Source organism: Syntrophorhabdaceae bacterium (assembly GCA_035541755.1).
In the GTDB taxonomy this organism is placed as follows: domain Bacteria; phylum Desulfobacterota; class Syntrophorhabdia; order Syntrophorhabdales; family Syntrophorhabdaceae; genus PNOF01.
On record DATKMQ010000100.1, the window covers coordinates 1 to 57,671 of the forward strand.

The window sequence follows — 57,671 nt, forward strand, 5'->3', positions numbered from 1 at the left end:
TGGAGAATCTTTGCAATAGATCATAGTTGGTCGGTTGCGGGTACCCGGTTGAATCAGTCTGTGCCAATGGACATTGGCCTGCGCGCCTCAATTTTCGCGTTTCGTGCAATCCATCAAAAATCGCTTCGGCCAGGAAAATGCCGGTCTTCGACACGCGCTACGCCTAACATCCTAGAGAGGGATAGTGCATGAGTGTCCCGCATGATCTTTGATATACCGCGGAGGGCGATGCCTCGCTTTCGCATCATGCATCAAGAATCGTTTCGGCCAGAAAACGACGACATGTTCTTCTCAATGGGTTTTCCTTGCGAAAGAAGAATGGGATATCCTTTAATAAGGAGTTACGCTGTGGCAATAGTTTAATAAAACTGAATCCACATAGAGGCAAATACTAATACTAGAAAGATTAGCAGATAATTAGCAATATGGTGAATGATTGAAAATATTACTAAAATCTTGTCATTAGTGGCCCAAAGACTAATGCCGAAAAATGTTTGATGGTCAATTTGGTAAAATACTAATCGCTGGATAATTAGCATTTATTTGTTGACAGATTTAAATGCTAATGCTAAAATAATTAGCAGGAAATTAGCATGAAGATTCCGGAGAAAGCCCCTGACTGGACTAAACTGAGTGCTGAGGAAATCTCGTTTTTTTCGGCGCTATCGGGATATTTCAAAAAAGCCAACAGGGAGTACCTCTATTGGGACCGATTCAAGCACATAGTGCCGGACAAGGCGCATGCGGAGGGCGCTTGGAAGCTGCTCAGAACGTTCAGAGCCTTGAATATGAAAATGATCCCCCTGGAAGACAAGGCAGGAAATCTCTTTAAATATTGGCTACCGGATTGTGCTCTGGAATACCTTCATGAGATAGATCGGGATGCAGGCGGCTTTATCTCCACTGAAAGCCCATTTGTATACTCTTCCGAGAAGAAGCGATATTTGATGAAGTCCATTGTAGAAGAGGCCATTGCGTCGAGCCAGATTGAAGGTGCGGTAACCACAAGAAAAGTGGCCAGGGAAATGTTCGATTCCGGCCGGAAGCCGAAAGATCGATCTGAACAGATGATATATAACAATTATCTTACGATCTCACGAATTAAAACGCTCGTTGATCAGTCGCTCACTGCCGAATTACTCAATAGCCTCCAGGGATCGATGACACATGATACTCTTGACGATCCGAAACATTCAGGTAGGTTCCGAATCCTTGAGGATGAGCCGATCCGTGTTTACGATTATGAAGGAAATATTCTGCATGATCCTCCGGCCCCTGATAGGATCGAAGAATTCATTGGCGGTTTGTGCAAGTTTTCAAATGAAAAAGAAGAGGAGTTCATCCATCCTGTCGTGAAAGCAATAATCCTTCATTTCTGGCTGGCCTACGTTCACCCCTTCAACGACGGCAATGGAAGAACGGCAAGGGCGCTTTTTTACTGGTATATGCTTAAGAGCAGATACTGGCTTTTCGAATACATGTCTATTTCCAGAGTTATACTGAAGAGCCGGACTCAATACTATAGATCATTCCTTTATTCGGAAGTCGATGCAGGGGATATGACGTACTTCATTGTGTACCATTTGAGAGCTATATCGGTTGCCATCAAAGAATTGAAACGGTATATTGAGCGTAAGCAATCGGAACTCGGCTATGCGACACAGCAGTGGTCAAGCTATCCGTCCTTGAATTATCGCCAGAAAGATATTCTCAAGAAAGCACTTCAAGATAAATCACTTACCTTTTCGATAAAATCTCATATGCAACGCTACGATGTAGTCCATCAAACCGCCAGGGCCGATCTGCTTGAGCTCTATGAGATCGGACTGCTCAAGAAGTACAAACAAGGCAAAGCTTTTTATTTTGCCGCTGCGGACGATATAGAAAATAAGTTGCAGAAGTAGCCAACGGGAGAAATCGCGCGATGCTCAACATTTACCACCGGCATTGAGAATCTTTGTAATCGATCATAGTTGGTCGGTTGCGGGTATCCGGTTAAAGCAGTGTAAACCAATGAACACTAGCTTCCGGCGCGCGCCCTTGTCGCTTCGTCATCCATCAAAAATCGCTTCGGCCGGAAAGATAGAGGCCTTTGAAACGTGCTACGCCTAACATCCTAAAGAGGAATAGTGCATGTATAACGACCGCGAGGTCGGCGCAGTTTTGGGGAAGTCCCGATCGGAAGTCTCCTCCATGGGCCTTTCGGAGAGACGCAGCGTTCTGCTTAAGGACAGAAAGGAAAAGCTCCGGAGCCTGATACAAGTCTATTATCGGGAGCGGGGGTGGAACGAATATGGCATCCCCAGGGTTGAGACGCTGGTAAGGCTCGGATTGTGGGATTATCTGAATCAAGAAGCAAAGGCGGAAATAACGATCCTTGCTGCTAAGGGCACCGATCGGGAACGTAGTTGACCAGGCAGAGATTTGAGAATGCTTTGTTTAAGGCCTCTCCCGATCATCCTTGTATATTGAAACACTTATGTTAGATTTGCGCGGTAAATGTCAATCGTCAATTGTAACCCGTCGATCGTAGTTGGTGTCGCGCACTCCATCCTGTACTTACCCATGTCGTTTCTCCGCGATAAATAGTCCGCAGATAACGGCGATCATGGCCATGGCCGCGGACAGGACAAAGGCTAACTGGTAACTGCCGGTGAGGTCAAAGATGAGGCCGGTTGCGTAGGCCCAAAATCCACCGCCCAGGAAATGAACGGTATTGACCACGCCGGCGAGGATACCGATGAATCCGAAACCGTAGAGGCGCCCCATGAGCATGGGTGCGAGCGGCGCGGTAACGAGCTGTGTGAATCCGAAGAGAAGGGCGTAGACATACAGAGCCTGCGCCGTCTTGTACTTGAGCACAAAGACGTAGAGCGCAAACCGCAAGAAGAATGTCACAATGATAGGGACCTTTGAACCGATCCTGTCGGCAACGGGTCCGGTAAGGATTACGCCAACCATGCTCATGAGGCCGAATAATCCCATCATCTTTCCGGCGGTAAATGAGGGAATCCCGATATCCGTAGCGAAATTGATAAAATGCGTGGTTGCGAAGAAGTCGCCGCTGCCGCAGATGAACATTACCACGAGAAAAAGCCAGAAGGAGCGGGTGCGCGCTGCGGCTCTCAGTCCCATACTTGCTGGCTGCCCGGAAACTGGAGCTGTTCCGGCTGCCCCCTCGGGCTTCTTCGGCACCGCGCCGAATGGCGCCATCTTGAGGTGGTGCGGATCGCCCTTCATCACAAATAGTGCGATGAGGCAGTCTATCACGAGTATAGTGAGTCCAAGGCAAAGGAAAGCGGACCTCCACCCGTATGAAGACGCGCCGAGACTCAATGCGGGGATGAGGATGAATGCCCCCATGGAGCTTCCTGCAAGGGAAATGCTGAGCGCCAGTCCGCGCCTTTTCTCAAACCATTTACTTACGACTGTAGACACCAGGGGAACGCCGAGCCCCGCCGGACCGGCCGCAGCCATAAGCCCATAGGAAAAGAAGAACTGGCCGAATGTATGCACCAAAGATGTGAGAACGAACCCCATGGCAAGAAGAAGCGCGGAGATTATGATGATCCATTTCGGCCCGAAGCGGTCATAGAGTCTGCCCACGACCGTGAGCGCAATGGCGAAGACGATCATGTTCATCATAAATACGAAAGAAACAGCGCTTCTGCTCCAGCCGAATTCCCTGATGATGGGTTTGAATAATACCCCGAGGGCATAGGACGCGCCCGAATTGAAAAAGAGCATAACAAAGGAGGCGGTGACTATGTACCACGGCCAGTATGTTGTGTTTCTCAAAGACGTTTTGATGTGTTGTGTATCCTCCGTAGCCGGACTTGTTCCAGCCGGAGTATATCATACAGTCTTTCGGAAGAAAAGCACAGTTGCCTTTTCTTTCTTGAGGACATAGGATACGCTACAATTTGTACAAGAAATCAATAATGGAACGGGAAACGATATGGAGGCCAGTCCGGTTACGAGCTATTATCGTAATTTTGGATTATAATTTACGTACGACCGGATGAATTTAATCCGCAAAGAAGCACAGCACAGGATAAAAGGAGGATTACATGCTCTACAGGCAACTCGGGAAGACAGGCTTTGAGGTTTCTATTCTTGGGTTCGGCGCCATGCGCCTGCCGGTCGTTGGCGGGAACAAGACTCCAATGGATGGCTTCGATCCCAGGAGCGTCATCGATGAAGAAAAGACGAAAAGTATGATCGACTACGCCGTGCGCCACGGCATCAACTATTTCGATACAGCTTATCCATACCACACGGGTAAGAGCGAACCCGTTCTGGGGAAGTATATTAAACCTTACCGTGACAGGGTCTATCTCGTGACGAAGCTGCTCCCTCGGTTTGTTGAGACCGAAGCTGATTACGACCGGCTTCTCGACGAACAACTTAAGAAACTGGATACGCCCTATCTCGATATCTACCTGGTACACGGAGTCAACCGGCCGGCGTGGGATAAGCTGAAAACACTGAATATAACCTCCTTTCTCGACCGCATACAGAAGGACGGGCGGGCCCGCAAGGTCGGCTTTTCCTTTCACGACGACGTAATGTTATTTAAGGAGGTCGTGGATTATTACGACTGGGCTGTATGTCAGATTCAGTATAACTATTATGACGAAAATCATCAGGCCGGCAAGACGGGCCTTTTCTACGCCGCATCCAGGGGCATCGGAGTGGTAATCATGGAACCGGTGAGAGGTGGGCAGCTCGCAGAACCGATTCCTGCGAAAGTGAAGACCCTCTGGGATACGGCAACCGTAAAGAGGAGTGCCGCAGCGTGGGCGCTACGCTGGGTCTGGAACCACCCCGAGGTATCCGTGGTATTGAGCGGCATGAGCAACATGGACCAGCTCGTGGAAAATATCAGAATTGCGGACGATGGCAGAGCGAACTCGCTCTCCGACGATGAACTTGCCTTGATTAACAAGGTCAAGAATGTTTATAGGGAAGCGGTCCGCGTGAATTGTACCGGCTGCGCCTATTGCATGCCCTGCGAGAATGGCGTTGCCATACCCGGAATTTTTTCTATGTATAATGACCAGTATATCTTCGACGACTCTAATCTGGCATCAATTCGCTACTCGCTCATGCTCTCTCCCAACCAACAGGCAACCTCCTGCACGCAGTGTGGCAAATGTGAAGAGAAATGCCCTCAGCATATCGAGATCAGGAAGGAACTTGAGCGTGCACATGCGTCCCTGTACCATCCCGAAAGGGTACCCACGGCTCTCCGTTGACGAGGCGCCCGATAAGGCCTCGTTTTCTTCGTCCAGCCGGTTACTTATATAAGGCTTATAGCTCTCCCTCCTGGAGCAGTTCTTTGCGCTTGTTTCTCTGCACGTCATTAATCAACACAATCATCGGCAAAGAGAGGACAAACGCAGCCGTGATCAGGAGATAGACATGGTTGAACGCGAGCATGGTCGCCTGCCTTTCGACCGTCCTTTCCACGATCGTGACAGCCCCCGTGCTCGCGGCGTAGGGATCCAATCCCTTGGATAGCAGGAATGATGATAGCGCGTCCAATGATTGAGACGCTGTATCTCTGTATGGCGTCACGTGCTGTATGAGTATGGCCCGATTCAATGCCTCTCCGCGGGTCAGAAACGTTGCAGCAAGAGCAATACCCACGCTACCCGATAACTGTCGGACCACGGTGAAGAGTCCTACCGCAGCGGTCATGTGCGGTTTTTCAATAGTAGATAGTCCCGCGGTGGCGAGAGAAACGAAAACGAGACCGAAGCCCGCCCCCAGGTAGAACTGCGGCCAAAAGATATCCCAGTAGCCGGTAGCGAGTGAAAGGCGTGAAAATTGGTAGAAGGAAAAGCCACTCACGAATAGCCCTGCGCCTACGAGCACTTTCGGCCCCAGCCTGTTGTACATCCTGCCTGCAACGGGCATGACAATAGCCATGGCAAGGCCTCTCGGCAGTAGTGCCAGCCCGGAGTCAGTGGCCGGAAAGCCGAGAAGCTGCTGGAGGAAGAGCGGCATGGCAAAGAGGCCTGCAAGAAGGCCCATGCCGAGAACACCGTTCACAGCCGTTGCAGAGGCAAAGTTGGTATCCTTGAGTATCTTTAAATCTACTGCCGGCTTGTCTGTGGTCAGCTCCCGCCATATGAAGACAACGAGGCTCACTGAAGCTGCCACGGCAAGATACTTGATGAAATTCGAAGCGAGCCAATCTTTCTCATTGCCTCTCTCTAAAAGGATCTGGAGTGTTCCGAGACCTGCCGCCAGAAAGAAGAGGCCTGTAACATCAAACTTGCCTTTCTCCCGGACGAGATACGGTGGATCCTGGATAAACTGCGTCACGAGGAGGATATTTATGATGCCGATAGGCACGTTAATATAGAATATCCACGGCCAGGAGTAATTGTCGGTGATAAAGCCCCCAAGAGTCGGCCCTAAAGCCGGGCCCAAAATGGTGCCGATCCCGTAGATACCTGTAGCGACCCCTTGTTCTTCGGAAGGAAATGTTTCCCGCAGTATTGCCTGCGAAATGGGTATGAGCGTGCCGCCTCCCAAGCCCTGAATAATCCGGAACGTGATCATAGACGGCAGATTCCAGGCAAGTCCGCATAACATGGAAGCACAGGTAAAAAGGAGTACGGAAAAGATGCAGAACCGCTTGCGCCCGAATCGGGAACTCATGAACGCGATGAGAGGCATGATGATCACACACGAGGATATATATCCCGTAGAAACCCAGGCGATCTCTTCAATTGTGGCACCGAGTGTTCCGCGCATACTGGGCAGGGCCACGTTGACTATGCTCGTGTCCACCGACGCCATGATGGTACCTGTCATCACCGTCACGGTAATGAGCCATTTATTGTGGGGTCTGAAAGCTCCGTCCATGAGGTCACCGTTTAACGAATAATCTTGAGTTATAAGACAGTTTCGGGCCGGTCTTACTCATCACGCCCCGACTCAAGGATCGACCGGATAGACCCTGCGGGCCCATCTGATTAAGGTATGAGTCCTCTATTTCATCCCTCACGCACGCGACGTTCATGTCTTGAGAATCCATTCTTTTATAGACCTGCCAACATTTATTGTACCACCTCTAAGGTCGGACACTCAACTAAGGATTGCGAGAGAAGGTGCGGAAGGGATTTTTGGGAATTATTCGGCGCAGGTCGATACCTGCACCTGGCCCAGATAGGAGTCTATCACAGCCTGATTGGCCATCAGCTCCGTTGCTGAGCCTCGAAGAACGATCTTTCCGCTCTCCATGACGTAGCCGTCTGAAGAAACCATAAGGGCCTGGTGGGCATTTTGTTCCACGAGCAGGATGGTGAGACCCTCGGAGTGGAGCTCACCAACGATATCGAAGATGGTTTGAACGAGAAGGGGAGCGAGCCCCAACGATGGCTCGTCGAGAAGCAGTAACTTTGGCTTTGCCATGAGACCGCGTGCAATGGCGAGCATCTGCTGCTCCCCGCCGGAGAGCGTGCCGGCTGGCGACTTGCGGCGCTCCGCCAGGATCGGGAAGCGCGCCTCCATGGCGGCAATGCTCGCCCTGGTCTCGCTCGCGGAGCGGCGGTAGGCACCCAGTTCCAGGTTTTCGCGAACGGTCATGGTGGCGAGTACGAGCCGGCCCTCGGGCACCTGGACGATCCCCTCCGATACCCGTCTATGGGCGCTTGCGCGCGTAATATCTTTTCCCTGGAATCGTATGGTTCCATGGGCTGCAGGGATCACGCCGCTGATGGCGTTGAGCGTCGTGGTTTTACCCGCACCGTTGGGACCGACGAGCGATACAATGCTGCCTTCAGCGACCCGAAAGGAGATGTCGCGGACCGCCTCAATGTGGCCGTATGATACGGTGAGCCCGGTTACCTCAAGCATGTGGTGCTCCCGCGCCCAGGTAGGCTTCGATCACCTCGCGGCACTCTCGCACTTCCTGAGGGCTGCCCGTGGTGAGCACCCGGCCGAAATCAAGCACCGTGATGCACGAACAGACGCTCATCACAAAGGACATATTGTGCTCGATCAGAAGGATGGTCATACCTTCCTTACAGAGGGTCCGTAGCAAGTCTGCCACCACCGACGCCTCACCCTGGCGCATACCGGCCACCGGCTCATCGAGAAGCAGGAGACTCGGATTGAGGGAGAGTGCCCTTGCGATCTCCAGGCGGCGGCGCTCCCCATAGGAGAGGTTACGTGATTGATAGTAGGCCTTGTCAGCGAGTCCCACGCGGGAAAGCGTCTGCATGGCACGTTCGTGAAGGTTACGATCCTCGCGGCGTCCTGAGGGCATCTGGAGCAATCGGGGTAAGAGTGCTCGCCTGGATGTGAGGTGCTGGCCGGCGTTTACGTTCTCCAAACAGGTCATATGCGGAAACAGACGGATGTTCTGAAAGGTTCTCGCAATGCCTATGGCCGCCATCTGATGTACGGCCAGGCGGTGCAGGTCGTAATTCTTGTAGCTCATCTGACCTGCGCTCGGGGGAAGCAGGCCGCTTAAGACATTGATGAGTGTGGTTTTACCCGCCCCGTTCGGGCCGATCAAACCGTGGATGGTCCCGGGCTCAACCACGAAGGAAACATCGTCCAGTGCCCGCACGCCGCCAAAGTTTCGCGATATGTTCTCTATGCGCAGTCTGTTCATCGTGCCTCAACCTTTGCATTGGACGTTCGCCTCCGTGAAAAGAGTGAAGCCAGGCCGTTCGGAAGGAAGAGAATCACAAGGAGCAGAATGAGTCCGTTAATCCCGAGCCGGATAGGTCCGGCTGTCACGCCGATGCCGCGCAGGACCTCGGGTAGCGCAGTAAGCATGGCCGCTCCGAGGATTGGCCCGTACCAGACGCCTATGCCGCCCACAATGTTATAGGTTAATAGGTCCACGGCCACAAAGAAGCCGTAATCACGGGGTGTAAGCAGGTAATTGAGATGTGCGTACATACCGCCCGCGACCCCTGCCATCATGGCGCCGATCACAAAGGCAACGACCTTGTAGTAGGTGATGCGGATCCCTAAAGAGCTCGCCGCGGTCTCGTCTTCCCGCATGGCGATGAGTCCCCATCCCAGGCGGGAACGTCGAAGCACCGCCACGAAATAAGCCGCACAAGCGAGAACGAGATAGATCATCCACGTGGTCGTGATGTTAGGGATGCCGGTTAGACCTTCTGCGCCGCCGGTAATGTCGAGGTTGACCGCCGCGAGGCGCACCACTTCGCCAAAGGCAAGCGTTGCCATGGCCAGAAAGACCCCCCGGAGTCTCAGCACCGGCAGGCCGATGATAAGCCCCACGATACCGGCCGCTGCCGCGCCACCGGCAAGAGATACCACGAACGGGAGTTTGAAGTGAAGGCTTAAGATGCCGGCGGTATAGCCCCCTATGGCAGCGAAAGCCGCGTTACCCACCGAGAGCATGCCTGCGGACAGAGTCACGTTCATACTCAAGGCGAGCAGGGCGTTAATACCGATGAAGTTTATTACGCTACCGTATATCGCATAGAACTGAAGCAAGTACTCCATCGTAGCTTTTTCAAGCCTCCCTTGTTTTCCCGCGTCCCAAAAGGCCGGACGGCCGGATGAGAAGAATTACAAAAAGCACCGTAAAGGCCACGGCGTCTCGCAAATTCGATGTGCCCGTGATCGCCACGGTGAGCACTTCGCTCAAGCCGAACGCAAGGCCTCCCAAGATCGCCCCGGGGATGCTTCCCATGCCGCCTAAAATGATCACCGCGAGCCCCTTTAGCTCGATGGAACGACCCATATCAGGGGTGAGGTTGTTGAAGTAAAGGCCGAAGAGGATGCCTGCGGCGCCGCCTAAGGCCGAAGAGACAAAGAATGTAAGGGCAATAATGCCATTCACGTTAATGCCGAGCAGGGTGGCAGTGCGCTCGTTCTCGCCGATTGCACGCACGGCTTTACCCACGCGGGTGTGTCCGATGAAGATCGTCAGGACGACCATCAAGATCGCAGCCACGCAGGCAATCCCCACCTGCAAGAGAGTGATAGTTACGGAACCGATATGCCATATATGGGCTGAAACCGTGCCCACAGGAAACCGCACGGAGCGGGCGCCGAATAACCCTAACGCCCCCGCTTCGAAGATAATCGCCATGGCGATCGACGATATCAATCCGGAGAACTGGCTGTCGCTCCGCTTACGCAGGGGGGCGAAGGCCACCTGATTGAGCAGAAGCCCCATCACGCCCGCAAAGACTGTGGCGAGCGGAAAGGCGAGCCAGATGGATAATCCGGCATTTTCTACGAGCCACAGGGCAATGAGGCCCGCAAAGGTGAAGATGGCAGCGTGTGCGAGGTTCAACATATCGAGCACGCCGAAGACGAGCGTATAGCCCACCGCGAACAGCCCGTACACGCTGCCTATGAAGAGACCATTGATTAACTGTTGGAGAAGTATGCCCACCGTTCTCCTAAGTCCTTAGTTGCTTGTCACCACGAACTTCCCGCCTTTGACTTCCTGGACTATGGCAGCGTGGTTTGCATCGCGACCCTCAGTAAAGGAGAAGCGGCCGAGCACGGTGTCCATGTTCTTGATCTTGAGGAGCGCTTCGCGCAGCGCCTTTCGGTCTGCGCCGCCGTTAGATGCTTTTGCTGCCTGATAGACGATGTGCACGCCCGCGTAGGCCTGTGTCGCAAACTGATCCGGCGCATGGCCGTACTTCTTGGTAAAGTCGCTTACAAACTTGACGTTAAGCGGTGCAGTGGAAGAGATGTTCCAGGCAGCGCCCACGATGGTACCTTCTGCAGCGTCGCCCGCGTTCTTGATGAGCCCGGGGGAGTTAAGACCGTTACCGCCTATGATGCGTACGGTCTTAGGTATCCCCAGCTGGCGAGCCTGGCTTGCGATACCGGATGCCTCTTCCGCCAGGGCAGCGGCGATGATGGCGTCAGGGTTTTGGGCCTTGATCTGGGTTAACTGCGGCGAAAAATCACGGTCGCCCTTGGCGAAGATCTGTTCGGAGAGGATCTGGATGCCGGCAGCGTGCAACTCCTTTTTGAAGACCTCATAGGTCGCCTTGGTCATCACGTCATCGTTTCCGTACAGCATGGCGACCTTCTTGATCCCCAGCTTCTCTTTTGCGTATTTGACGGTATGGGGAATAACCACGTCTTCGGTTAAGGAGTCGCGGAAGATGTAGTCGCCGATCTCGGTGATACCGGAGACGGTGTTGCTGATGGCGAGCACCGGCACCCCGGCCTTCTGGGCGATCACGTCGGTCGTCTTGGCCGTGTTGCTCAAGGTCGGCCCGATGATGATCGAAACCTTGTCGCCGTTGATCAACTTGTTGAAGACGTTGGTACCCTGCTGGGGCACGCTGGCGTCATCCTCGAAAATGGGGACAATCTGCAGCCCGTTGGCGCCGGCAGCGGCGTTGATCTGCTCGATAGCTAGGTTGGCGCCGTCTTTCTGGGCGGTGCCGTATACGGCCGCGCCGCCGGTCATGCTGAAGACAAAGCCGATCTTGATTCCGGCTGAGAAAGCCGGAGCTGCGATGGACGCCAGAAGAAACACGCCTGCGGCCACCCCGATCAGAGTGCGAACTGATAATTTCATATGACCTCCTTGAATGTTATGTATGACTTCCAGGTGAGGCCTGACCGCCGCATTGAGCACAAGCGGCTTTAGGCCCCGCCTTTAAGGCCGGTGTCATGTCATGCCGGGCGCGAAAACGGTCTTTTCGCCCCGGTAGAGCGGAAAAGACGGGATAATTCGGCTAAAACTGCTTTGTCCGAACGGTAAAACACGCGATTCGAGCAAGTTGCTGGTGAATTATATCACTTTTTGCGGCAGGATAGGAATAGGAATATTTTCCTAATTTGGCCCCTGAAGTCTAAAAGCGTCCAAAATGCGTGAAGAGGCGAAAGACCAAAGGCGAAAGGCGAAAGGCGAAAGGCGAAAGGCTGTGGGGGTGTGTCTGGACTGAGATTTGTTCGTACGCTAATCTGCGGCGGCTTACTATCGGCACGCGCGCCTTAGCGTTTACCACCCACGTGAAAGTGGGTTGCTCCTTAACTATGTGACAGCGCGTGGGTACCCGGCAAGCCTATTTTTAGGATGTAATAATGGCCCGCGTTGCCAGCGTGCCGCGTAATCCATCCACATCTGTCGCTTAACCTCCAAATCTCAGTCCATTCCACTCTCGAAAGTTGCCTAACCTGTCAACTTTCTCGATCTATCAAGATTGGAATCCACAATTATTATGCGCTTATCGCCTACGTTTCACTCGCGAACGCTAGCGGCCAAGAATCGAAGAGTGCAAATGTATTGTCTCGGGGGTCCTAATGAACCCCGCCCCACGCAGGCTCCCCAATTCTACTGAGGATCCCAACTTTGGTGGACGGCTGCCTGAAGACTTTCCGAGGACAGCTGTCCCCGACGCATTTTGGTATATTTTTACATTAAATAAAACTTGACAAAGTAAAATAGTTTACATATATTATAAGAAATACTGTTAACCGATATGAAAGGCGGAGACAGGGCTGCATATGACGATAGACGAAATACGAGATTTAGTATTAGAAGGCAGGTACAACTATTCGCAAAAGATAAGAGAATCGATCGAAGATGGCTGGTACGGCGAGGAAGATCTGGAACAATGCATACTTACGGGGTGTATCTCGAAAACAGAAAGGGATGAATTGAAGACCTCGGTGGATGGGAAGAAGCACGTCATTCTTGGAAGAGATACCTGTGGGTGCCCGTTCTATACTTGCGGGAAGGCTATAAAGGACGAAGAAGGCAAACTCTATTTCTTCATAACCGGGCATAAAACAAAATGAGGATGTCAAACATGTTTAATTATAAGTGCGAAGAATGTGGAAAAGGTGTGGTAAGGGAGACGGGTCTGGAGGATTACAAAACGAAGATCAAGGGGCGTCCATTTGTGGTTGAGAAAGCAATAGTCGGCATTTGTGACCGTTGTGGGGCGAGGCATTTCGACGCAAGTGAGACCAAGCGTTGGGAAAGACTCTACAACAAAAAATTAGAGGCGAATAAACTGTATTTGTCGGCGGAAGAAATAGCAGAAGTTAGGAGGGACTTGGTTCTTTCAATGGAGAGTTTTGCCTCTTTGCTTGGTTGTACCCGTCAGTCGATCTACAATTGGGAAAAGAAGGATCGAGAAACACCCCAATCTCGCATGGCTGACCTCCTAATCAAGCTGGTGAGGGACTCGGCCAAGGATGGCAGAATTAATGTGCTCGAATTCTTGGTTGAAGAAGCTGCAAACATTGGGACTCCTGTGCGGGTCGGGAATAATGTGAACGCCCAAAGCGATCCAATTAGGCTTGAAATAAAAAGAGTCCCTCGACTGTCTCTCGAGGAATCCAACACCGACATGCCGCTTGCAGCCTCCGATGAACAAGGCACGGTGGTTGTTGCGGAATCAAATGACAAAACGTTTCGCGGCTTTCTTCGCTACGACTTTTCGACCGCCAACTTATGGTTGCAAATACTGCATGATGCGCTCTGCTTGAAAGCTATCAACGTCACAATAGCGACCAATGACCAAAATCAGATAGATAGAAAGAACGTTGCAATCGAAGACAATGCGATTCCCCTTATCTTGGAGACGCGATACAGGGAGCGCGACATTCGGGCCATAATTATGGAACCCTTGGCTGTTCAGGCAAAGAAGTGCTGAAGATGGATATTAGGAAGGTTCGAAGGCTAAAGTTACTTCTGAGAGAAGTCCAAATCATGAGAGACGGGAGCGAGAGGCTAGAACCGACATTCGACGAAATATGTAATTTGGTCTTCACTGACAATGCCTTTATGGAATTCTGGGATGAAGAACTGCTTAACGGGTTGCGAGAATTGTTTCAGCTAAAGTCACCCAGCGTCAGTGTATATGGCGAACAATTGAGATTTCTAGCAGACAGAAGAGAATTCGTGCAGACGGCGAATGATATTTTCTTCTCTTTGCTTGATAGTAAATCAACTTCTACCGACATCGTTGACCGTCTCTCACGCCTTCTTGGTATATCCCATCCGAACCCTTCGACCGCAATCGATCCTTCCCGTATAGCGGATATCAGAGTAAGCACCTCCTCGCTCTCAGAAAAGGTAAGAACGTTTGTCGACTACCTTTCAACGGAAACGCCCTTGGTAATGGGTGCTGTAACAAATGATCTGTACCGCATAGCGGAGACGATGAAGGCTCAGGAAACCCCGGGGAAAGTAAACGCCATGCTGGTTACGAGCGATAAAGTTGTCGGCGTTCTCATTCCTTTGTCAATCCGCTTGTCTCCAGGAGAGGGCAAGACCATCTGCTTAGTATCGGTCGCAGACCGTTTTACGGCTGCCATAGACCGAGCACGGCGCGCTATGGAGAGCAAAGGTTTTCTTGCTTGCGGCCAAGATGTGGATTGCTCGCTGGAAATCACTTCGGCCGAATACAGCGGAGACTCTATTGCATTGGCTGCAGCAGTTGGAATTTACTCCGCGGCTTCCAAAGAATGCTTCGATCCCTTCACTGCCTTTACTGGGAACATCAATCTTGATGGCTCTATTTTTAAGATTCTACCCGTTTCAGGAATAAATGCCAAACTCTCGGCGGCCGTCAAATCCGGCTGCCGTCGGGTTTTTCTACCGGCGGAGAATCGGTCTGATGTTGGACCCGAATTCCACGAGCGACTTCAAATACTCTATGTCACTGACATTATCGACGTTCTCCTAAAGCTACAGCTTAACCCTGCACCGGTATCTGGTGAATCATTACAAGTTAGGAAACTGAACTTCTTGCGAGCATATTGTCAAAATAGAGGCTGGGACCTTTCTGAAGGTGAGCAAATCCAAGACGCTTTACAGTTCACCGTCTCGCCGGCCCATCCACCCGAGATCAAGATCAATCTTTACTATAGCGGAACACATACGCCGAAGACCAACGACGGAGAATTCTTCCACGATCTGTTAGACGGACTTCAAGGCCTCGACCAACCGAAAATTGCCACCCGGGATGTCAACAAGACGTTTCTGATAAAGGACGTTGATTTAAGAAGGCAGATAAGAGAACGGCTGGAGCAAATGAGACCCGACAGCATGATAGAACAGTACTGCGACTACAGCTTTCGCTTTCAGAGCGCGGGAGAAAGACTTGTCGCGAAACAGTATGCCAAAGGAACCTTGCAGTTACAGGGCCGGGCAGGCGATCTCTACAAGCGGGTTCTTGACGTCATCATACCCCCTTACACTATGAAACACCCAAACGCCACGTTGCTGATCGACGAGTACTTAGACGATTCGGCAGTCGTAGAAGCCAAGGCCAGCGTCAAAGCTACCGGGTTGGTCGTCCGTGATATTTTGTATCCACATATCGGCACGGACGAATCAGGAAAAGGCGACTACTTCGGGCCCCTTGTTGTCGCCGGTGTCTGGGTCGACGAAAAGACAGCAGAGGAATTGGAGGCCCTCGGAGCACGAGATTCCAAGCTTCTGTCGGACAAGCGGTGCAAAGAACTGGCAGCTAAAATCCGTGAGATTTGCCAGGGTAAGTTCGAAGAGATAGAGTTGGTGCCCGAGCGATATAATGATCTATATGACCAGTTCGCCAAAGAGCGAAAGAATTTAAACCACCTCCTCGCGTGGGGCCATGCTCGGGCGATAGAGAGTTTGGCTGAGAAACTACCGTGTGATTGTGCGATCGCCGATCAATTCGGCGACGAGAAATATATCCTGTCTAAGCTAATGGCAAAGGGTAAGAAGCTGGAGTTGATTCAAACCCCAAAGGGTGAGAGATACGTGGCAGTAGCAGCCGCCTCTATCTTGGCTAGGGATCGCTTCTTATCACGCATGGAGAAGTTTAACCTGAAGTATGGATTGTTGTTGCCCAAAGGGGCATCAGATTTGGTTGTGTCTGTCGCTCGGTCTATCGTCGGGAAGACAGGGCCTCAGGAACTACGAAACGTTGCAAAACTGCATCACAGAACCACTCAAAGAGTCATCGAAAGAAAACAATGACGGACGAACGGTTAGCTTCACAATCGGACGAAACTGTAGTCCTACAGAGAGCCCGGAAACTTATGGACGAAAAGAAAGTGAGAGATGCGTTGTCACTCCTGCGCTCTGCTCATCAGCAAAATTCGCTGTCCGTCCATGGATTGGAAATCCTCGCTTTCTGTTACTCCAAGGCGAAGGAGTACCGAAAGGCTATCTCCATTTATCAGCAACTATCGGCCAAAGATCCGAGCAAGGCAAAATGGTTCTATTATCTTGGATACCAATACGGATCCTTGATGCAGGTAGATGAAGCAATCAAGAACTATCGAAAGGCTCTCTATTTATATCCCAAATGGATGAAGCCTTTTCCGGAACTTGTAAGGCTCCTGAAAGAATCCGGAGATAGGGAAGAATCTATTAAACTCTGTCGGAAAGGGATACAGCTGTACAAAGAACTGATTCCTGATTTGCAGAGAAAGTATTCGGACTGCTATGCAGAATTATGTCTATTCGCAGCTCAAGCGCTTGTCACAATTGATAGAGCGGGCGCGGACGCTCTCATGCAAGAATACATCACGCTTCGCACAGACGATCTGAACTCTTTATATGTATACGGAAGTTACCTGCTTGATAGCGGAAGGCCGGAAGAAGCGATTGAGTACTACCGTCGGGCTCAAGCGCGTGGCCTTACCAAGGAGTATGTCCCTCACAAGATGGCGAAGGCATGGTTGATGCTGGGGAATACTGATCAAGCCTTGAAGACATACGAGACTATTCCACTCCAGAAAAGAACGGGGTACATTCTCAATGGAATGGGTAAATGTTTCGCAAAAAAGGGCAACAGCCAGGATGCCTTGCTGTACTTTTACAGGGCTGCGAAGTCTCAGGCCAAATGGTATCACTACCGTGATGTCGGCCTTGCCTTAGCTGATCTCGGCGCAACAATTCAGGCAATTGGGTTTTTGGGACGGAGTAATGAAATGTACCGACAGGAGACAGGCGACGATTTCACAAAGCTTGTCATGAAAATTGAAGAGCTACGACAGGTGCCTAATACGACTCATATAAATCTCAGCGAATTTGATCCCGCTGTTCCGATCTCTAGTTGCGGGAGTGTTGTAGAGTACAATCCGAAAAGAGGATACGGCTTTATAAGGGACGACAAGGACAACGGAAAGCTCTTCTTTCACGTTAGTGAAGTAAAAGACCGCATGGAACCTCGGATTGGGCTGCGAGTAAAGTTTGTAAGGGAACACGGTGAAAAGGGGCCGGTAGCCCGGAAAGTCCGACCAGGTAAGCAGCTGTAAGGGCGATAAACAGGCTAAGGGGGCCTTATCGATGGAGTGCGTCGGCACCTTTTTGTGAGAATAAACTATGGACAGCGTGAATAAGGCTATCGCAGATATTAAGTCACAGTTGCAATGGCCTGTGGAGTGCAAAATAAGCGATCTAGAAAACCAGGCACCCAGTTGGTCCCTGAGTTATACGCATAGAATTTCTTATCCCAAGAACACATGTCTGCTCGACATACTGCACGAACACCTGCATGCGCTGGACCGCGAACGCTTGCCAGCTCAGTATTCAGACGGGATTCCACCTATTGATAACTGCCCATGGGGATTCGAAGTGCGCGTCAATTACTATTTCAATGTTGTTCGTGACTGGACCGTCAACTTCCGAATAGCGACATTATGCCCCGACAGTGCCCGTGAGTGGATAGAACAAGATTACCATGATAAACTGAACATAATTCAGCAGGCTAGAACCCCGGAGGACAAGTTGATCGTTGGGCTTGCTTTTGCAGAATACGCTAAGTTTCTTGGTAAGTCGGACATCCCAACCATTGAAGACAAAGACATTCAGCGCGTCTTCGAGGTTATAATTGATGTCCCTACTGAACCAAATTTAGACGAACTTCATATCGCAGTTGATGCTCTGGCATCGATATTTGACGAGTTTCGAGTCCAGAAGTGTATTGGAACCAAGGAAATATGGTACGTCATTCCAAATCTGTCTCCGGCTTGCGTTCAACCGAAAAAGTAGGAAGACACGCTAAGACCAAACATAGCGGGTAAATTAATCCATTTTAACAGCATGGATAGTCTGCTGTCGGAACGAACCTTCTCCGGGCACCATGATGCATCGAGTGCGTCTTTTACACCTATAAGGTACTGTTTCTGCTCACTCGACAATGCGGGCGGTCCGCCAGGCCGGTGATATCCCAGCCTGATGAGCGGGGCAAGGGTACCGCAATAAAATTCGACTTGTAAAATCGGTGCAACTGGATCACAATCAAGGTAGAGTGATTGCTCGGGATGGAATACGGAATCATTTGACTGATAGGGTGGCGTATTGTGCGCTTCACTTCTGAACTTTATAGGACTTGCTGCAAATATTTTTCTGAAGGGCCCCATGCCAGTGGCGCATTTCTCCGCGATTCGTCGAAAGACTCACGATGCCAGAAACAAAGATCAGATGATACCGATAAACTTTTCATGTAGGTAGGTTACTCTTGACCGTCCGGGGAACTAGAATCCCCATCGCTAGCGTGATTGTGGCTTTCTCCCAATCGTTGGTAACCTCTGAAGTTGGCAATTTTAGTGATTATTTGATGGACGAGTGAATCTCTACTCAACCTGCCGACGGAACTAATGCCCTGTATGAGGGCTACCGCTCTCAATTGCTTGGTCGAATAACGGTTGGTTTGTAGTCCTGATCTTATCTCATCGACCGGAAGCTCCTGGAGTTTATTGAGAATTGATCTTGCCGCGTCAAGCTCTTCCTCGCGAGAACCAACGTCAAGAGGCTTCCTCGATGGCCGGGCTCGAAAGCCAAGAACCCTCGAGAGCATAGGTCTTTCTTGCGTGTTCTCTAGGCGATCTCTTAATCTCTCAATAGATTCCTTTGTCGCAAGAACATCTTCCTGCGCTGGTAAACGCTCAACGACCTCCTTTAGATCGTTGAGGAACGTAAGCACAACAGACAGATGTTCTGTAATCTCACTTTTCTCTTTTTCGGTAGGCAGAGAACGAAGCAACTTGTCTATATCTGACAAAAACACTTTAATGCCACGATTGCTAGGTTCCTTCTTTTTTTGCATTTGCTCTAAAACCTCCCTAAGAACTCCTGTGTTATTTTCTGATACTCTCGTTTATTGCCGGCCCGCCTTGCATTCTGACTACCATGTAGCCAAACTGGCAAATTGTTTTCTGCTGCCTCGCTGTACCCTATTAGTTCAGTCGTATACACTGGAAAAACATAGCTCCCATTTAGAAGGTTCCTAACTTCTTCCATTTTACTAAAATGAGTGGCGGTAAGCAAGCTGCCGCCGATTCTAACCTTAACGAAAATGACGCCTCCAAGCTGTGCTATCTTGAGTGGATCTTTCGTGGAGCCTGCAAACGTCTGGGCTGAGCCTAGTAACTCACCTATTCGCTTGACTTTACTCTGTAGGATTCTCAATCCAATCGTTGAAAGATGATCTGGTATAGCAGAAATCACATACCAAGCGCTTGCTGCTAGGGCGTTCTGTGTCATCAAGTAAAGATTGGGCGGACAATCGATCAGAACATAATCATACTTATCTTCGACTTCTTGGATAGCACTATTTAGAAAAAGTCTTTCTCTAAGATACTCTTTGGATGATTGTCTAAGTGCTTCAAGGCTTGGAAAACTCCCAGAAACTTGGCCTCCACTAAGGTCTTCTCCAAGGAGATCTATGTCGCAAGGAATAAGATCGAGAGTATTGATTTTTAACGAACCAGATCCAACGGGCGATCTCCAAATATATCGTTTTGTATCGATAGCTTTCCTATTCAAGTAATTTTGATACATGGTCGCAATCGTGCCCTTCTTCTTCTTAACGTCTTCCCAGTCCTCGATTGTTGCACAGAGAAAGGTAAGATTCGTTTGCGGATCAATGTCGATAAGAAGTACTCTCTTGCCATGGTGCTGTGCAAGCGAACATCCGATATGGTATGTGGTTGTTGTTTTACCCACACCGCCCTTGTAATTAATGAATGAGATAACTTTGGCTCTCTGCATAACAAAACCCCCCTTAATTATAATTAGGCTTAGCGACTACGTTCTAGCCCTGTTCTTATTCAACATGCTATTAGCATTGGCGCCACCTCCATCGACGAATCCGAGCGATATTTAGCCAAAAAATTACCAAACGAGTTTCGGCTTTTTAAAAAACGATAAACTCTGTCTGTAAGAAAGGCAATAAATATGGCCATACAATCTGCTTGGCATCATTTCCTAATTCCGTGGTCAGCCCGATCCGCTTGGTCTTTCCGGACCATGAGCAATGACGGCTGCACCAATGGGTACACGTAGTTGAAATGTTCTCCCAAAAAGTAATAGGTAATGTCTTCTTCATCAAAGATAGACTTAAGAAAGGCAATGTCTCCGGTGTTGAATGTGCCGAGAATCTTTACAAACTCAACATACTCCGGAGTGGGTTCGCCACTCTGTTCCGGGACCAAAGCGACCCCGCAGTCAGCGCAGACGCCGACACCTTCTACATATTCGGTACGACATTTAGGGCAGAACATCTTCCCCTCCCTACATGTACCTTGCGCCGGTTTGTACCCGCCAATACCATCAAATTCTCCAACTTTTATAAAATTATTTCAAATACTTTTTGACAGGGCATTGTCATGGGGTTTTAGCCTTAAATGCGAAGGCGATTTTGGCGGCGTCTGCGTTAAGCGATGCAGGAATAGACGGGAGGCCCCTGGCCGTCTGGATTGCCGTAAGAACCGACTCATCGAACTTATTGTTGCCGGAGCGTTTGTCTACCGTAACATCAAGGACCTTGCCGTCTTTGCTGGCCTTAAGTACTACAAGCATGGATAGACTGCTGTCGGAGCGAAACTCCTCCGGGCAGTGCCATGATGCATAGAGAGCGTCTTTTACACCTATAAGGTACTCTTTCTGCTCATCCGACAATGCGGACGGTCCGCCGGCGCCGGTGACATCCCAAACGGCCTGATGAGTAGATCGGGTATCCGTGCTTGCACACGAAGCAAGCAGCGCCAAAACAAGCAATGCGTACGGGGCAATGTTACGTGAGATACGACCCTGCTGCAGACGGACAGAAATCATAATTCCTCCTTTATGATATCGGGGTCGCGCTTTTGTGGATGACAACGATGTTGAACGAATCTATTTTAACTACTTTGGCGGAATTATAGCAAATATTCTCTTGCCTGCCGCAAGGTCTATTGATAGATTTCCCTTCGGTGGCCGATGCGGACTATTGATATAATGGACTCGCGCCCACCCTTCAAGCGTTCCCTTGCTCTGTACAAAATACACAAAGTCTGTATTTTCTTCTTGAAATTAGATCAGGATTTGAAAATAATGTAGTAAAAAGCGATTGTTTGCGGATGGCCGCGATAACTATCTCTTGGATGTGTTTCTGAGTGTGCACGTTAATAGAAACGACGTACAAAGGAGGTGCAAATGCCCCACTCTGTAAGCATGAGAAACACCTGGGTCGCCCTGATCCTAGCGATGAGTATCGCATTCCCGTGCGCAGGACAGGATACATCGATCATCAGGAAAAGCCCTGCGACAGGCACAATCGTTCAACCGGCCCCCTCGGCGCAGACACCCAAAGCCAGTCAACAACCCCAAGCCGTGCAGACTCCGGCGAAGCAGGGCGCCCCGATCCTTAAGCAACAACCGGTAACGGGCGGAGCTATTCAACAGATAAGCCCTGCTCATGTGGCGCCCAGGACAGGCCTGTTACCCGGTGCCGGACAACCTCCTATCACAGCCAAAACATGCAAGAGCAACAGCGATTGCCCAACGTGGGAATGCTGGGACGGCTACTGCTGCGATCGCCATTGCATGGGGAAATGCGAATCCTGCGGTATGCCCGGTCATGAAGGCATTTGTACACCGGTCCCCGACGGTCAGGATCCGCGGCGCGCGTGCACGATTGTCCAGGGTGGACATCCCGCCTGCAATACTGCCTGCTATTCTGGCCAGTGCATGTGGCCGGACGTCGGCACGCCATGTGAAATCTGCGCTGTGTGCGACGGCACCGGCCGATGCACCAAGACACCGGACGATGACGAGCGCTGCGGTGTAATCTCATGCAAATCCATGAATGATGGGTGTCGAACGTACGAGGACATTCGGACATACCGCTGCGAAGGTTTCGCTTTATGCAAGACCGCCAACCTGGCGAACTGTACACGCTACACCGAAAATTACTCTTGGAAGGACTCGAGCGGAGTTTACCGCGAGTGCTCGTCCGGCAGAATAATGTACTGTTACAAAGACGGCATCCACCTGGTTTGGCAGGATGGACCGGTGATCAAGGAGTGTGCCAACGGCAACGTATGCAAAACCTGCAAGCCACAGCAGCCATAGAGACCTGAAGGCCGGACGGATCTTTATCTTGTGGAAACCGGTTCGCTATTTGCATACGGAAGCTGCCGCGGATTGAGGATCATGCGCGGACAAGGGAACAATGATAGACAGTCCCTCTACCCACAACAGCTTCCAGGCATCACTTAACTCGCCTTAAGCGCATCCAACACCGTCTGCCTGTCGAGCGGCATGCGTCTTTTGCGCACGCCCCAAGCGAGTTGGCCTCTGCACGTTACAGAAAGCTCTTGACATATTGTAGCTTATACACTACAATTGGTGTGTGCAGGCGTTTCCTTACGAACTGGAGTACTATATTACAGAGGATGGAAGGAGGCCTTTCAAAGAATGGCTGGACGGAATGAAAGACATCAATGCGCGGGCAAAAATACGTATCAGGCTGGACCACGTGAGACTTGGCAGTCTCGGAGATAGTCGTTCTGTCGGAGACGGTGTTCAGGAATTAAGAATCAACTATGGGCCTGGTTATCGTGCGTATTTTGCACATGAAGCAAACCGTATCATCCTTCTTCTCTTGGGCGGAGACAAAAAGACCCAACGGAATGACATTGTGAAGGCAAAGAGTTTTTTGCGTGACCTTAAAAGAAGGAGAACGTCATCATGAGTAGAAAGTCCTCGTATCAGAAAGATCTTATCGAATCGCTCAAAGATCCTCGTGAAGCGGCGGCGTATCTTAACGCCGCTATCGAAGAAAATGACCGCGCCATCTTTCTTCTCGCTCTGAGAAACGTGGCAAAAGCGCATGGCGGAATGGCTTCTATTGCCGAAAAAGCGAAATTGAACCGCGAGAGCCTGTACCGAATGCTATCGAAAAAGGGTAATCCGGAAATCGAGAGCCTCTACAGCCTTCTGAATGCCATGGGATTACGATTGGCTATAGAAACAGGCGAATCCCAGGCTGCGTAAGCCGTGCGTTGGTGGAAGCAACCGAGCGCATATGTACATACCAGGGGCAGCCGAATTCATCACCAATCTAACCTGAGCCGCACGTCAATTCACTAAACCGGTAAAGTTGTCTATTTTTCTTGAGGACTTAGGATAATTCCGCTACAATTTGAGATACAGGAAGTGACAGGTGGAAGGGGAGGAGATATTCAAAACAGTTGTATCAGCACGTACAAAGCATGGAGTAAAACAAGTGGCGGTGTTCGGTTCCTACGCGCGAGGCGACATGCATTTAGAGAAATATCTTGTACAGATCACCAATTGAAAAAGGAGGGAAATGTATGGGAAGAAGAATCGCGGGCAGTTTTTTATTTACGACGTTTATACTAATTTTCTTATTAAGCTCCGCAATGGCTTATGAAGCCCTGAACGGCCCCACAGGGGTGCTCAAGTACGACAAGGCCAAGGCCTATGACGGCTACACTCTGTTTTCACCCTCGACCAGTAAAACAGTCTATCTCATCGACATGGAAGGGAACATAGTCCATAAGTGGGAGACCCAGTACTTACCGTGGGCCACGATGTTGCTCGAAAATGGTAATCTTCTTAGGAGCGGAAAATTACCGGATCCCCCTGTGAACATGGGAGGAGTTGGAGGTAGCGTCCAGGAAATAGACTGGGACGGCAAAGTGGTCTGGGAATACAAGATGTTTTCACCAACGGAGGTGCAACATCACTGTTTTTCTCGAATGCCCAATGGCAACACCCTGGTCCTGGGTTGGGAGTACAAGGGTATTGAAGAAGCCCTTGTCAAGGGCAGGGACCCGAAGACGGTTCCTGCATCTGTTTTTGCAGGAGGAAAGTGGATCTACGGTTTCTGGTCTGACTTTGTTCGAGAAGTGGACAAGACAGGAAAGACCGTGTGGGAATGGCACGCCTGGGACCATATCGGCAAGGGTCCTACCAGGCTGGATATCAATTATAAACTCCCGGAACCGGTAGGCGAATACTATCCCAACTTCGACTGGACCCATTTTAACACCGCGGACTATAATCCCAAAACGGACCAGGTCATTGTGAATTCAAGAAACTTCAGCGAGACATATTTGATAGATCACAAGACCGGGCAGATTCAGTGGCGCTGGGGCAATCCCTGTGCCTATGGCCAGGGGAAATGCCCGTCCTATTACGATAACGGAGATCAGCAGCTTTTTGGATCCCACCATGCCTCCGTCCTGGATAACGGGAACATTCAGATCTTTGACAACGGCTCAGAAAGACCTGAAGGAAATCGCTCACGTGTTGTTGAAGTTAATCCGAAGACAAACAAGATCGTATGGGAATACTATTCAAACGATTCCACAAGCTTCTTTTCTTATCGCCAGGGTTCAGCGCAGCGGCTTCCCAATGGGAATGTCCTTGTCACATCAACCGCGAAGGGGCATATCTTTGAAGTAACACCCAAAAAGGAAATCGTGTGGGAGTATGTGATCCCGGTCGATAACGCTGAAGTCAAGTGCTTCCTGGAAGATGCTCCTAGAGCCAACTCCATGGACAATCAGACCCATAGATCCTATCGTTACGGCGCTGACTATCCCGGCCTGAAGGGCAAGGACCTCACCAAGAAAGTGCCTTTGACACCGGACTGCCCTGAGTTCTGGAAGCTCTACAAAACCACGAAATAGTGCGGGTTGAAGTGTCTATGGGAATAGATTGAATATTCATTTGACTTGAGGGCATATGCTTTATCCTGGAGGAGAAGCCATGGCAAAAGATCCACGATGAGATATGATTCATTGCAGGAGCTTCTCCCCGGGGATTGTGCAATGACTTTTGACGCGTCCTCTGCGTATGCCATGGATCTCTTAACGTGAGGAAAAAAGACTTCCGGCGGAATCGGCGATGAGGCTCACCGGCTCCGCCGGAAGATGGTCTTTCACTCTTCTAGATCTTCTGCTTTAATGCTTCCTTAACCGTTACAGGGTCGAGCGGCAGGCGTCTTATGCGAACACCCGTGGCGTTGAAGAAAGCGTTTGCCACTGCCGGTGCAACCGGCGGCACACCCGGCTCACCGATGCCTCCGATCTTATCAGTGCTCTTTACGATGTGGACCTCTATCTCCGGCGTTTCGCTCATGGAGAGTATCTTGTAATCGTCGAAGTTAGACGATTTCACACCGCCGTTTGCAAAGATCACCTGTTCTTTCTGCGCTGAGAGCTTACGCTATCTCAGGGGCTCATCATTCTTTCCAATTTCCGTTTTTCCACCGTATATTCCTGAATCAATCTCGCCCTCATGCGCTCAATCTCGCCCAGATCTTTCGCGTGTTCGCCGAGCGAGTCTGCGATTTCGGCATTTGCTCTGTACATATCCAGGTATTCAAAACTCTTCATTTCAATCGAGGCTGCGCCAAATGCCACGCCCGCCACCACAGAGGATTTGGTTGCCACATCTTCCGCCCTGGTCCATTCCGGCGCATGCGCCATTCTTACATTCTTGGGATCAAAGATATCGCCCTCGCGAACCCAGTCCTGACCTTCAGGCGTGAGTACTTTTCTGACCTCAATCGCATCATCTGCGAGTTCTTTCCCCACTTTGATGAGGCGGTCGGGATCGGCTTCTCCCTTCTTTATTCTTTCCAGTTCCTCAAGAAAGCCATTTGCCAGCTCCTTTATACGGGAGAGGTCCTCGACAGTTTCGAGGAATTTTTCCGCATTCCTTCTCTCCGCAGTGGCCGGCGCAGCTGCCCAGTCAAGTTTGCGGAGATTGACAAGCACAGAGAAAGCAAGACCCTGCGCCTCATCGAGCAATTCCTGTTTCTTCTTATCGCTTTCCTCTTTAAGCCTTGTCATTTCCTGAACGGCCAACATGCGTTCTTTGGTTTGAGCGTTAATGAGTCGATCGTAATAGTCGAGCAGCTCCGCCTTCTTTTTCACCTTTTGAAGCTGAAGCAATATCTCGGCGGAATCAGTCTTCTGGTTGAGCTCACTCTGTTTCACACTCACGTATTGGAGCGCCTGTTGTCCGCTTTTTGCCTGCGCTACCCAGCCGGGCAGATCACGCGCCGGGCTCGGGGGCTCAACAATCTTGAGCGTTTTGTAGACTTTATTAAGCTCACTATCGGGTTCTTTGAGAGACGGCACCGTCATGCTCTTTACAACCGGGACGTCAAGATAATCCCCCTTTCGCAAGTTCCACCAGTCTTCGACTCGCATATCCACGCCGCCCGCCGCCGTAATGATCGCGCCAACCGGTCCCGATTGGATAGCAATGGCCATATGTATGACCCCCGGGTAGTCGGCAGGGGGATTCCATGAACCACGTCCTTGCTCAGGGAAATGAAGTCGCGCGCCCTTCTTATTGATCCATTCGGCCACCGCCACAACCTTCATTGCTTCACGCATCTGCCTCAAGACTGGATATTCCCTGCTTATCTCATCATACCGGGCGCTAAGCTCCAGGGCGTATTCGGAGAGCAGCGGATCGGAGACGCTCTTTCCATTAACATACTTTTCGAGATTGAATTTCATCTTGAAATTACTAAAACGCATGGCATTGCCGTCCTGCGATTCTACGATGTCGATAACGCCCGGAGAAATCCAGGTGTGCCCGTCTGTTGCCGGGGCCCGCGTCTTGGTCCTGCGCCATTCAAAATACGTTCGATACTGCGGAACTTTGTTCTTGAGCTCAGGGATATTGGGCAAAGATTTGCAGAAAACATCGGCTTCGAATGCGGTGTGTGCCAGCAGTGACTGCGGCGGAAGGCCCGTAAATACGGGCCTTACTCGTGGCTCTACGTTGAGTATCTGCTTCATGATTGCGGGTGGAACGTAGACCTCAGATTTATTTCTGAACAGATCGTCATACGCATTTCTCAGCCATGCCTTCTGGTTCTCACGCGTCACGATCTCCGAAACAGCTTGCTCAAGGGCCGCGTCAAAACCGACACCGCGACTTCTCAACAGACGGTATCGCTGTATGTACGTATCGGGGTTCTGTCCGAAAACCTCCGCAATACCTCCGACATAAAGAGGCATGGCGTAATCCATGAGCTCAACCTGCGATATCTGACCCGCCCTGTAACGCCCCGCATAATCGGCTAACTGGTCGTAGATGCCGAGGACCCGTGCCAGCTCTTCGAATTCCTCCCGGCCCTGTTCTCCCCTGTTTAATGCCTCATCACGGGCCCCGATCAGTTGAAGCGCACGCGCCTCTTTCGTGCGTCCGGTCGCCTCAAATACTTTGCTGTTTGCATCATACCGGGTCATTCCGGCGCGCACCTGGGCGCCTCCCTGTTTCAACCACCATTCACCTATGGGTGTGAGTCGCCCGTTCTGATCGAAGATATCCCCAAGCTTATCTACCAGTTCACTGTCGCTTATCGTAAGCGCCCGGTCTACCTGCCTTTCTGAAGCTGCCGTCCATTCGAGGCTGAATATCGGCGACTTGCTTTCAAGAGCGGTCGCCAGATAGTCTAAGTAAGGAACAGCGGTGGAGTAATTGTTGCTCTCCCTGTGACCGAATAGAGAGACGGTGCCTGTTGCAGGATCGTAGATTGCTCCGTCGAGATCATCAAACGCGATAAGCGCCTGAAGGCTGTAAACGCCGGCCAGGGGTTGTGTTACGGTGATCACGGGGGTGCCCGAACCCGTAGTAGCAGATGCGTCGGCCATGCCTGATCTTGAGAGACTCGCACCCGGAGAACTGCCGGAACGCTTGAGGGCTGCTTGAGGAGCGCCTTTCTTCTGGGCTAATCTCCCCCCTGAAGATCCATAGGTACCATCACCTGGTTGCGGCAGGGGCATACAACCGGAGAGTACCGAAACTATAACGAGGGCGTACAATTTTAGCATCCAGCTCTTTCTCATCTTTTCACCTCAAGTTTTGTCATGATTGTGTAAGAATTTGTGGGGCGGCCATCTAAGGGAGTGTGTTCTAGCGGCAATATCATTTCCAAATTGGATTATATACGTTTTTTTGAAGAATGTGTACAGGTAAATTCAGACATTGTCAGACCGCTGCAGATTTGTGGATAGTCAGGTGTTCATAGGGCAATTGCTCGTGGGGCAGTACCTGAATGCTTTGGTTGTGATGCATGCCGGTGCAATACTGATGAGGCCGAGCTATCCGGAGGAATTGGTTTGCTTTTTCTCTCACGGTATCGGATGATATAGGGCCAATGATAAATCACACTTTACATCGGGAGAAGAAACATCATGAAAGCCATCATCATTTATTTTTCCTTGAGCGGAAACACAAAGAAGATTGCACAGGCCATACGGAAAGGTATGAGCCCCTTGCTCGAGTCATGCGATCTTGTTAAACTCAAGGACGTCGATAGTAAGCGCATCGAAAACTACGATCTCATAGGCATTGGGAGCCCCGTGTGGGGCGGACCCCCAAAACAGCTCATGTGGTTTGTTGAGGCCCTGCCTGATTTACATGGAAAATATGCATTTGCTTTTTCCACGCATGGCGCCCGCGGGGGAAGATTCTTTCCCGTACTTATAAAACTCTTGAAGAAGAAAGGGCTCAAGGTTATAGGACTACGTGACTGGTACGGGAGCGTGTTCCTTCCCATGATGCCCAAGCCATATTTCACGGAAGGCCATCCCGATGAGATTGATCTCGCCGAAGCAAGGGCATTCGGTGAAGAGATGGCTAAGCTACGGCTGCGTGTAGAGGCGGAAGGGCTACGGGCGGTCCCGCGCCTTCCGAAACTGCCTCTGCCTCGCGCAACCCGCCTCAAGAGGCCCCGACCAAAATTCAATGCTGAGAAGTGTACCTACCCTGCATGCACGCTCTGCATCGACCATTGCCCTGTGAACGGTATCGATCTCAATGCACGTCCTGTGGTCTTTGGCAAGAACTGCCATACCTGTCACTTCTGTGAGATGATCTGTCCGCAAGGGGCCATATCGGTTGACTATGATTCCTTCATAAAGAAAGGACACAGGCGCGGGAAGACCATTTACGTGAGTAGTCTCGCACAGGCTGAAGCAGAGGGGACTTTCAGGCCGCTCGTGCCGATTGAGAGCATACGCTGGGATATACCTTACTATAAAATCTATAGCGAGCACCCGCGTTATATCATCCCGGACGAAGATTGAGAAAGGTTTAAGGTTCACACACGTGTACGGGCGTCGCGTATTTTTCGATCTTTCAGGAGGTCTGCCATGAAGAATGCAAAGAGTACCGGTGCTAAAGATACGAGCGTGCGAGTCGCCGGGGTCAAGTTCCGGACACCGGTGGGTGTGGGATCAGTTGGCGGGCCGCCGATGCAGCGGGAACGCCTGACCCTTGACCTCTATGCGTCCATATTTCTCAAACACATTGCCGCCGGCGCCGGGTTTATTTGTCTACCGAGCACCATCCATGTGCCTGATGCACTCCTCTCTGACCTCCAGAAAAGAGCCAAACCGCTCATCCCGCCCAAAGCATCGAAGCGCCCTGCGATCTTTCTTAAGGCCGGCCAGAAAGATTCCATTTATTCGCTCGCACCGAGCGGCAACACCCCTCAGATTTCAGCCGGTATCTTCAAAAACAGCACGTCAATGCTCATCGAGAAACTAAAAGAGCTAAAACCAAAAGACATACCGCTCATCGCAAATGTGAGTGGCCTGGGTTTTTATGCGGAGACCTTCGTGGCAGGCGCTAAAGCCCACGAGGAGGCGGGTGTGGACCTTATCGAACTCAATCTCAGCTCTCCGGCTACCGTTCAAGCCACTCTTGAAGAAGGGGTCGCGTCCTATTTTGAAAAGGATTTTCCGCTTGCCCCTCCGGGGCTCTTTCTTGGCGATCAGCCTGACCTTGTGGAGAGGGTGACGCGGGAGGTGTCAAGGGCCGTCGGCATTCCGGTGGGCGTCAAAATTAGCGCGGAGACAGGTTTCCCTCGCGTGATCGAGCTCGCGAGAAGGATACGTGACGCAGGGGGTAAGTTCATCACCTGCAGTAATTTCAGCTTGACCGTGGTCCCCCCCGATATCTATAACAGGGGAGAAGCCATGTGGCCGCATCTGACAGACGGCCCCATGGCAACCATAGGAGGCGAATGGCTGCGGCCGCTCGTGTATAAACAGATCGCGAGTGTCGCCCGTTTTGCCCCCGGGATTCAAATCATAGGCTGCGGAGGTATGAGTAAGCCTGAGCACGTAGTAGAATCGATCATGCTCGGCGCCACCGCTGTTCAGACGGTGACCCCCGTGCTCATGCAGGGGAGAAACCTGATCAAAAGGGATGTCCGCTTCCTTGAGAAGTATATGGAGGATCAGGCCTATACCACACCCGAGGATTTTAGAGGCCTGGCGTTAAGCCACATCAAACCCGCAAAGACGCTTCACTCGACCTACGACGAGCGTCGCGTGCTCGCGAAAGTTGACACAAAGAAGTGCAAGGGATGCGGTATCTGCTCTGATAGTATCTGTCTCGCCATTGCTGTTGAGAACAAAAAGGCACGGGTTGACGTCAATATGTGCTCGGGATGCGGTATGTGTGTGGCTGTCTGTCCCTACGAGGCAGTAAAGCTGCAGTGAAGTTTTCCGTTTGTAGACGCTTAAGCTTCCGTGTTAGAATGCACCTGTTATGAAGCGTGCGCAGAGACTAAATAGAGAACCTTTCCCCGTACACCGACTCAAACGGGTGGATCGGCCAACCACGATCATCCACGATGAAGAAGTGAAGCCCGTGAGCGAGATGGACGCCGGCTTCATGAAGGCACGGCGCGGGATCTACGGGCCGGGGCTAAAGCGTGAAGTCGCTCGATTTGTCGGTAAACACCCATTATCCGGGGCCGAGCGCTGGATGATGAACCGCATGAGGGAGTTCGTGGACGGCATGGTGGCCGGACAAAAAGCCCCGATCCCTGACGACCCTGCGATACTCTCCCGCCATATCAAGAATGCGGCGTACTTCTTACGGGCCGATCTCGTAGGTATATGCGCGCTGCCACGCTACGCAGTCTACAGCGAGAGCTTCGACTGGACGGGAAAGATTGAAGAGGGCATACCGGTCAATCTTACCCATAAGAATGCGATCGCTATCCTGATCGACCAGGACGGGCCCACCTCAGAAGCTTTTACAGGAAACGACTGGATCAGCAATTCCATGAGCATGCTTGCCTACTCCACATCCGGATTCGTGGCAATGACGCTCGCGGAATATATCCGGCGGCTCGGTTATCCCGCGAGGGCCCACTTCGCCGTCAACTATCAGGTTGTCCTGCCGCCGATCCTCCTCTGGGCTGGGCTCGGCGAGATGAGCCGGATCGGCGACTGCGTGGTAAACCCGTTCCTCGGTCCCCGCTTCAAGGCCGCTATCGTAACCACGGATTTGCCGTTATTGCCCGACAAGCCCATCGATTTCGGTTTGCAGGACTTCTGTTCCAAATGCAAGAAATGTGCGCGTGAGTGTCCCTCCGGGGCTCTACCCCACGGCGGCAAGGTCATGTATAACGGATACGAAAAGTGGCCTGTCAACGTTGAGGCGTGTACAAAGATGAGGGTCGGCAATCCCAGGGGATCCGGGTGCGGTACCTGCTTCAAGGTCTGTCCGTGGAACAAACCGTACACACCGTTCCATCGGGCTGTGGGCTGGGCCATGCGAAAATCGGCGTTTGCCCGTACGCTCGCGATCATGGGTGATGACCTCTTCGGATACGGCAGACCGGATTACTCGAAGAAGTGGTGGTTCGACCTTGAAGACGTGCACGGCGACGGAGTCCTTACCGTTCCCCCCGAGCCAGACGGAAAATAAGAACCGCAAGCCCCTTAATCCTTCTTCCCTTTCAATCTGTGCTATATTTTGTATGATACTATGACGGGACCTGATATATGAAAAGAAAGGTGATGGAACAATCGGTGCTTCTCGTAAGCATCGTAAAATGGATCGTTCTTGCCTCCTGCACCGGCATCCTCGTCGGAGCATCGACCGCGGTCTTTCTCAAGCTGTTAAACGGCGGCATCTGGCTCACATCCCGACTTCCCTATTTTTTCCTGCTCATGCCTTTTGCGTTTTTGGCGAGCACATTGCTCGTCAAGTATCTGGCTCCGGATGCGCGCGGTCATGGCACCGAGAAGATTATCGAGGCCGTGCATCGCAGATCAGGCAAGATCAAACTCGCTGTGGTTCCTGTTAAACTTCTGGCGACCGTGGTTACCATAGCGTGCGGCGGCTCTGCGGGTAAGGAAGGACCTGCTGCGCAGATAGGCGCCGCCCTCTGTTCAGGATTCGCCGATCTGTTCAGGTTTGATAACAAAGACCGGAAGAAACTCGTTATATGCGGCATCAGCGCCGGCTTTGCCACAGTTTTCGGAACCCCGATAGCGGGGGCCATATTCGGCGTGGAGGTGCTTTACGTGGGCGGTCTGCTCTATGATGTGCTCCTCCCGTCTTTCATCGCGGGCATGGTCGGATACCATGTATCTTCGTTGATGGGGACAACCTATTTCCATCACCCGCTTTCTTTCGTTCCCAGCTTCACGAGCCTTTTCTTTCTTAAAGTCTGCCTGGGCGGTATTTTTTTCGGTCTTTGCTCCATTCTTCTCATCGAATCACTGACATACTTTGGCAAAATTGCTCGGGCGATCAAAGTCCGTGAAGAATGGAAAGCGTTCGCTGCCGGGGTTGTTCTTATTCTGCTTACACTCGTATTTTCCACTCAATATCTCGGTCTGGGGCTCGATACGATTGAGCAAGCCCTTCAGGGCCATAATCCACCCTGGTACGCCTTCATTCTCAAGGTCATTTTTACATCAATTACGCTCGGCTTCGGCGGCAGCGGCGGCATCATCACGCCGATCTTTTTCGTCGGGTCTACCGCCGGCAACCTTTTTGGTCAGATACCCGGATTCGGTTCCGCTATTTTCGCTGCCATAGGTATGGTGAGTCTCATCGCCGGGGCCGCCAACACGCCCATTGCGGCAAGTATAATGGCGGTAGAGTTCTTCGGTCCGCAGGTCGCCCCTTTTGCGGCAGTTTCCTGTGTGATCAGTTTTCTCATGACCGGACACCGCAGCGTGTATCCGAGCCAGATACTATCCATGTCGAAATCGTCCTCTCTATCGGTCGAACCCGGTAAAGAGATGAGACAAATAGATGGTGTACAATACGAAGAACGAGAGAAAAGCCTCACGGGTATTATTCTCAAAGGGATCAGGAAAATAACGGGAAACCGATGAACGTAATCGGGATCAGTCGAATAGTCGAATGGTCAAATCGTCAAATCGTGCAGTAGTCGATTGAATACTTTCCATTGGCAACGCCAATCGTGATGTTAGGCGGGATAGGGTGGACGCGGCTAAACGGGATAGGGCGGCCACCATGCCGCGGAAGAGGCACATCTTTGCTAATTTGGAGCGTTACCGGTAATTTTCCTATTTTCAACGCGTTATTGCAAATATTATTTGCTGCGACAAGCTGTGAGTGTACATCGATATATCTTAATGACTTGACTTCCGCTGTCTCTCTGTTTTACCGTTCTCATATGCAAAAAGTCCCCGTAGTTTACTCGGATACTTTCCTCACAGACTACCAGACTGTGGACTGTGAGTGCCCCGACAGGGTAACTGAAATTTATTATGACATCGAAAAGATGGCCGATTTTATCGCACCTCAACCGTGTGAGGAGTCGGAGCTTACCCTCTGTCATACGGAGAGGCTCATCGAGATCGTAAAGAAGTCTGATGCACACAGCGCTGCTAGCCTCGCCGCGGGCGGAGCAATCACGGCTGCAGAAATAGCGTCGGTGAGGCCGTCTTTTGCGCTTATCAGGCCACCGGGCCATCATGCCGGGCGCGACTTCAACGGCGGTTTCTGCTTCTTCAACAACATGGCCATTGCCGTAATGAAACTCTTGAACGACGGACGCGCCGAAAGGGTTCTTATCATAGACATCGACCTCCACTACGGCAACGGCACTGAGGACATTGTGCACGGAGATAAGCGCATCTCATTCTGGAATATCGACGCGGCCACGCGGGATGAGTTCTTCCGGGACCTTGAGAGGGCGGTGAGGACCGCTACCGATTTCGATATGGTCGGCTGCTCGGCGGGATTCGACACATACGTGAAAGATTGGGGCGGTCTCCTTACCACTGAAGATTTCAGGCGCATCGGCGGCATGATAGCTTCATCGAATCGTCGGTTCTTTTCAATCCTGGAAGGAGGGTATTACATTCCTGACCTGGGCAGGAATGTGAAGGCATATCTGGAAGGCATTGAGGCAGGCTAAGCTCCGACCACTCTGGCCGTCAACGCGCGTCCGCAACATGAAGTGATATGGATATGTTCGACCGCTGGTTTGTGTCTGATAGAAAAGGGGGTGACGAGGGATGTTCAAGGTAAAATGTACGTTGATTGCCTTTGACGGGGACGTGGAGAATTTCCCATGCCATTTCCACTACAAGATAGGCGATGAGATAACCTACGACGGCGTTTATTTTACGGGCAGGATCTGCCAGGGTCTCTTTCCCACTATGTTTCCCGTTGTCCACAACGTCCATCTCATGGGTAATCGGTACTCTGAGGGGATTGCCTTCAAGTACCGGGCCTCCGATGTGGCGGACCCCGAGATGGCCAAGTATGACGGCGCAGGCTTCTCGCCGAGAAAGACCCTGCCTGAGAAACTGCTGCCCTCCATGCTCACGCTTCATCCGTTGCTCACGAAAAAGAAGATCAGGGGTGGGCGCTTCGCATGCCTCGATACGAGGACCCTGGCACAGTTCTTGTGCGAGGCCGTTGACATAAGCGACTCCGACTACTGTCAACCCTTCTACAGGAGGGCTATTTCGATCCTGGACCGTATAGTTGCTCAGCCGGGGATCAATGCGGCCGGGTTATTTGAAATGTTTTCTCCGTTTGAGCGGGAGGAAATATCGCCGGTGCTCACCATGCCTTTTCTTCAGGTGATGCTCAACGGCCTTGAAGATGTAGGCTACGTAGAGTTAAGCGGTGACGGCTCCGTCTTGGCTACGGGTAAAGAGCCTCCGAGCCGGCCGAAGATAGGGTAGGGAAACGCATCGGGCGCGGGTTGAATGGCCGAATGGTCGAATGGGGAAATAGGAATCGTGAAATGGAGGATCGTGAAACGTGAATCGGGGAAGGGAGCTTCAGGTGTGCCTTGACACGACGAGTTCTCGTTGCTATCATGGTCGGATGAGAACTTTTATCCCCTCCAAGCTTAAATACCTGTTTCTGTTTGTCGCTCTAAATCTTACGGCGCTTTGCGTTCCTGGGTTTTGCTCGGCGCCTACCGTTGGCGTCACCATGCTGCCGGCGCTCGGACCTCAGTCAGGGCCACTCACTGTCTGGTATCCGAGCCAAGCAGTGGAAACCGAGCGCACCATGGGGCCCTTTGTCCTCAAAGGCGCCTGGGACGGTGAGCCCGTTCAGGGCAACAGGGGACTCGTGATCCTGTCTCACGGGACGGGTGGCTCGGGTGAGACTTACTATGATCTGGCCCGCGTGCTCGTGGCAGAGGGGTTCGTAGTAGCAGCGCCGGAACATGTGGGCGATAACTGGCGTGACCACACGAAAGGCGGTCCCGCCTCGTGGAGAGGCCGGCCGGCCGAGGTGTCGCAGGCCATTGACCATGTGCAGAGTGAGGCGCGCTTTGCAGCTCTTCTCGATAAAGGAAACGTAGGCGTCTTCGGCATGTCGGCCGGAGGGCTCACCGCGCTCGAATTCTCCGGTGCTACCTGGAGCCTTGCCCGTCTCGTGACCCATTGCGCTCTCCACCTTGAGGAGGATATCCGTTTCTGCGCGTTCGGGGAGGTGAGGGCAGCGGGTGGAAGAGGCCTCGATGAGCAGACGATTAAGCGTCTTAAAACACAATTAGCGACGGGCGCCCAATCGGGCATGGTGGACGCAACGGAATACAGTTATGAGGATAAAAGAGTCAAAGCTGTGGTTGCCGCTGTCCCGGCTTCTGCCCTCATCGATCCGGCAAGCTTGCGCACACCACGGGTGCCCACAGCGCTGATAGCAGCCGACATGGACCAGGAACTTGCACCCAAGTGGCACGTGCTTGCCATCGAGATGGCGTGCACTACCTGTGTTGTCCTCGCCACACTTGAACACGGAGGCCACATGTCCATCCTCTCCCCCATGCCGCAAGGTATCGCCCATGATCTTGGCCCGTGGGCCGAAGATCCTCCGGGATTTGACCGTAAGGTCCTCACTCGCGTCTACAAGGATATCGCTTTATTCTTCCGGAGCCACATTTTAGGCAAAGACGAGGCCGCGCCCGGCAAAATTTGAAATTTGAAATCTCAAATTTGAGATTGCCCGCGCGAGACGCGGGCCAAGGGCCAGGAAACGGGAAAATGGTTGAATGGGGAAATAGGAATCGTGAAACGGAAGGATCGTGAACCGTGAATCGGGAGAAAGGAAAGAACATGGTGTCTCACCCCTTACCGTCTCCCGATCCCCGAGCCACGTTTATTGATACACAATCAATCACCATTTGACCGCCTCACGAATCCCCGTCGGTAATAATGCGCCGTATGCGAGTTACGCGCGGAATACCTGGGAGAGTTTCATAAGCAGACCAAGGTCTCCTTCCACCTTGTACTTGCCGGACATAAACGCCACTTGCCCGGAGAGCTCTCCGTTTGAAATGGCCAGCCAGACCTCTGCAGGGGACTTGATAATCACATCAGGTTTGGGTGCGGGTCCATCCACGTAGGTGCAGGTCCTATCCGATATGACGAGGTGGGCCGTGAACACCTCGGATCCCGTAATATCGAACTGATAGACGGCCTTCATGTCGCCCGCGGCCTCTCTGTTGAACCCCTGGGGCATGTTCCTGATCAGCTCTCTGCAGCTTATGCTGTGAGCAGGTTTTGTTGCTTCCGCAGGCTTCTCTTTTTTTTGTCTGGTTTGGGCCGCCTCTTGCGCCACCATCTGTTTTATCCACTCTTTTCGCATCTCATCGTTCACGACCTGTTTGGTGAAGGTCTGCCCCACAAATGCCTCAAAACCCGCGTAGAGTCCTGAGTCCTGCCAGTAGCGGTAATCGTCACGCATGAACTCTTTTTCGCGGCTCACGAGATCCCCCATGAAGAGATAATTGGTGAGCATGTTATCTGTGACGGGATACGACCGTTTGTCCTTGATGGCGCGTGCGAGATCGCGTGCCAGATCACGTGCCCGCGCCTCTACCGCTTCTTTTCCCAGAAAGCCGCCGGGGCCTACCGCAATGGAAGTGAGGGCACCCACGGAAAAGGCCCCATAGGTCCCGAGTACGCCGGAAAGATAGGCAGCTGTGGCAGTTTCACCCTTGCCGGCGGAGACACTCACGGCGAGTCCCGGTTTCCAGGTGGTCCGCGGCTTGTGACCGAATGCCAAAGACCGGTCAAGAAAGACCTTCATCTGGGCCGTCACGTGTCCGAAATAGACGGGGGATGCGAGAATCAGACCATGCGCTTCAAGCAGTGTGGCAACAATCGAGGCGTGATCGTCATTGCGCCAGCACCGTCCTTTCTCGAGACAGACCCCGCAACCCACGCAGAACTCGATTCTTTTCTGTGCGAGGAAAATTTCCTCGGTGGCTATTCCCTCTGTTTTGAGGGCTTGTGCAACCATCTGAGTCATCTGGCTCGTGTTGCCTATAGCGCCGTGAGGGGTGCCATTGATTATTACTACTTTGTAGTTGTCTTCCATGGTTTGCTCCTTTTGTGATTCGGATTTGGCTTGAACGGCAACATCTCGCGCGGCGCCGGCTTGAGACATTTGCGCTGGACTGATGCCGATCTTTCTTTGATAGTATGCCGGATACCGTTTGTTTACCTGCACACCGATACCAAGCTGGATCAAGGCGGGTAAGAGTATTTGAAAAGCCACGGCCATGATTGCGTTTCGTTGAAGTTGGAAGAGAACGGGGATTGCCCCGACAACGAGGGAAGCGGCAAATAGCCCGCACCAGATCCATGACATGTTTCTATTGATCTTCTTGAATAGCTCGGTCTTCCACAGGATTTCGGGTGTGGTTTTACGCGCGAAATACTCGGTGAAATAAGTCCCTCCCGCAAGAGGCGGGACGATTGCTACTGCAAGGAAACACGCATACAGGAGGCTCGCGGGTAGTGTGCCTAAAACGCGCATAGACTCACCAGGGGCTAACCAGAGACCGGCCGCGTTCAGCACAAAGTAGACCAAGTAAGCCTTGACAACAGGGGATGCCCCTCTTTGTCCCGCCACAATAGCGCCTATAATAATGAGGGCTGCGAGGCTTGCGAGTTTCACTGATGCGAGTTGAACGTGAGATGAACATATGAGCAGGGTGTAAACGGCTATAATTACATGGGGTAAACTACCTGATAAACGTTTCATGAGAGAAGCTCCTTGTCTTTAAGACTCTTGGCCGCCGATACGCGGCGCTGAAAAGTATGGTCGAGCACGTAGTTGCGTAACAGTCTGGCGCCGTGCGTGAGCTCTGCGGTAACGCGCGCATCCTCTTCGTCTGGAAGGTGGCTGGTAAGACGCTCACGCAGGCGCATCATGTGGTCGCTTAGGTCCCTGGCGGCTCTCACGAAGAACGTAAGGTCCCTTGCCTTGATCCCTCTCTTGAGGGCAGCGGCCAGCGCCCGACCGGCTTCTATGTCGTCAGGCCTGTAAGAGCCGTCCGCCCACGGTAAAATGAGGTTAGCCGCAAGAAGCTCGGAGAGCTCTTCGCGAGTAAGGCCGGTTGCCCTCAGGTATTCCTTTTCGTCTACGCTTACGGCCTCTTCCGCCCCGAAGATGACCGCATCCAGCTCCACCAGATGGGTGATGTCTTTACCTTCATCGCTCAACCGAAGGAGTTTCTTGATCCTGTCAAGAGGGAACGAGTAACGCCCCTGCATCCTTTTGATGAATTTTGCCCGTTCTATGCAGGCCGGATTATAGTAGGCCATGTTCCGCCCCGTCCTTGTCGGTTCCGGCAAGAGACCCTGCGCCACGTAGTGGAGAATTGTCGATTTAGGTAGACCCGTTGCCTCGGTCAAATCTTTCATTCTCAGGGTATCTCTGCTGGTTTTCTTTATCATTTGCGCTGCCTCCTTAACCGTCTGGGGACATTATAACACCGATTATATCAAGTGTCAAGTGTTACTTTACACTTATTATACCAAAGGTCTCTTTTGTGCCTGGAATGAGCAGCAGGATTATTTACTATTAAGAAGAGCTAAAGAGATTGCCCGTGTGGGCATCTTGGGACGTGCTTTACGGATGCCGTTTAAGCGCCCGTGGAGACGTCCCGAATTTCTACCTGAATCGGAAGATATGACACCTCACCATTCTGCCACGATATAGTCGGTTGGCTCCTTATAGTCGTAGTATTGCCACCGCTCGATTCTTCGCACCTCAACGATGTTCATATTCCGCTGGATGTTTCTGCTCAAACTGTTTGATACCCGTGCGTGCAAACTTATTCTTGAAATGTCTCTTTGTTTCAATTCTTCTTTGAGACACGAGAGCATCTTACTGAAGGCCCCTTTTTTCCGATACGCCTGAAGGACTGCCACATTTTCAATGTAGTACGCTTGGGAATCCGGCTTCATGAGGGGGTCGGCGTCCTTTAATTCATCCACGGCGATATTGTGAGGGATGGCAAAAAGAAAGCCCACCTCTTTTTCGTCGCTATGCAGCACGACATGAATATTGTCCTCTTTGATGAGCATTTGACTGTAATACTCTTGAGGGTTGCCGCAGGCCCATCCCACAGGATAGACATCTCGACTGATCAAGACGGTAGTCTCCACGATCTTGTCATCGACCGTACGCACAACCTCCGCCTTTAACATGTCCGTCCTTCCACCAGATCTGCGTGTACGGCGAAGCCGCCCTGCCGTAGTTGAAAACCCATCACTATCTCCCTCATCATGATTGGCGCCTTGCCGGACTCTTGAAAGCTAAAACCGAGCTTCTTCTATTTAACTATTTTTGTCGCCTGCGTGCAAACGCAGGTTTTGAAACGAGCATCTCTTCATTTCGTAATGGTGATTTTTTGCAGCCATTCAGACACTTTGTTTTGTGCAACTTTGGCATCCCTTCCCCAAAAGGCAGCGCCATTAAGCACGATCGATTTTGGACAGAGTTTTGAAATATCGGTAACGCTCCGTCCGAGGCCGCTTCCTGCGTGTGTGCAAAATGGTACGATGGTCTTTCCCGACAAATCGTACAGAGACAAGAAGGTTTTCACCGGACCGGGCACGGTGCCCCACCAATTAGGGTATCCTATAAATACCAGATCGTACGATTTGATATTTTCGATCTTTGTCTTCAATTCCGGTTTATAGCCGGAATTGAGCTCCTGCCTTGCCTGTTTTACAACTGCATCGTAGTCATGAGGATAGGGCGCCTTAGCCTCAATCTCAAAAGCATCGCCGCCCACACCCCGGCGGATGTGATCGGCGAATTCACGTGTGTTGCCACTATGGGAAAAATAGGCGACCAGTATCTTCCTGGTTGTGTCAACTTGCATGCTGCTCCTCCCGTATTTTTGCAGTTCCCGGCACGCGCCCGAAAATAGGGTTTATGTCTCTGTCTCCTGCCCGCGCCATGGTTACAAGGACTCTTTCTTTGATGCTTTTACGTATGATCCTTTCTTATCCGGCTTGTTGTTCTTGAAATAGTATAATGCTGAAACAATGCAGGTGGTAGACTAATCCTGCCAAATTATTGCCTGATAGCGCGACTCATTCGATAAAATATTGTACCCCGGGTTCGAGTCTGGTAAAATAAAGGCCGCCGATACGGGATGCGGCGAGGTTGCGACGCCTCGCCGGTAACGCCTCGGTCTAAAACAGGGAGGAAACACTGCAGGTTCTCATCAAGGCTTTTATCAGCGTTGCAATCATTCTTGCCGCCACGGCAATCGGAAAGAGGCTTCCCGCGGCGGCCGGGCTCATAGCCACCATGCCTCTTGCCGGGGCGCTGGTTCTTGTCTGGATATATTTGGAAAACAGGGGCGACCCGCGTATCATGCAAGCGTTTTCCAGGGGCGCGCTCTGGGGAATCCTGCCGAGCATCCTTTTCTATCTTGTAGCGTTCGTCTGCTTCAAAAAGGAGCTTCCACTTCCGATCGTTCTTGTGGCAAGCTTCGGTGTCTGGGCAATAGCCGCATGCATCCATCAACTGATGATCAAATGAAGGAGACCTTACCTGTTTCGCGCTTCAAACGGTCACAAGGAACGAATCACGTAAGCGTTTTTCCCGCTGACTGCCGCAGCTAAAGCCGAAACCATAGAGTGCTGCGAAAGGTGAGAAGCGGCTGCCTGTCATCTTTTCCCACCAAAAAGACGGCCCAGCCCTCTGCACTTTCACCTGAAGATATCTTCTTCCCGAAAAAGGTTGGATCCGGTGGCGCCGCGGACGGGGCATTGTACTCTTTGCCGTCGGAAGAGATGGCTGTAAAGTCTTCCTCACTCAATTCGTATACACAATCCCCTGGTTTTGTCCTTGCATAGAACTCAAGGCGTAGACGGGCAAGAACGTATTCGAAACCGACCTCGGGAGTCTCACGCGCGGGCGGAACTGATTTGATGCGTTTAAGCGCTCCCTCGCCGCGCGCGGTTTCCAGGACAGTGATTTTTACGTCATACGTTTGGTGCGAGTCATACCCGCTCCCGCATGAGATGATATCTGCCAGGGTTACTCCGATTGGCGCGGGATTAACCGGAGAATCGCCCGCCGGCAAGGAAGGGCTTTGAGCGTAAAGGCGGCCGGCTAAAATCGGCACGAGACATATCAAAAATAAGCAAGACAACATCTTCTTTCTCATTTAGCACTTCCTCCGTAGACGGTGCTCTTGGATGCAAAGCACGGGGACAGGAAACCCACTGTGCGTTCCTGCCCCCGCGAACTGTCCGATCATTTCCACTTGTCTACCGATGCACTCGTTATATAATCGAAGTTTCCAACATACCAGACAGGAAGTGTTTCTCCGCCCACTACTATTATGCTGATAGGGTCTTTCAGGATTATGCCGGGAACTTCGTATGGCTTCGGCGGATTATACTTCTTGACCGGAACTATTGTTTCCGGAGGCAGCTTCAACCACGATGCGAAGGGCTCGGTCCCTGATTTGCCTGCCTGGTAATCTTTGGGATAGGTGACCCAATACTCCCAGACCGGTATCATTATGTTGTCCTTGAGCCACTGTTCCAACTGTTCCTTGCTGCCGAAGCCTTCCACGTCTTTCATTCTTTTTGCGGCTGTCGGATCGAGCAGTATGGTTGCCTTCACCGTGCGATACGGCCCGACGGAATTAAAATCCTGTATCATAAACTTTATCAATTCCGAGTACCGGCATTGCTCAACGGGAGGCGAGCAGCGTGAATTGGCAAGCGCGTCACCGTAAATCAGATAATGGCCTGAGAAGACGCTTACAACGCTTTCTTCCGCTTTAAACCCTTTCTGGACATGGAAGGGTTTCCACCCTTCGGGCAGGCTCTGCTCTTTTTCTGGAAAACAAAGATTGTTGTAGTTCAAATTATTTCCGTGACTGCCCATGTAAACGGACCCGGGTGACCCTGCATTACCGAGATTCTTCGAAAGCAATGTCCAGGCTCGTCCGATGACGGCATTGGCCTCATTAAAGGGACCGAGCGCACCTATGCCGGCATTCATGTTGATCTTGTTGCGGATGGGTCCGTTCACGACTACCATTCTTGCGAACGAAGTTGTTGAGGTGAAGATAGCGGGCACCCCTGTTGACGCTATGGCCAGAATTACGGGGAAATGCTCCGGTTTGGCCCCTGCCATTACTGCATTGATGGCGACCTTCTCCACCGTGTAGGACCAGAATTCGCGTACCGAAGAGGCCTGCATCTTGCCTGCCAGTTCATCGGGCCTGTGACTCGTTCCTTTGAGCATGGCCCGTACTCTCTCTTCCGTGGGAAGCACGATGGGAAGTCCATCTGTAAAGCCGTTTGCATAGAAGAGGCGCTGGAGTCTTTCTTCCGTATCCGGACCGATGAGTCTTGAGCGTACCGGTCTCTGTATAAATCCCGTTTTCTTTTCCTCATCTGTCAAGGGTGAGGTAAGCGCAGAGACAAGCTCCTGAACGATGGGCCTACCCGTGACCGGATCATTGCCCGACAAATACTCCCGGCATGTGGCTGCCGGTATATTGGCAATCGGGTGAGGGGTAAAAACGAATCTCTGGCCGGGCATCCCCTTGTCCAGGGCAAAACCCTTTACAACATCTTCAAAGGCGAAAGTCATAACAGGTGCAGTAGGCACCCCCATTTTCTCAAGTTTCCAACAGTGCTCGACGACCGCCGGCGCACAGGTACTTCAGTGGCCGATGGCGAGTATGGCCGCATGGCCCTTCTCCTTGATTTCGGCCCACAACTTGGGATCGTCATCAAAGTAAGCCCCTCTCTTGTCCCTAAGTATCCAGTTGGTCTGAGGGAATTTCTGGGAAAGGAGTTTTTGCATCTCCTCAAGGAAAGGTTTAGTTCCGGGAAACTGGGTGTCTACGATGTAGACGGTTTTACCGGTCAAGGTATCGAGACGGGGCGCCATGGGTACTCTCGGTATGGGCGGAGGCGTCCCCAAAGGGTCCAACACCATGATCTTGCCTTCTTGCGCATGGGATACGGGCGAGAAGGGCAGACTCGCCGCCAAGAAAAACCCCATGAGCAACAGATTCACCAACTTCTTCATAGGCCTCCTCCTAGTTTTAAGTTTATTGAAACGCTCTGGATCTTTGTATCGTTCTACCGGAATTGTGAATCAGCATGGGCCCTCCACTTTCTGAAGGATCGTCGAACGGACTCGGGTTAAAGTTCTGTGCTTTAGATGCCGCGATTTGAAATTCCTATGTTGCAGTCGAACCTCAATATCCTCTGGAGCGATCAATTCAAGCTCAGAACCGTATAGTCTATTTTTCCTATTTTCCTACTTTTGCGAAGTGGTTGCAAATATTTTTTTGTGGCCGCCTCTTGAGCTTTGGCGAGAAAGGCGCACCCGGTGAGGCGCTTTTGATTTAAAGAAAGACCCTATTGGCTTAGCCTTCGCTTTTCCCTCTTAACAGCCGATACAACTGAGTTGCGAAGCGTTCCCGGGCCGAGGACCCTTTGTCACGATCGGCGAAGTCCCCTTCGTGAAAATGGATAAGAAAATCCCTCAGGTGGTCCTGCTTTCTGACCCAACTCAAAAGCCTCGAAAAGTCCTCCTCCTGCGAAAAATCATTGTTTCCTAGGATAAAGCCTTTACATTTATTGCACACGTATGCCTCGAGGGAATAGGTGTTTACGGGTTTGTCCGGATCAAAATCATGCCAGCACCAGCCCATGGCTTCGGTAAGAAATCTATCCCTTTCCTCGTCCATATCTGCCACCTCCGGCTTCACTATACCATGGAACGGCCCGGATCTTCGACTGATTGAGCTGGAAGTAAGTAATGCTTGAGGTTGACCCCGCAACCGAGGCGGGATAGCTTATGCCGTCCCAAAGATGCATTGGTGTATGCGTCCGATTAGAAAAGGATTGACGATTCGATTAGGTGTGATAGTATAGATTCATAAAAACGCATACATATGACTAGTGTGGTAAAAGCCATGCCCGACGGTTCAATAGATTTGACCAAAAGGAGGTATACCCATGATGAAATACTATGTATTTGTTGGTACGATCAGGCAGTGTTCTAACGCTGCAATGAATCATAAGGTTGTCTCGTTTACTATCGAGATAGATTTCGACAGTGACGTGCACAATGCGCCCAATTACCGTTCTTTTCATGCGGACTACGTAAGTGGGCCTGCCTTTGAGAAGGACTACAACATCCCTCAGGGGATAGATAAACACGGATATGACATGGCTCAGGCTGATCCATATGGCGCCCATGGCAGTATATTCTGTGCACCCAATGTGGGTGACGATTACGGGGACTCGCGGCTGGTGCTTTGGTCCACAAAAAAAATGGTGTCTCAATGGGCTGTGGGCGAGCTCGTGCAGGGCCATCAATTTGGGGGTGCACTCAACCCCACTATAGAATACGACCTGACGCTCGTCTGTGTCACTTCTCTACCATCGACGTTATCACCCCCGAGCGGGTTGCACGTCAAATAGATGATGCTGGATTGTCAGGAATGACATTCTCAAGCGGGCCCTCGTGAAGAGTCTCTCGTGCCTGGTGAAAGAGCTATACGGCGTCCCTAACGGACGCCAGGACGCCTCCGATATTCTGCATACGGTTGTGACGCCAGGACTTCTCGTGCGCATGAGATATGCCCCGACCGCAGGACGCCTCCACCGCCTACTGCTGACGACCGATATATCTTGACTAATCATGGTTGTCGTACGTATGATTACTGAGTCGGCCGCGCAGCGGACAAGACCCAATCAGGATGGAATGCTCGGCGTAAATTCGGTCCATCGGCCCCTGCCGCTAAAGAAACGTATGCACGATCCAGCATAACCTTAAGAGGCCCATAATGGATGAAAAACTGTCATGTCCCATATCAAAGGCTGCATGTATCGAATGTGGGCTTTTCAGAGGCCGACACGTACATTGTTCATTTTTCAAGAGGAATATCGAAACAGATATTCCTCACAAAGAGATCGAGCGTCGCCGTAGGGAGGCCGAAAAAGAGTTAACAGCGGAAGGGGTTTGGGACATAGTGAAGACGCCCAAGAAGACCCCCAAGGACTGACTTCAAACGGCGTGCTGATTATGGAAGAATCTATTTAGGGAGCTTAAACCCGCTTACCGCCTGTTCCAAAGCTATGGAGAGCTTGGCAAGCTCCGTGGCCGCCTCTGACGTCTGCCCGGAGCTTGCAGAGGTCTCTCTGGAAACAGATGCGATCTGCTCTATGTCCCTGTTTATTTCCTCGGATGTGGCGCTCATCTGTTCGGTGGCAGACGCTATCTGCTGGGACATGGCAAGAAGCTCGTTGACCCGCTCGACAATATCGTTGAGAGAATTACCCCCTTCAATCGAAAGTTGAACACCTGCCTCGGCCTTTCTTGTGGCATTTTCCATGGCAACGATGGCGTTCTTCACTCCGTCCTGTATTGCCTTGATCATGGTGCCAATTTCCGATGTCGCGTTGGCCGTTCTCTCGGCCAGTTTTCTGACTTCATCGGCGACAACGGCAAATCCCCTGCCCTGTTCTCCGGCCCGGGCCGCTTCGATTGCCGCATTCAGGGCGAGAAGATTGGTCTGGTCAGCAATATCGTTTATGACGTTGACGATTTCACCTATTTGGTTGGAACGGTCTCCGAGAGTTTTGATGAATGTGGAGGTTTCGTCCACGGTCTCGGCAATCTCCCTCACCTCCCTCACCGAATTGCCCACTATTTCCTGCCCGCCCTTGGCCACTTTCGCTGTCTCAGAAGCGGACTCTGCGATGTTGCCTGTGTTTCGCGCTATGTCAAGGATGGTCTGAGACATTTCCTCGGATGAGGTGGCAACCTGCGATGTCCTCTCCATTTGCAAAAGGGAGCCCTTGGACATCTGCTCTGCGCTGGCGCTCAATTGGTTTCCGGCTGACGAAATGTTGGCCGCCACGGATTTGACGTTCCCGATGATTTGCCTCCATCGTTCAATGAGTCCCTTGATTTCCACCATGTCCTTACCGAGCTCGTCCTTCCTGTTTACTCTGACGTCAATGGTAAGGTCTCCGCTGCCCAACAGATGATGCAGAGCGTTGAGTCTGCCTATGGGTGCTGTAATGCTGCGGACAAGCATGAAGGAGAAAAGACATCCGACGGTGATCCATCCCGCCAGGCTCACGACGATAATGAGCCAGGCACCCACGCTCAAATCAGGCATGGGGATTTTATCGATGCCGCGTATGCCCGCAGATACGACGAGCCAGAGAAGGACCGTTATCAGCATGAAGAACCCGAACCCGCCTGTCAGACGTAGGCCTATTCTGATATCCTTGAGTTTCATTGTGGTATATCCCCTTTTTACAATATATCGTTCAAACGCCCGCCTTCTTAAGCAGATATCCCTTGAGGCCGGCGCACCTCCGTCTCTTTCCGGATACCATGCCGCTTCACACCAATGCTCGGCGTGGGTTGTTTCATCGATCAAGTATTGTTCTTATTTTCGAAAGCAGATCATCGGGCACGATCGGTTTCTGTATGAAGTTGTATTCTTTTTCAAGGATCCCCTTGTCGATGACCACATCTCCCGTGTATCCGCTCGTGAAAAGAACCTTGAGATCCGCCTTTACCCTCCTCATTTCTTCGTATGCCTCCTTCCCATTTTTTCGAGGCATAACCACATCGAGAAAAGCAAGCGCGATGGCGTCTTTGTTCTCCATGAATTTCTCCACCGCGTTTTCTCCGTCGGTCGCTTCTATGACCGTATATCCAGCCTGAGACAGAATTGTCCTGGTGAGATTTCGCACCATCACCTCATCTTCAGCCACGAGGATCGTCTCTGTGCCGCCCTCAACGGCCGGAGATTTTACCTCTTTTTCCTGAGCGGCGGCCTTGACGGAGGGGATATATATATTGAATGATGTTCCTACTTCAGGCTCACTGTACACAGTAATGTACCCGTGGTGCTGCTTCACAATCCCGTAAACTATGGAGAGGCCGAGCCCTGTTCCTTTGCCCACCTCTTTTGTGGTAAAGAAGGGCTCAAAGATCTTTTCGACGGTCTTTGCATTCATTCCGAAGCCTGTATCGCCAACGCTGATTAAAGCGTACAATCCAGGTTCGCCATATCCGTGCTGTTGCAGAAATGTTCTGTTCAATTCGACTTCCCGTAATTCGATTGTCAGCTTACCACCATGCGGCATAGCATCCCGCGCGTTTGTGGCGAGGTTGAGGAGTATCTGGTCCATTTGAGAAATATCTGCCATGACGGTCACATTCTTCTCCGACGGAATAAGCTTGAGCTCGATATCCTCCGTTAGCAGCCGTCTCAAAAGCCTCTCCATGCTGTCGAGAATTGTATTGATCTTGATGGGTTTCAGCTCAATAATCTGTCTACGGCTGAAGGCGAGAAGATTCTGAGTGAGGTTTGCCGCCTTTTCTGACGATGACAGCATGTGCCCGACATAGACTCTCAACGGATCATCTTTGCCCATCTGCATCTGGAGCAGATTTCCATAACCGATGATGGCCGTGAGAATGTTGTTAAAGTCATGGGCGATACCCCCGGCGAGGGTTCCTATGGCCTCCATCTTCTGCGCCTGGAAAAGCTGAGTTTCAAGCACCTTCTCTTTGGTAATATCTATGACGGAGACCATGGCTGCCGGTCGACCGTTATAAACCGTTGTGCTCCCGAGGGCCTTGAGGGTGACAATACGGCCATCTTTTCGTATGGCCTTGAGATCATATTCGATGCGGGCCGTCTCGTCTGCCAGACGCTTTCTCACATTTTCCTCAACCATTTTCAAATCATCAGGATGAACGAAATCGCTGGGCCCCATTTTTCCGGCAAGCTCCTCCCGCGTGTATCCGTGGATCTCACAAAACCTCTTGTTCGCAAAGTGATAAACATTATCCTGTACGATGGCAACGCCGACGAGGGAGTTTTCTACGACATTACGGTAATTAATCTCCGACTCTCGAAGCGCTTCTTCAATGAGCTTTCGTTCGGTCACATCAATGATTGTGCCTATTGACGCGGGCCTACCCTCAAACATCGTATGAGAACTGTGGACCTCGATGTATCTTGTCCCCTGCGTTGGTGTGATGATTCTGAATTCGTGACCGGAAGAAACTGGCGGGCCTGATGATCCTGCCGCAGCGCCTTGTTCGAGGGGAGGGACGGGTTCCAGAAATACAAAGTCCTGCGAAGTCTTCCCGCCTATAATCTCGTCCACGGAGTAACCGCATATTTGAGCGAATTTGTTGTTTATGTATTTGAAGGCGTTATCCTGAATGATGTAGATGCCCGCAGGTGATTTCTCGGCCAGATCCCTGAATTTGTTTTCCGATTCATGGAGTGCTTCCTCGGCTGCCTTTCGTTCTGTGATGTCACGGATATTTGCCACCATCGATTGAATACCCGGTTCATCAAGCAGGTTGCTCATGGTCCGCTCAGTCCAGCGCCAGTTTCCGTCTTTGTGGCGGAGCCTGCACACGGTTGTGATGGTCTCGCCGGGACGAATGCTCAACCGGGCTCTTTCCGTTGAAAGCAAGTCGTCTGGATGCACAAGCTCGGATCGATCAAGAGACAGATACTCCTCTGCAGAATACCCGAGGACCCTGGTGACCGCTGGTGACACATAGGTGCGCTCACTGTTTCTATCATAGAGAATAATGACTTCAGATGATTTTTCCACCAGGGCGCGGAACCGTTCCTCGCTCTGTTTCAGTGCTTTTTCCGCCCGCTTGCGTTCGGTAATGTCCCTCAGATAGGCGAGAACCATGGGTTCGCCCCGATAGACTGTTTCTGTGGTAGAAGCCTCGACAGAAATCACGGTTCCATCCTTTTTCATTCCTTTATATTCGTATCGATCGGGAACTGGTCTTCCCTCACGTCTTCTCGCCCCGTACCCAAGAATCCTTGCACGATCCTCAGGGTGGACTACAACGAGCGGAGATTCTCCGATGATTTCTTTCGGTTTATCGTAGCCGAACATTTCCAGGAATTTTTGATTCACATAGATGTATTGATCCTGAGCGGTAATCGCTACCCCGTCATTTGAGTGCTCTATCGCGGTTCTGTACCGTTCCTCAGACTCGAGGAGTTTTTTCTCCGCCTCCTTTTGTTCCGTGACATCTATTACCGTGCTGACAGCTCCCCCCAAGGGATCACCCGGGTCTATAGGGGCGAGACTGAGATGAATATCGCGTACGGCCCCATCCTTGCGGACCCAGGTGGTATCAGCCTCAGCAGTAACCCCTCTTCTGATCTTTTCTCCGATGATTGCGCCCACACGAGCGAATTCTTCTTCGGTAGGATAGAAGATTCTCGGGCTTGCGTCCGCAAGATCCTCGAGAGAATATCCCGTAATAGCGGTCATTCTCTGATTCATCAGGGTGATTCTTCTGTCCGAAGAGATAAACATGATACCCACCGGAGAGGCTAAGAAGATGGATCTCAGGGTGGATTCACTTTTGGTCAAAGCCTCGCTTGCTTGAGCAGCCACCAGTATCCCCTGTTCGGACTTATTTTGGATTATGGCCTCTTGCGTCTGTTGCTTGCCGGTTTGCTCCGTTGCGAGCGGTTGAACACTTTTTTGCCCCGTGCCGTGCCCTCCTTTGGATGATTTGCCCTTGTGGCTTTGTACCCTCACGGGGTTTGTCACACCGTCGGAGCGTTTTCTATCGGTCAGTCGGTCACTCATTTCTGGACTGTCTTATATATTACACTATATTTTCGAATAAAAGGAGCGCTTCTTAAGGAGAAATCCTTCCGTACTCCCAAAGATGCAAATCCGCCCGATATGAAAGGTTCGAATCGATGCTTTTGCTCCTAAGAAGGGACTTGTTTCCCCGGGCATATGGCGTCGCATAGGTCCTCTTGACAGCTTCCGGAAACTGCACTAAGGATATCTTAACAGTAAGGCGCGAGAGGTGGTTTCTTGAGGACGCTAGCGGGTTTCAGTTTCGACGTTGTTTCAAATGACAGGCGTTATGGCGCACATAATTACAAACACGCGAAACAACTTCTCACGGATTGAGTAGCGAAAGCCGCCGATATGAAGACCCTTCGCTTTTCTCCCTCCGGGGCGGCTTCAGAGTTCGTTCAGAGCTAAGAAGCCGCCCTTCCCATAACCTGACGGTGAGCATGATCCGAGGCGCTTTCTTTCGTCCGTACAGCTCTTGACATGCCCACTGGTATACCGCATACTTTAAAGCCCATGAAGCGATATACGATTCACAGAGACGCGGCCGCCTCTTCACCTTTCATCGACTACGATAAAGAGTTGAACGAAGAACAACGCAGGGTCGTCCTTTCCGAGAACGGCCCCATCCTTGTCATCGCCGGGGCCGGAAGCGGTAAGACGCGAGTTGTCACCTACCGGGTGGCGCGTCTACTTGAAAAAGGCGTGCAGGCCAACTCCATTCTTCTTCTCACGTTTACCAATAAAGCGGCCAGGGAGATGCTTCACAGGGTAGAGCACCTGATGAAGATCGATACACGCTATATCTGGGGCGGCACTTTTCACCACATCGGAAACATGATCTTAAGACAGCAGAGCGAACGCGTAGGTTACAAACGAAATTTCACGATTCTTGACAACGAAGACGCCAAGGATATGATCGACGTGGTGCTCAAGGCTTCCAAAATAGACACAAAGTCAAAGATGTTCCCCAAAGGCAGCGTGCTCAAGGGTATCTTCAGCTACGCCATCAACACGATGAGCACCATTGAGGAAGCTGTCCGGGAAAGAAGCCCCTTCTTCTATGACATTCTCGAGGAAATAGCCACCCTCTTCAATTCCTACACAGAAAAGAAAAGGGCCGCGAACGCTATGGACTTCGACGACCTTCTTTACTACTGGCACAAGGTGCTTTCCGAAAACGAAGATATCCGCAAGGCCTACGCCGCGACTTTCTCCCGAATCCTCGTCGACGAGTACCAGGATACTAACAGGATTCAGGCGGAGATTGTAGATTTCATGGGCCTTCTGAACAGAAACGTCATGGTGGTGGGCGACGACGCGCAGAGCATCTATTCTTTTCGAGGAGCTAATTTCCAGAACATTCTCGAATTTCCAAAGAAATATGAAGACACGCAGATTTTCAAGCTCGAAACGAATTATCGGAGCACCCCGGAAATACTCGGGCTCGCTAACAATACAATCTCCCAGAATAAATATCAGTTCGAAAAAACCTTAAGGAGCATCAAACCGAGCGGCATTATCCCGGTGCTCGCCCCTTCGCGGGATGTGATCCAGCAGGCAGAATTCGTCGCTCAGAGGATCACGGAGTTGCAGGATGAGGAGGGCGTACCCCTTAACCGGATCGCCGTCTTGTACCGGGCACACTACCACTCCATGGAAGTCCAGATGGAGCTCACCCGCAGAGGCATACCCTTTGAGATCAGGAGCGGCCTTCGCTTTTTTGAGCAGGCCCATATCAAGGACGTGGTCTCTTTTTTACGGGTCATGGACAACCCCCATGACGAGATATCCTGGAAGAGGATGTTGAAAATATTTCCGAAAATCGGAAATAAGACAGCAGAACGCATCTACGAATACATTCAAGCTTGCGAGGACCCTTTTGATGAACTTATTTCAAAGAAGATTGCCGGTACCTTCAAGAACGTTTTGAAAGAGAACGTCGAAACATGGTCGCGCCTGTTTAGGGACCTTAAGGAACTCTATGAGCGTGAAGCACCCTCGGACATGATTTCCGCTGTGCTCAAACAGGGTTATGTGGATTACCTGAAATTTGCGTACCCCAATTATGAGACCCGTCTGGAAGACCTGAACCAGTTGATCAATTTCTCAACCAAGTATCAATCGTTGGAGACCTTTTTGAGCGAATTATCACTGATGAGCGGTCTCTCAGGAGAGGAGATCGTATCGGCGGCCGATGAAGATGAAGGACGGGTAGTCCTATCCACTATTCACCAGGCCAAAGGCCTGGAATGGCAGGTGGTCTTCATCATCTGGTGCGCCGAAGGAAGGTTTCCCAACCCGAAATCCATAGAGGACGGCGGCCTGGAAGAGGAACGGCGGCTCTTCTACGTGGCAGTGACCCGCGCCATGGATGAGCTCTATCTCTGTTATCCGCTATTAACTTTCGATAGACAGGCCGGCCACATTATTCTTCGACCATCGCGGTTTCTCACCGAGCTCTCCGGCTCCCACTACGAGGAGTGGTCTATTGCGGACTATTAGAAGCCCTATCGTGTCGGGCTCGCTACCCGCGCCTCATCGGTCGGTTCCATCAGATCCGTGAGGCAAGCATATATATGACCGTCCCGGCAAATATGCTCAGCAACGCATTTCTCTTCCAAGGGTGAAGCGCCGCTACGAGCCCGATCGCGACCAGCTCAGGCGCACCGTATGGTCACGAACAGGGCGTTTTTAATGAAGAACCCCACGGCCAGAAATTGGTTTGCACCCGAGTAAACGACGATGCTCATGAGCACAGCAAAGAACCAGGGATATCCGGATTTGGTGAGCAACAATCCGAAGGCGATCCCGATAGGCACGTATCCGAACATGACCGGGATCGTGTACCGGAAGGCTTTCTTTAGAATTGAGCGCCGGATTTCTCCCATTTGGTTCTAATGGAGTGGCCTGGCACCCGTCCCGCATGGTTCACGGGATGCGGCATTCACAATGGGAAACGTATGATTGCACCGGTTCGGAGGGTCGCTCTTCGGCATTCCCAGTATTTTATTCCTCGCCCCTTCTCAAGGGCATTCTTCTTTGACGCCTGAACGAACTGACGCTCTCGATAGGGGACGACTGAGCCCCAAGGGTCAGGGGTCTTTCTTGCTTCAGGCGGGTTTATCTGTTGCCATGGCCAAGGCCATGACCTCTGCCTTCTTCCCCGCCGTAATCTTTATTGATCTGTCCCGGAGGAGTCCCTCCATGTCCCGGGGGAGTGCCTCCGTGTCCAGGAGGGGTTCCAGGGGGCGGCCCTCCATGTTTGTCTTCCCATCTGCCATTGCCCCTTTCTTCTCCATGTTCACGCCGACCTTCGCGCCATTCCCTGTCGTTTTCCCAATATCTATCGCGCTCCCATCCCCTCCAGTTCTTTTTCAACTGTCCGTAGGGGATCCGGGTGTGTCCCGGGGGCATCCGACGGTAATCCGGTGGCAACTCAACGATTACCCGGGGAACCCTGGGTGGAGCGATGTATGCCCAGGGACCGTTATAGGAGCTGCCTCTGTACCAGCGTCCCTCATAGGGCCTGTACCAGTAACCGTGATAGAAGAGAATCTCGACTTCTATGTCGGGCACCCTGTATACATAGGTCCCCGGTATGACGATCACCGGCGGGGGTGCGGGGGCTCTATATACGGGCGGGGGTGCGAATACCCCTATATTCACGTTGACTTCCGCGGCGCTTATCGACGGACCCAAAAGTATACAGAGAGCGACCGCGCATAAGACCAAGGCAGCTATTTTTATTCTCATTGGAAGCCTCCTTCAATCATCGGTTTATATTATAACCAGCAGGCCAGGGGATTATCAATCCTTACCCCATGCTCGCCGAATTTGGCTCGACAGCCAACCTTTATGCACCCGTAATGGTTCGTATGGAATCTACCTTATAACCCGTAGGTAAGTCTGTGCTCTCCGTCAAGGATTTGAGCAGATGTGAATGAAAATGCAGGAAGAAAGAGGCTTGCGCACTCGACGGTGAGGAATTGCGCCTACCAGGAACTTTTCTTCTTCCATCCCTTGGTGTTCTCGAGACAACGACCTGTCTCTTTGCTTATTTCGTTAGGTCAGGTGACGCCCTGCACCGCCAATGTCTTTTGAGCTACAGCCTCACAAGCGGCCCTGTCCCGCTCGAAATCGCCCGCATCCTTGGTGGGATGGGTATACGTTATCGCGCAGCCCGCGATAAGGAACAAGAGAAGAAGCAAACCGCACGTGGTCCTTATCATTTTTTTTTGCCATCCCTTATTTGTGTGCCCGGGCAAGAATTCCTTAGACCTCATTTGATATTTTCCCAGAATCATGGCGATATTGCAAGAGTCTTGATACTCCACCCGATTCATCCGTCATGCGCATAGCACAAGGACGACAAAGGGACCTCATGTCATAGGTCTTTTGCTTGCATTCTTGATATCTCGGAAAAAAAATCTTATCTTTCTTAGTACATGCTCTGATAAAGAAATCGGTTTCTGTGAGATAACGTCCAAATCAAAAGGAGGGAAATATGGCTACAAAAGAGGATCGAAGAGCAAAGGTGATAGAGGTCTTAAACAAGGCGCGATCTATGGAGCTCATGGCCATTCACCAATACATGAACCAACATTATAATCTCGACAACATGGACTATGGGGATCTGGCGGCCAAAGTTAAGCTTATCGCCATAGACGAGATGCGGCACGCTGAAATGTTCGCGGATCGGATTGAAGAGCTCAATGCGCAGCCGACTACCGAGCTTGCGGCGCCTGTTCAGAAAGGGCAGAAAGTAGAGGCCGCCTTCTCTTTCGATGCCGACCTCGAAGACAATACCATTGCAAGCTACAATGAGTTTCACCTGGTCTGCAGAGAAAACGGGGACAGTATCAGCATGAAGCTTTTTGAAACCATCATCGATGAGGAACAGATACATTTCAACTATTTTGACAATGTGAAAGATCATATCGAAGAGCTCGATGGTGCCTATCTTGCCAAGATAGCCGGAACGCCGTCCGCCACGGGTTTGAACACCCTCGGGTTTGCGGCGCGATTCGGGGGCGGCACTCCGCAGGCAGGCGCATAGATCCCGATTTTATCGGGCGGAGCTGCGTAGTTGTCCAAAAGAGACGGCCTGCCATGGTTTTACCTGCACCCCGCACAGTATGCGTCGCGATGCCGAGGGAACCCGTGAAGCGACCCAATCGTTTCAGCCGTTGATTTGGTGATTTTTCAAGTGTTTCTTTGAAGCCCCATAATCTCGCGTCCTCGTGATACCAGGCGAGCAATGCTTAAGGATCTTGCGACGAGCGCCCGAACAGAGCCTTATTTATTGACTTTTTTACCCTCTTAGGTCTATCTTATCGGCAATGAAAAAGGAATTGCAGCGCTTGGCCAAGATACGCAACATAGGCATTGCGGCCCATATTGACGCAGGCAAGACCACGGTTACCGAGCGTATTCTTTACTATACCGGTAAGACCCACAAGATCGGAGAAGTCCACGAAGGAACCGCGATCATGGATTATCTCCCGCAGGAGCAAGAGCGGGGTATCACCATTACATCGGCGGTGACCACGTTCTACTGGGAAGACCACGAGATACAGCTTATCGATACGCCGGGACATGTGGATTTCACCATCGAGGTGGAACGGTCGCTTCGGGTCCTCGACGGGATGGTGGCCGTATTTTGCGGTGTGGGAGGGGTCGAACCCCAATCCGAGACGGTCTGGCACCAGGCGGACAAATACCACGTGCCGAGGATCGCCTTCATAAACAAGCTCGACAGGCTGGGTTCCGATTTTTTTCGTGTCGTGGACCTCATCGTGGAGAAATTCGGGGCCAACCCCATTATGCTTCAGATACCGCTCGGCAGGGAAGACGGTTTCTACGGCGTTGTCGACCTCATTGCCATGAAAGGCATCGTCTGGGACGAGGAAGACATGGGGGCTACCTACCGCTCTATAGCCATACCACCTGAATACCAGGAAACTGCTCGTCGGTACCGGGAGAAGCTCTTCGACAAGCTGTCTCTTCTCGATGACGAATTCATGGAACACTATCTGGAAGGCGGAGAGATCGACGAGGCCCTGATTGTAAAAGCGCTGAGGACTGCGACTATCGCCCTGAAATGCGTACCGGTTCTCTGCGGATCGGCGCTCAAGAATAAGGGCATCCAACCGCTTATCGATGCGGTGGTCAAGTATCTGCCGTCTCCCCTCGACGTTCCGCCGGTAACGGGAGAGAACCCGGACAACTCCGAACTGGAAGAGAGGAAGGCAAGTGTAGACGAAGACCTCGCCGCGCTTGCCTTCAAGATCGTCATTGAAGAAGGAAGGAAACTTACCTATATTCGCATTTATTCGGGCAAACTCAAGGTGGGCGAAGAGATTTATAATGTAAATCTTCGCAAGAGGGAGAAGGTCAGCCGCATCTACAGGATTCACGCGAACCATAAAGACAGGATTGAGGGGGCTGAGGCAGGTGCCATAGTTGGCATCGTGGGATTAAAAGAGACCTCCACCGGCCATACGCTCACCAGGGCTAAACCCATACTCCTCGAACCCATTGAGATCTATGAGCCCGTTATCTCCATTGCCGTTGAGCCCGTGCGCAATGTGGACCAGGACAAACTCATGCTCGCGCTCACGAGGATCGCGGAGGAAGACCCCACATTCGTGCTGAGAGCAGACGAAGATGCCTATCAAACGGTCGTTTCCGGCATGGGTGAGCTGCACCTCGATGTAGTTGTGAAGAGGATCAAGGAAGAGTTCGGCATCGACCTCCATGTGGGCAAGCCCCAGGTAGTTTACAAGGAAAGTATAGAAAAGCCCGTATCCAGGGAGCACAGCTTCGAAAAGATCATCAACGGCGTGCCCTGCAGAGGATGGGTGTCGCTTAGTATCGCGCCCAACCGAAGAGGCAAGGGGATTGTCACGACAAATCGTATTTTAGAGACGCATCCCGTGTTTCCTTTTGTCGAGGCAATCGAGGAGGGCGTCCTGGAAGCTTCAAACATAGGGGTTCTCAAGGGGTATCCTCTCACCGACGTGATGATCGCCATCAACGATGCCTCATTCAGCAATCCCGAATTTGCCCGGCTCACTCTGAAAATGGCCGCATATGATGGATTCCGCGAGGCATGTTCCGAGGCGAACCCTATCGTGCTCGTGCCCGTCATGTCCCTCACGGTGACCACGCCGAATGAATTTCTCGGTGATGTTATC

General features: G+C 51.5%; 51 protein-coding genes (1 of these 51 running past the window's edge). 24 read left to right on the forward strand and 27 right to left on the reverse strand.

Features of this window, described 5'->3' with window-relative positions:
- The first annotated feature begins 593 nt into the window (after positions 1 to 593).
- Both VMT62_10050 and VMT62_10055 read left to right on the forward strand, forming a co-directional pair.
- Positions 594 to 1,904 (forward strand): Fic family protein, encoded by a 1,311-nt coding sequence (locus VMT62_10050; GenBank protein ID HVN96761.1) that lies wholly within the window; start codon positions 594 to 596, stop codon positions 1,902 to 1,904.
- A 229-nt stretch (positions 1,905 to 2,133) separates the two neighbouring features.
- Positions 2,134 to 2,412 (forward strand): aldehyde ferredoxin oxidoreductase C-terminal domain-containing protein, encoded by a 279-nt coding sequence (locus tag VMT62_10055; protein HVN96762.1) that lies wholly within the window; start codon positions 2,134 to 2,136, stop codon positions 2,410 to 2,412.
- Between the two features lie 147 nt (positions 2,413 to 2,559).
- Here VMT62_10055 and VMT62_10060 read toward each other — a convergent pair whose 3' ends face one another.
- Positions 2,560 to 3,798 carry an MFS transporter gene (locus tag VMT62_10060; protein HVN96763.1) on the reverse strand — a complete coding sequence of 413 codons (1,239 nt, stop codon included), beginning with the start codon at positions 3,796 to 3,798 and terminating at the stop codon, positions 2,560 to 2,562.
- Positions 3,799 to 4,070: 272 nt separating this feature from the next.
- On the opposite strand from VMT62_10060, the gene VMT62_10065 reads away from it, so the two are divergent.
- Positions 4,071 to 5,258, forward strand: a complete 1,188-nt coding sequence (locus VMT62_10065) for an aldo/keto reductase (GenBank protein HVN96764.1) — start codon at positions 4,071 to 4,073, stop codon at positions 5,256 to 5,258.
- A 55-nt stretch (positions 5,259 to 5,313) separates the two neighbouring features.
- Here VMT62_10065 and VMT62_10070 read toward each other — a convergent pair whose 3' ends face one another.
- From VMT62_10070 to VMT62_10095, 6 genes are all read right to left on the reverse strand, one after another.
- Positions 5,314 to 6,879 carry a DHA2 family efflux MFS transporter permease subunit gene (locus VMT62_10070; protein HVN96765.1) on the reverse strand — a complete coding sequence of 522 codons (1,566 nt, stop codon included), beginning with the start codon at positions 6,877 to 6,879 and terminating at the stop codon, positions 5,314 to 5,316.
- Between the two features lie 267 nt (positions 6,880 to 7,146).
- Positions 7,147 to 7,872 carry an ABC transporter ATP-binding protein gene (locus VMT62_10075; GenBank protein ID HVN96766.1) on the reverse strand — a complete coding sequence of 242 codons (726 nt, stop codon included), beginning with the start codon at positions 7,870 to 7,872 and terminating at the stop codon, positions 7,147 to 7,149.
- Positions 7,865 to 8,635, reverse strand: coding sequence for an ABC transporter ATP-binding protein (locus VMT62_10080; GenBank protein ID HVN96767.1), 771 nt, complete (start codon positions 8,633 to 8,635; stop codon positions 7,865 to 7,867). The genes VMT62_10075 and VMT62_10080 overlap by 8 nt, the downstream gene beginning before the upstream one ends.
- Positions 8,632 to 9,504, reverse strand: coding sequence for a branched-chain amino acid ABC transporter permease (locus tag VMT62_10085; GenBank protein ID HVN96768.1), 873 nt, complete (start codon positions 9,502 to 9,504; stop codon positions 8,632 to 8,634). Before VMT62_10085 ends, VMT62_10080 begins: the two co-directional genes overlap by 4 nt.
- 10 nt (positions 9,505 to 9,514) lie before the next feature.
- Positions 9,515 to 10,405: a branched-chain amino acid ABC transporter permease gene (locus VMT62_10090; protein ID HVN96769.1), complete on the reverse strand. Its 891-nt coding sequence runs from the start codon at positions 10,403 to 10,405 to the stop codon at positions 9,515 to 9,517.
- A gap of 15 nt (positions 10,406 to 10,420) precedes the next feature.
- Positions 10,421 to 11,557, reverse strand: coding sequence for an ABC transporter substrate-binding protein (locus VMT62_10095; protein ID HVN96770.1), 1,137 nt, complete (start codon positions 11,555 to 11,557; stop codon positions 10,421 to 10,423).
- Positions 11,558 to 12,489: 932 nt separating this feature from the next.
- Between VMT62_10095 and VMT62_10100 the strand changes: the two genes are divergently transcribed.
- The 5 genes from VMT62_10100 to VMT62_10120 all read left to right on the forward strand — a co-directional run bounded on the left by VMT62_10100 (position 12,490) and on the right by VMT62_10120 (position 17,983).
- Positions 12,490 to 12,783, forward strand: coding sequence for a hypothetical protein (locus tag VMT62_10100; protein ID HVN96771.1), 294 nt, complete (start codon positions 12,490 to 12,492; stop codon positions 12,781 to 12,783).
- A gap of 11 nt (positions 12,784 to 12,794) precedes the next feature.
- A complete protein-coding gene (locus VMT62_10105; GenBank protein HVN96772.1) occupies positions 12,795 to 13,646 on the forward strand; it encodes a type II TA system antitoxin MqsA family protein in 852 nt (283 codons plus the stop codon).
- Between the two features lie 2 nt (positions 13,647 to 13,648).
- A complete protein-coding gene (gene rnhC / locus VMT62_10110) occupies positions 13,649 to 15,961 on the forward strand; it encodes a ribonuclease HIII (protein ID HVN96773.1) in 2,313 nt (770 codons plus the stop codon).
- A gap of 62 nt (positions 15,962 to 16,023) precedes the next feature.
- Complete coding sequence (locus VMT62_10115; GenBank protein ID HVN96774.1) at positions 16,024 to 17,247, forward strand: tetratricopeptide repeat protein; 1,224 nt, start codon at positions 16,024 to 16,026, stop codon at positions 17,245 to 17,247.
- A 67-nt stretch (positions 17,248 to 17,314) separates the two neighbouring features.
- Positions 17,315 to 17,983, forward strand: a complete 669-nt coding sequence (locus tag VMT62_10120; GenBank protein HVN96775.1) for a hypothetical protein — start codon at positions 17,315 to 17,317, stop codon at positions 17,981 to 17,983.
- A gap of 463 nt (positions 17,984 to 18,446) precedes the next feature.
- On the opposite strand, the gene VMT62_10125 is transcribed toward VMT62_10120, so the two are convergent.
- The 4 genes from VMT62_10125 to VMT62_10140 form a co-directional block, all read right to left on the reverse strand.
- On the reverse strand, positions 18,447 to 19,040 hold the full coding sequence (locus VMT62_10125) for a hypothetical protein (GenBank protein ID HVN96776.1): 594 nt from the start codon (positions 19,038 to 19,040) through the stop codon (positions 18,447 to 18,449).
- 5 nt (positions 19,041 to 19,045) lie between these two features.
- Positions 19,046 to 19,984 carry a ParA family protein gene (locus tag VMT62_10130; protein ID HVN96777.1) on the reverse strand — a complete coding sequence of 313 codons (939 nt, stop codon included), beginning with the start codon at positions 19,982 to 19,984 and terminating at the stop codon, positions 19,046 to 19,048.
- Between the two features lie 209 nt (positions 19,985 to 20,193).
- Positions 20,194 to 20,496 (reverse strand): hypothetical protein, encoded by a 303-nt coding sequence (locus VMT62_10135; protein HVN96778.1) that lies wholly within the window; start codon positions 20,494 to 20,496, stop codon positions 20,194 to 20,196.
- A gap of 103 nt (positions 20,497 to 20,599) precedes the next feature.
- Positions 20,600 to 21,049, reverse strand: coding sequence for a TonB family protein (locus VMT62_10140; protein ID HVN96779.1), 450 nt, complete (start codon positions 21,047 to 21,049; stop codon positions 20,600 to 20,602).
- 360 nt (positions 21,050 to 21,409) lie between these two features.
- Here VMT62_10140 and VMT62_10145 point away from each other — a divergent pair, with 360 nt between their 5' ends.
- From VMT62_10145 to VMT62_10155, 3 genes are all read left to right on the forward strand, one after another.
- Positions 21,410 to 22,327, forward strand: coding sequence for a hypothetical protein (locus VMT62_10145; GenBank protein ID HVN96780.1), 918 nt, complete (start codon positions 21,410 to 21,412; stop codon positions 22,325 to 22,327).
- 618 nt (positions 22,328 to 22,945) lie between these two features.
- A complete protein-coding gene (locus VMT62_10150; protein ID HVN96781.1) occupies positions 22,946 to 23,251 on the forward strand; it encodes an addiction module antidote protein in 306 nt (101 codons plus the stop codon).
- Positions 23,252 to 23,571: 320 nt separating this feature from the next.
- On the forward strand, positions 23,572 to 24,915 hold the full coding sequence (locus tag VMT62_10155; protein HVN96782.1) for an aryl-sulfate sulfotransferase: 1,344 nt from the start codon (positions 23,572 to 23,574) through the stop codon (positions 24,913 to 24,915).
- On the opposite strand, the gene VMT62_10160 is transcribed toward VMT62_10155, so the two are convergent.
- The 3 genes from VMT62_10160 to VMT62_10170 all read right to left on the reverse strand — a co-directional run bounded on the left by VMT62_10160 (position 24,897) and on the right by VMT62_10170 (position 28,098).
- Positions 24,897 to 25,088, reverse strand: a complete 192-nt coding sequence (locus tag VMT62_10160; protein HVN96783.1) for a hypothetical protein — start codon at positions 25,086 to 25,088, stop codon at positions 24,897 to 24,899. The two genes, VMT62_10155 and VMT62_10160, sit on opposite strands and share 19 nt — an antisense overlap.
- Before the next feature lie 86 nt (positions 25,089 to 25,174).
- A complete protein-coding gene (locus tag VMT62_10165) occupies positions 25,175 to 25,426 on the reverse strand; it encodes a hypothetical protein (protein ID HVN96784.1) in 252 nt (83 codons plus the stop codon).
- 32 nt (positions 25,427 to 25,458) lie between these two features.
- A complete protein-coding gene (locus VMT62_10170; protein HVN96785.1) occupies positions 25,459 to 28,098 on the reverse strand; it encodes a hypothetical protein in 2,640 nt (879 codons plus the stop codon).
- Between the two features lie 348 nt (positions 28,099 to 28,446).
- Between VMT62_10170 and VMT62_10175 the strand changes: the two genes are divergently transcribed.
- The 7 genes from VMT62_10175 (at position 28,447) to VMT62_10205 (ending at position 36,484) form a co-directional block, all read left to right on the forward strand.
- Positions 28,447 to 29,340, forward strand: coding sequence for an EFR1 family ferrodoxin (locus VMT62_10175; protein ID HVN96786.1), 894 nt, complete (start codon positions 28,447 to 28,449; stop codon positions 29,338 to 29,340).
- A gap of 66 nt (positions 29,341 to 29,406) precedes the next feature.
- Positions 29,407 to 30,762 carry a 4Fe-4S binding protein gene (locus VMT62_10180; GenBank protein HVN96787.1) on the forward strand — a complete coding sequence of 452 codons (1,356 nt, stop codon included), beginning with the start codon at positions 29,407 to 29,409 and terminating at the stop codon, positions 30,760 to 30,762.
- 49 nt (positions 30,763 to 30,811) lie between these two features.
- A complete protein-coding gene (locus VMT62_10185) occupies positions 30,812 to 31,981 on the forward strand; it encodes a reductive dehalogenase (protein HVN96788.1) in 1,170 nt (389 codons plus the stop codon).
- A gap of 77 nt (positions 31,982 to 32,058) precedes the next feature.
- Positions 32,059 to 33,405: a chloride channel protein gene (locus VMT62_10190; GenBank protein ID HVN96789.1), complete on the forward strand. Its 1,347-nt coding sequence runs from the start codon at positions 32,059 to 32,061 to the stop codon at positions 33,403 to 33,405.
- 305 nt (positions 33,406 to 33,710) lie between these two features.
- Complete coding sequence (locus tag VMT62_10195) at positions 33,711 to 34,457, forward strand: hypothetical protein (GenBank protein ID HVN96790.1); 747 nt, start codon at positions 33,711 to 33,713, stop codon at positions 34,455 to 34,457.
- 100 nt (positions 34,458 to 34,557) lie between these two features.
- Positions 34,558 to 35,235 (forward strand): hypothetical protein, encoded by a 678-nt coding sequence (locus tag VMT62_10200; protein HVN96791.1) that lies wholly within the window; start codon positions 34,558 to 34,560, stop codon positions 35,233 to 35,235.
- 145 nt (positions 35,236 to 35,380) lie between these two features.
- Positions 35,381 to 36,484, forward strand: a complete 1,104-nt coding sequence (locus VMT62_10205) for an alpha/beta hydrolase (GenBank protein HVN96792.1) — start codon at positions 35,381 to 35,383, stop codon at positions 36,482 to 36,484.
- 252 nt (positions 36,485 to 36,736) lie between these two features.
- Here VMT62_10205 and VMT62_10210 read toward each other — a convergent pair whose 3' ends face one another.
- The 4 genes from VMT62_10210 to VMT62_10225 form a co-directional block, all read right to left on the reverse strand.
- The gene (locus tag VMT62_10210) at positions 36,737 to 38,557 is read right to left on the reverse strand and encodes an NAD(P)H-dependent oxidoreductase (protein ID HVN96793.1); all 1,821 of its coding nucleotides are present in this window, start codon (positions 38,555 to 38,557) and stop codon (positions 36,737 to 36,739) included.
- Positions 38,554 to 39,252 (reverse strand): MerR family transcriptional regulator, encoded by a 699-nt coding sequence (locus VMT62_10215; GenBank protein ID HVN96794.1) that lies wholly within the window; start codon positions 39,250 to 39,252, stop codon positions 38,554 to 38,556. The genes VMT62_10210 and VMT62_10215 overlap by 4 nt, the downstream gene beginning before the upstream one ends.
- A gap of 243 nt (positions 39,253 to 39,495) precedes the next feature.
- On the reverse strand, positions 39,496 to 40,008 hold the full coding sequence (locus VMT62_10220) for a GNAT family N-acetyltransferase (protein ID HVN96795.1): 513 nt from the start codon (positions 40,006 to 40,008) through the stop codon (positions 39,496 to 39,498).
- Between the two features lie 182 nt (positions 40,009 to 40,190).
- Positions 40,191 to 40,688, reverse strand: a complete 498-nt coding sequence (locus VMT62_10225; protein ID HVN96796.1) for a flavodoxin — start codon at positions 40,686 to 40,688, stop codon at positions 40,191 to 40,193.
- A gap of 392 nt (positions 40,689 to 41,080) precedes the next feature.
- Between VMT62_10225 and VMT62_10230 the strand changes: the two genes are divergently transcribed.
- Positions 41,081 to 41,356, forward strand: a complete 276-nt coding sequence (locus VMT62_10230) for a DUF3147 family protein (protein HVN96797.1) — start codon at positions 41,081 to 41,083, stop codon at positions 41,354 to 41,356.
- Positions 41,357 to 41,435: 79 nt separating this feature from the next.
- Here VMT62_10230 and VMT62_10235 read toward each other — a convergent pair whose 3' ends face one another.
- From VMT62_10235 to VMT62_10250, 4 genes are all read right to left on the reverse strand, one after another.
- Entirely contained in the window at positions 41,436 to 41,987 is a 552-nt protein-coding gene (locus VMT62_10235; protein HVN96798.1) for a hypothetical protein, read from the reverse strand.
- Between the two features lie 89 nt (positions 41,988 to 42,076).
- Positions 42,077 to 43,450, reverse strand: a complete 1,374-nt coding sequence (locus tag VMT62_10240) for a UGSC family (seleno)protein (GenBank protein ID HVN96799.1) — start codon at positions 43,448 to 43,450, stop codon at positions 42,077 to 42,079.
- Between the two features lie 54 nt (positions 43,451 to 43,504).
- Entirely contained in the window at positions 43,505 to 43,876 is a 372-nt protein-coding gene (locus VMT62_10245) for a hypothetical protein (GenBank protein ID HVN96800.1), read from the reverse strand.
- A gap of 343 nt (positions 43,877 to 44,219) precedes the next feature.
- Positions 44,220 to 44,543 (reverse strand): hypothetical protein, encoded by a 324-nt coding sequence (locus VMT62_10250; GenBank protein HVN96801.1) that lies wholly within the window; start codon positions 44,541 to 44,543, stop codon positions 44,220 to 44,222.
- A 271-nt stretch (positions 44,544 to 44,814) separates the two neighbouring features.
- On the opposite strand from VMT62_10250, the gene VMT62_10255 reads away from it, so the two are divergent.
- Positions 44,815 to 45,282 carry a hypothetical protein gene (locus VMT62_10255; protein HVN96802.1) on the forward strand — a complete coding sequence of 156 codons (468 nt, stop codon included), beginning with the start codon at positions 44,815 to 44,817 and terminating at the stop codon, positions 45,280 to 45,282.
- 365 nt (positions 45,283 to 45,647) lie between these two features.
- Positions 45,648 to 45,866 carry a hypothetical protein gene (locus tag VMT62_10260; GenBank protein HVN96803.1) on the forward strand — a complete coding sequence of 73 codons (219 nt, stop codon included), beginning with the start codon at positions 45,648 to 45,650 and terminating at the stop codon, positions 45,864 to 45,866.
- Between the two features lie 30 nt (positions 45,867 to 45,896).
- On the opposite strand, the gene VMT62_10265 is transcribed toward VMT62_10260, so the two are convergent.
- Positions 45,897 to 47,111, reverse strand: coding sequence for a methyl-accepting chemotaxis protein (locus tag VMT62_10265; protein HVN96804.1), 1,215 nt, complete (start codon positions 47,109 to 47,111; stop codon positions 45,897 to 45,899).
- A 133-nt stretch (positions 47,112 to 47,244) separates the two neighbouring features.
- On the reverse strand, positions 47,245 to 50,472 hold the full coding sequence (locus VMT62_10270; GenBank protein ID HVN96805.1) for a PAS domain S-box protein: 3,228 nt from the start codon (positions 50,470 to 50,472) through the stop codon (positions 47,245 to 47,247).
- A gap of 516 nt (positions 50,473 to 50,988) precedes the next feature.
- Here VMT62_10270 and VMT62_10275 point away from each other — a divergent pair.
- Positions 50,989 to 52,977: an ATP-dependent helicase gene (locus VMT62_10275; GenBank protein HVN96806.1), complete on the forward strand. Its 1,989-nt coding sequence runs from the start codon at positions 50,989 to 50,991 to the stop codon at positions 52,975 to 52,977.
- Positions 52,978 to 53,132: 155 nt separating this feature from the next.
- Here VMT62_10275 and VMT62_10280 read toward each other — a convergent pair whose 3' ends face one another.
- The 3 genes from VMT62_10280 to VMT62_10290 all read right to left on the reverse strand — a co-directional run bounded on the left by VMT62_10280 (position 53,133) and on the right by VMT62_10290 (position 54,704).
- Positions 53,133 to 53,363 carry an AzlC family ABC transporter permease gene (locus tag VMT62_10280; protein ID HVN96807.1) on the reverse strand — a complete coding sequence of 77 codons (231 nt, stop codon included), beginning with the start codon at positions 53,361 to 53,363 and terminating at the stop codon, positions 53,133 to 53,135.
- 232 nt (positions 53,364 to 53,595) lie between these two features.
- Entirely contained in the window at positions 53,596 to 54,228 is a 633-nt protein-coding gene (locus VMT62_10285) for a hypothetical protein (GenBank protein ID HVN96808.1), read from the reverse strand.
- Between the two features lie 314 nt (positions 54,229 to 54,542).
- Positions 54,543 to 54,704 carry a hypothetical protein gene (locus VMT62_10290; protein HVN96809.1) on the reverse strand — a complete coding sequence of 54 codons (162 nt, stop codon included), beginning with the start codon at positions 54,702 to 54,704 and terminating at the stop codon, positions 54,543 to 54,545.
- Between the two features lie 275 nt (positions 54,705 to 54,979).
- Here VMT62_10290 and VMT62_10295 point away from each other — a divergent pair, with 275 nt between their 5' ends.
- Together VMT62_10295 and fusA are read left to right on the forward strand one after the other, a co-directional pair.
- Positions 54,980 to 55,531 (forward strand): ferritin-like domain-containing protein, encoded by a 552-nt coding sequence (locus VMT62_10295; GenBank protein ID HVN96810.1) that lies wholly within the window; start codon positions 54,980 to 54,982, stop codon positions 55,529 to 55,531.
- Positions 55,532 to 55,814: 283 nt separating this feature from the next.
- On the forward strand, positions 55,815 to 57,671 hold the 5' portion of the coding sequence (fusA, locus tag VMT62_10300; GenBank protein ID HVN96811.1) for an elongation factor G. It continues 186 nt past the right edge of the window; 1,857 of the gene's 2,043 nt are visible here — the first part of the coding sequence; the start codon lies at positions 55,815 to 55,817; its stop codon lies off the right edge, out of view.

Bases quoted from the DNA above. Each gene is read 5' to 3' on its own strand.
- VMT62_10050 (HVN96761.1), top strand. From the start codon at position 594: ATGAAGATTCCGGAGAAAGCCCCTGACTGGACTAAACTGAGTGCTGAG.
- VMT62_10055 (HVN96762.1), top strand. From the start codon at position 2,134: ATGTATAACGACCGCGAGGTCGGCGCAGTTTTGGGGAAGTCCCGATCG.
- VMT62_10065 (HVN96764.1), top strand. From the start codon at position 4,071: ATGCTCTACAGGCAACTCGGGAAGACAGGCTTTGAGGTTTCTATTCTT.
- VMT62_10070 (HVN96765.1), bottom strand. From the start codon at position 6,879: ATGGACGGAGCTTTCAGACCCCACAATAAATGGCTCATTACCGTGACG.
- VMT62_10075 (HVN96766.1), bottom strand. From the start codon at position 7,872: ATGCTTGAGGTAACCGGGCTCACCGTATCATACGGCCACATTGAGGCG.
- VMT62_10080 (HVN96767.1), bottom strand. From the start codon at position 8,635: ATGAACAGACTGCGCATAGAGAACATATCGCGAAACTTTGGCGGCGTG.
- VMT62_10085 (HVN96768.1), bottom strand. From the start codon at position 9,504: ATGGAGTACTTGCTTCAGTTCTATGCGATATACGGTAGCGTAATAAAC.
- VMT62_10095 (HVN96770.1), bottom strand. From the start codon at position 11,557: ATGAAATTATCAGTTCGCACTCTGATCGGGGTGGCCGCAGGCGTGTTT.
- VMT62_10100 (HVN96771.1), top strand. From the start codon at position 12,490: ATGACGATAGACGAAATACGAGATTTAGTATTAGAAGGCAGGTACAAC.
- VMT62_10105 (HVN96772.1), top strand. From the start codon at position 12,795: ATGTTTAATTATAAGTGCGAAGAATGTGGAAAAGGTGTGGTAAGGGAG.
- rnhC (HVN96773.1), top strand. From the start codon at position 13,649: ATGGATATTAGGAAGGTTCGAAGGCTAAAGTTACTTCTGAGAGAAGTC.
- VMT62_10115 (HVN96774.1), top strand. From the start codon at position 16,024: ATGGACGAAAAGAAAGTGAGAGATGCGTTGTCACTCCTGCGCTCTGCT.
- VMT62_10120 (HVN96775.1), top strand. From the start codon at position 17,315: ATGGACAGCGTGAATAAGGCTATCGCAGATATTAAGTCACAGTTGCAA.
- VMT62_10125 (HVN96776.1), bottom strand. From the start codon at position 19,040: ATGCAAAAAAAGAAGGAACCTAGCAATCGTGGCATTAAAGTGTTTTTG.
- VMT62_10130 (HVN96777.1), bottom strand. From the start codon at position 19,984: ATGCAGAGAGCCAAAGTTATCTCATTCATTAATTACAAGGGCGGTGTG.
- VMT62_10135 (HVN96778.1), bottom strand. From the start codon at position 20,496: ATGTTCTGCCCTAAATGTCGTACCGAATATGTAGAAGGTGTCGGCGTC.
- VMT62_10140 (HVN96779.1), bottom strand. From the start codon at position 21,049: ATGATTTCTGTCCGTCTGCAGCAGGGTCGTATCTCACGTAACATTGCC.
- VMT62_10145 (HVN96780.1), top strand. From the start codon at position 21,410: ATGCCCCACTCTGTAAGCATGAGAAACACCTGGGTCGCCCTGATCCTA.
- VMT62_10150 (HVN96781.1), top strand. From the start codon at position 22,946: ATGAGTAGAAAGTCCTCGTATCAGAAAGATCTTATCGAATCGCTCAAA.
- VMT62_10155 (HVN96782.1), top strand. From the start codon at position 23,572: ATGGGAAGAAGAATCGCGGGCAGTTTTTTATTTACGACGTTTATACTA.
- VMT62_10160 (HVN96783.1), bottom strand. From the start codon at position 25,088: ATGGCATACGCAGAGGACGCGTCAAAAGTCATTGCACAATCCCCGGGG.
- VMT62_10170 (HVN96785.1), bottom strand. From the start codon at position 28,098: ATGAGAAAGAGCTGGATGCTAAAATTGTACGCCCTCGTTATAGTTTCG.
- VMT62_10175 (HVN96786.1), top strand. From the start codon at position 28,447: ATGAAAGCCATCATCATTTATTTTTCCTTGAGCGGAAACACAAAGAAG.
- VMT62_10180 (HVN96787.1), top strand. From the start codon at position 29,407: ATGAAGAATGCAAAGAGTACCGGTGCTAAAGATACGAGCGTGCGAGTC.
- VMT62_10185 (HVN96788.1), top strand. From the start codon at position 30,812: ATGAAGCGTGCGCAGAGACTAAATAGAGAACCTTTCCCCGTACACCGA.
- VMT62_10190 (HVN96789.1), top strand. From the start codon at position 32,059: ATGAAAAGAAAGGTGATGGAACAATCGGTGCTTCTCGTAAGCATCGTA.
- VMT62_10195 (HVN96790.1), top strand. From the start codon at position 33,711: ATGCAAAAAGTCCCCGTAGTTTACTCGGATACTTTCCTCACAGACTAC.
- VMT62_10200 (HVN96791.1), top strand. From the start codon at position 34,558: ATGTTCAAGGTAAAATGTACGTTGATTGCCTTTGACGGGGACGTGGAG.
- VMT62_10205 (HVN96792.1), top strand. From the start codon at position 35,381: ATGAGAACTTTTATCCCCTCCAAGCTTAAATACCTGTTTCTGTTTGTC.
- VMT62_10210 (HVN96793.1), bottom strand. From the start codon at position 38,557: ATGAAACGTTTATCAGGTAGTTTACCCCATGTAATTATAGCCGTTTAC.
- VMT62_10215 (HVN96794.1), bottom strand. From the start codon at position 39,252: ATGATAAAGAAAACCAGCAGAGATACCCTGAGAATGAAAGATTTGACC.
- VMT62_10220 (HVN96795.1), bottom strand. From the start codon at position 40,008: ATGTTAAAGGCGGAGGTTGTGCGTACGGTCGATGACAAGATCGTGGAG.
- VMT62_10225 (HVN96796.1), bottom strand. From the start codon at position 40,688: ATGCAAGTTGACACAACCAGGAAGATACTGGTCGCCTATTTTTCCCAT.
- VMT62_10235 (HVN96798.1), bottom strand. From the start codon at position 41,987: ATGAGAAAGAAGATGTTGTCTTGCTTATTTTTGATATGTCTCGTGCCG.
- VMT62_10245 (HVN96800.1), bottom strand. From the start codon at position 43,876: ATGAAGAAGTTGGTGAATCTGTTGCTCATGGGGTTTTTCTTGGCGGCG.
- VMT62_10250 (HVN96801.1), bottom strand. From the start codon at position 44,543: ATGGACGAGGAAAGGGATAGATTTCTTACCGAAGCCATGGGCTGGTGC.
- VMT62_10255 (HVN96802.1), top strand. From the start codon at position 44,815: ATGATGAAATACTATGTATTTGTTGGTACGATCAGGCAGTGTTCTAAC.
- VMT62_10260 (HVN96803.1), top strand. From the start codon at position 45,648: ATGGATGAAAAACTGTCATGTCCCATATCAAAGGCTGCATGTATCGAA.
- VMT62_10265 (HVN96804.1), bottom strand. From the start codon at position 47,111: ATGAAACTCAAGGATATCAGAATAGGCCTACGTCTGACAGGCGGGTTC.
- VMT62_10270 (HVN96805.1), bottom strand. From the start codon at position 50,472: ATGAGTGACCGACTGACCGATAGAAAACGCTCCGACGGTGTGACAAAC.
- VMT62_10275 (HVN96806.1), top strand. From the start codon at position 50,989: ATGAAGCGATATACGATTCACAGAGACGCGGCCGCCTCTTCACCTTTC.
- VMT62_10280 (HVN96807.1), bottom strand. From the start codon at position 53,363: ATGGGAGAAATCCGGCGCTCAATTCTAAAGAAAGCCTTCCGGTACACG.
- VMT62_10285 (HVN96808.1), bottom strand. From the start codon at position 54,228: ATGAGAATAAAAATAGCTGCCTTGGTCTTATGCGCGGTCGCTCTCTGT.
- VMT62_10290 (HVN96809.1), bottom strand. From the start codon at position 54,704: ATGATAAGGACCACGTGCGGTTTGCTTCTTCTCTTGTTCCTTATCGCG.
- VMT62_10295 (HVN96810.1), top strand. From the start codon at position 54,980: ATGGCTACAAAAGAGGATCGAAGAGCAAAGGTGATAGAGGTCTTAAAC.